Annotated in this window: 48 protein-coding genes and 1 other RNA gene (2 of these 49 running past the window's edge); 29 read left to right on the top strand and 20 right to left on the bottom strand. The window is 70.6% G+C overall.

Annotated features, from left to right (window positions below):
• Positions 1-499: the end of a TIGR03862 family flavoprotein gene (locus ACAV_RS12670; RefSeq protein ID WP_013594973.1), read on the top strand. It extends 881 nt beyond the left edge of the window; 499 of the gene's 1380 nt are visible here — the last part of the coding sequence; its start codon lies beyond the left edge, outside the window; it ends in the stop codon at positions 497-499.
• Between the two features lie 25 nt (positions 500-524).
• On the opposite strand, the gene ffs is transcribed toward ACAV_RS12670, so the two are convergent.
• Positions 525-621: signal recognition particle sRNA small type (gene ffs, locus ACAV_RS23905), an RNA gene on the bottom strand.
• Positions 620-2245 carry a methyl-accepting chemotaxis protein gene (locus ACAV_RS12665; protein WP_013594972.1) on the bottom strand — a complete coding sequence of 542 codons (1626 nt, stop codon included), beginning with the start codon at positions 2243-2245 and terminating at the stop codon, positions 620-622. Before ACAV_RS12665 ends, ffs begins: the two co-directional genes overlap by 2 nt.
• Positions 2246-2364: 119 nt before the next feature.
• On the opposite strand from ACAV_RS12665, the gene dnaX reads away from it, so the two are divergent.
• The 6 genes from dnaX to ACAV_RS24125 all read left to right on the top strand — a co-directional run bounded on the left by dnaX (position 2365) and on the right by ACAV_RS24125 (position 7449).
• On the top strand, positions 2365-4386 hold the full coding sequence (gene dnaX, locus ACAV_RS12660) for a DNA polymerase III subunit gamma/tau (RefSeq protein ID WP_013594971.1): 2022 nt from the start codon (positions 2365-2367) through the stop codon (positions 4384-4386).
• Positions 4387-4507: 121 nt separating this feature from the next.
• Positions 4508-4840, top strand: a complete 333-nt coding sequence (locus ACAV_RS12655; protein ID WP_011795741.1) for a YbaB/EbfC family nucleoid-associated protein — start codon at positions 4508-4510, stop codon at positions 4838-4840.
• A gap of 17 nt (positions 4841-4857) precedes the next feature.
• Complete coding sequence (gene recR / locus ACAV_RS12650; RefSeq protein WP_013594970.1) at positions 4858-5457, top strand: recombination mediator RecR; 600 nt, start codon at positions 4858-4860, stop codon at positions 5455-5457.
• Positions 5458-5490: 33 nt separating this feature from the next.
• Complete coding sequence (locus ACAV_RS12645; RefSeq protein ID WP_013594969.1) at positions 5491-5895, top strand: MAPEG family protein; 405 nt, start codon at positions 5491-5493, stop codon at positions 5893-5895.
• Positions 5896-6059: 164 nt separating this feature from the next.
• A complete protein-coding gene (locus tag ACAV_RS12640) occupies positions 6060-7121 on the top strand; it encodes an ABC transporter substrate-binding protein (protein WP_013594968.1) in 1062 nt (353 codons plus the stop codon).
• A 175-nt stretch (positions 7122-7296) separates the two neighbouring features.
• Positions 7297-7449 (top strand): DUF3096 domain-containing protein, encoded by a 153-nt coding sequence (locus ACAV_RS24125; protein ID WP_013594967.1) that lies wholly within the window; start codon positions 7297-7299, stop codon positions 7447-7449.
• 46 nt (positions 7450-7495) lie between these two features.
• On the opposite strand, the gene ACAV_RS12635 is transcribed toward ACAV_RS24125, so the two are convergent.
• Together ACAV_RS12635 and gloB are read right to left on the bottom strand one after the other, a co-directional pair.
• Complete coding sequence (locus ACAV_RS12635; RefSeq protein ID WP_013594966.1) at positions 7496-9040, bottom strand: transglycosylase SLT domain-containing protein; 1545 nt, start codon at positions 9038-9040, stop codon at positions 7496-7498.
• A 4-nt stretch (positions 9041-9044) separates the two neighbouring features.
• A complete protein-coding gene (gene gloB, locus ACAV_RS12630) occupies positions 9045-9827 on the bottom strand; it encodes a hydroxyacylglutathione hydrolase (protein WP_041828762.1) in 783 nt (260 codons plus the stop codon).
• Between gloB and ACAV_RS12625 the strand changes: the two genes are divergently transcribed.
• The gene (locus ACAV_RS12625) at positions 9826-10665 is read left to right on the top strand and encodes a class I SAM-dependent methyltransferase (protein WP_013594964.1); all 840 of its coding nucleotides are present in this window, start codon (positions 9826-9828) and stop codon (positions 10663-10665) included. The two genes, gloB and ACAV_RS12625, sit on opposite strands and share 2 nt — an antisense overlap.
• Before the next feature lie 43 nt (positions 10666-10708).
• Positions 10709-11158 (top strand): ribonuclease HI, encoded by a 450-nt coding sequence (gene rnhA / locus ACAV_RS12620; protein ID WP_011795749.1) that lies wholly within the window; start codon positions 10709-10711, stop codon positions 11156-11158.
• A 27-nt stretch (positions 11159-11185) separates the two neighbouring features.
• Here rnhA and ACAV_RS12615 read toward each other — a convergent pair whose 3' ends face one another.
• From ACAV_RS12615 to moaA, 5 genes are read right to left on the bottom strand one after another with little or no spacing between them, the layout of a single operon-like run.
• A complete protein-coding gene (locus tag ACAV_RS12615) occupies positions 11186-11539 on the bottom strand; it encodes a thioredoxin family protein (RefSeq protein WP_013594963.1) in 354 nt (117 codons plus the stop codon).
• 59 nt (positions 11540-11598) lie between these two features.
• Positions 11599-12960 carry a molybdopterin molybdotransferase MoeA gene (moeA, locus tag ACAV_RS12610; RefSeq protein WP_013594962.1) on the bottom strand — a complete coding sequence of 454 codons (1362 nt, stop codon included), beginning with the start codon at positions 12958-12960 and terminating at the stop codon, positions 11599-11601.
• The gene (locus tag ACAV_RS12605) at positions 12957-13544 is read right to left on the bottom strand and encodes a GNAT family N-acetyltransferase (RefSeq protein ID WP_013594961.1); all 588 of its coding nucleotides are present in this window, start codon (positions 13542-13544) and stop codon (positions 12957-12959) included. The genes moeA and ACAV_RS12605 overlap by 4 nt, the downstream gene beginning before the upstream one ends.
• Entirely contained in the window at positions 13541-14191 is a 651-nt protein-coding gene (gene mobA, locus ACAV_RS12600; RefSeq protein ID WP_013594960.1) for a molybdenum cofactor guanylyltransferase MobA, read from the bottom strand. The genes ACAV_RS12605 and mobA overlap by 4 nt, the downstream gene beginning before the upstream one ends.
• Before the next feature lie 16 nt (positions 14192-14207).
• Positions 14208-15350 carry a GTP 3',8-cyclase MoaA gene (gene moaA, locus ACAV_RS12595; protein WP_041829202.1) on the bottom strand — a complete coding sequence of 381 codons (1143 nt, stop codon included), beginning with the start codon at positions 15348-15350 and terminating at the stop codon, positions 14208-14210.
• Between the two features lie 180 nt (positions 15351-15530).
• Between moaA and ACAV_RS12590 the strand changes: the two genes are divergently transcribed.
• Positions 15531-15860, top strand: coding sequence for a hypothetical protein (locus tag ACAV_RS12590; protein ID WP_013594958.1), 330 nt, complete (start codon positions 15531-15533; stop codon positions 15858-15860).
• Between the two features lie 5 nt (positions 15861-15865).
• Here ACAV_RS12590 and ACAV_RS12585 read toward each other — a convergent pair whose 3' ends face one another.
• Genes ACAV_RS12585 through ACAV_RS12575 form a run of 3 tightly spaced genes read right to left on the bottom strand, consistent with a single transcriptional unit; the run spans position 15866 to position 19852 of the window.
• Positions 15866-16636, bottom strand: a complete 771-nt coding sequence (locus ACAV_RS12585) for an SDR family oxidoreductase (protein ID WP_013594957.1) — start codon at positions 16634-16636, stop codon at positions 15866-15868.
• Positions 16637-16682: 46 nt separating this feature from the next.
• The gene (locus ACAV_RS12580) at positions 16683-17843 is read right to left on the bottom strand and encodes an NAD(P)/FAD-dependent oxidoreductase (RefSeq protein ID WP_013594956.1); all 1161 of its coding nucleotides are present in this window, start codon (positions 17841-17843) and stop codon (positions 16683-16685) included.
• Complete coding sequence (locus ACAV_RS12575) at positions 17840-19852, bottom strand: LodA/GoxA family CTQ-dependent oxidase (protein WP_013594955.1); 2013 nt, start codon at positions 19850-19852, stop codon at positions 17840-17842. Before ACAV_RS12575 ends, ACAV_RS12580 begins: the two co-directional genes overlap by 4 nt.
• A gap of 213 nt (positions 19853-20065) precedes the next feature.
• Here ACAV_RS12575 and ACAV_RS12570 point away from each other — a divergent pair, with 213 nt between their 5' ends.
• The 3 genes from ACAV_RS12570 (at position 20066) to ACAV_RS12560 (ending at position 23208) form a co-directional block, all read left to right on the top strand.
• A complete protein-coding gene (locus ACAV_RS12570) occupies positions 20066-21466 on the top strand; it encodes a GntP family permease (protein WP_013594954.1) in 1401 nt (466 codons plus the stop codon).
• A 131-nt stretch (positions 21467-21597) separates the two neighbouring features.
• Complete coding sequence (locus ACAV_RS12565; protein ID WP_013594953.1) at positions 21598-22230, top strand: superoxide dismutase; 633 nt, start codon at positions 21598-21600, stop codon at positions 22228-22230.
• Between the two features lie 75 nt (positions 22231-22305).
• Positions 22306-23208, top strand: coding sequence for a ZIP family metal transporter (locus tag ACAV_RS12560; protein ID WP_013594952.1), 903 nt, complete (start codon positions 22306-22308; stop codon positions 23206-23208).
• Between the two features lie 15 nt (positions 23209-23223).
• Here ACAV_RS12560 and ACAV_RS12555 read toward each other — a convergent pair whose 3' ends face one another.
• Both ACAV_RS12555 and ACAV_RS12550 read right to left on the bottom strand, forming a co-directional pair.
• Positions 23224-24657, bottom strand: a complete 1434-nt coding sequence (locus ACAV_RS12555) for an aldehyde dehydrogenase family protein (RefSeq protein ID WP_041829200.1) — start codon at positions 24655-24657, stop codon at positions 23224-23226.
• A gap of 33 nt (positions 24658-24690) precedes the next feature.
• Positions 24691-25410, bottom strand: a complete 720-nt coding sequence (locus ACAV_RS12550) for a Crp/Fnr family transcriptional regulator (RefSeq protein ID WP_013594950.1) — start codon at positions 25408-25410, stop codon at positions 24691-24693.
• Between the two features lie 126 nt (positions 25411-25536).
• Here ACAV_RS12550 and ACAV_RS12545 point away from each other — a divergent pair, with 126 nt between their 5' ends.
• Positions 25537-26073: an Mpo1 family 2-hydroxy fatty acid dioxygenase gene (locus tag ACAV_RS12545; protein WP_013594949.1), complete on the top strand. Its 537-nt coding sequence runs from the start codon at positions 25537-25539 to the stop codon at positions 26071-26073.
• A 15-nt stretch (positions 26074-26088) separates the two neighbouring features.
• On the opposite strand, the gene ACAV_RS12540 is transcribed toward ACAV_RS12545, so the two are convergent.
• Positions 26089-27474, bottom strand: a complete 1386-nt coding sequence (locus ACAV_RS12540; RefSeq protein ID WP_013594948.1) for a M20/M25/M40 family metallo-hydrolase — start codon at positions 27472-27474, stop codon at positions 26089-26091.
• Positions 27475-27596: 122 nt separating this feature from the next.
• Positions 27597-29684: a sodium-translocating pyrophosphatase gene (locus ACAV_RS12535; RefSeq protein ID WP_013594947.1), complete on the bottom strand. Its 2088-nt coding sequence runs from the start codon at positions 29682-29684 to the stop codon at positions 27597-27599.
• A 277-nt stretch (positions 29685-29961) separates the two neighbouring features.
• On the opposite strand from ACAV_RS12535, the gene ACAV_RS12530 reads away from it, so the two are divergent.
• Genes ACAV_RS12530 through ACAV_RS12510 form a run of 5 tightly spaced genes read left to right on the top strand, consistent with a single transcriptional unit; the run spans position 29962 to position 36286 of the window.
• The gene (locus ACAV_RS12530; protein WP_013594946.1) at positions 29962-30861 is read left to right on the top strand and encodes a GHMP family kinase ATP-binding protein; all 900 of its coding nucleotides are present in this window, start codon (positions 29962-29964) and stop codon (positions 30859-30861) included.
• A 7-nt stretch (positions 30862-30868) separates the two neighbouring features.
• Complete coding sequence (locus tag ACAV_RS12525) at positions 30869-31873, top strand: pyridoxal-phosphate dependent enzyme (protein ID WP_013594945.1); 1005 nt, start codon at positions 30869-30871, stop codon at positions 31871-31873.
• Positions 31874-31876: 3 nt separating this feature from the next.
• Positions 31877-34447, top strand: coding sequence for a lyase family protein (locus tag ACAV_RS12520; RefSeq protein WP_013594944.1), 2571 nt, complete (start codon positions 31877-31879; stop codon positions 34445-34447).
• On the top strand, positions 34447-35262 hold the full coding sequence (locus tag ACAV_RS12515) for a formyl transferase (RefSeq protein WP_049791255.1): 816 nt from the start codon (positions 34447-34449) through the stop codon (positions 35260-35262). The genes ACAV_RS12520 and ACAV_RS12515 overlap by 1 nt, the downstream gene beginning before the upstream one ends.
• Positions 35263-35320: 58 nt before the next feature.
• Positions 35321-36286 carry a D-aminoacyl-tRNA deacylase gene (locus ACAV_RS12510; RefSeq protein WP_013594942.1) on the top strand — a complete coding sequence of 322 codons (966 nt, stop codon included), beginning with the start codon at positions 35321-35323 and terminating at the stop codon, positions 36284-36286.
• A gap of 18 nt (positions 36287-36304) precedes the next feature.
• Here ACAV_RS12510 and ACAV_RS12505 read toward each other — a convergent pair whose 3' ends face one another.
• Positions 36305-37195 (bottom strand): helix-turn-helix domain-containing protein, encoded by an 891-nt coding sequence (locus tag ACAV_RS12505; protein ID WP_013594941.1) that lies wholly within the window; start codon positions 37193-37195, stop codon positions 36305-36307.
• A 285-nt stretch (positions 37196-37480) separates the two neighbouring features.
• Here ACAV_RS12505 and ppa point away from each other — a divergent pair, with 285 nt between their 5' ends.
• The 5 genes from ppa (at position 37481) to ACAV_RS12480 (ending at position 45225) form a co-directional block, all read left to right on the top strand.
• Positions 37481-38017, top strand: a complete 537-nt coding sequence (ppa, locus tag ACAV_RS12500; RefSeq protein WP_013594940.1) for an inorganic diphosphatase — start codon at positions 37481-37483, stop codon at positions 38015-38017.
• Positions 38018-38150: 133 nt separating this feature from the next.
• The gene (locus tag ACAV_RS12495) at positions 38151-39554 is read left to right on the top strand and encodes an HD-GYP domain-containing protein (protein WP_013594939.1); all 1404 of its coding nucleotides are present in this window, start codon (positions 38151-38153) and stop codon (positions 39552-39554) included.
• A 187-nt stretch (positions 39555-39741) separates the two neighbouring features.
• Positions 39742-40602: a translesion DNA synthesis-associated protein ImuA gene (imuA, locus tag ACAV_RS12490; protein ID WP_013594938.1), complete on the top strand. Its 861-nt coding sequence runs from the start codon at positions 39742-39744 to the stop codon at positions 40600-40602.
• Complete coding sequence (locus ACAV_RS12485) at positions 40568-41998, top strand: DNA polymerase Y subunit UmuC family protein (RefSeq protein ID WP_041828761.1); 1431 nt, start codon at positions 40568-40570, stop codon at positions 41996-41998. The genes imuA and ACAV_RS12485 overlap by 35 nt, the downstream gene beginning before the upstream one ends.
• Complete coding sequence (locus tag ACAV_RS12480) at positions 41995-45225, top strand: error-prone DNA polymerase (RefSeq protein WP_013594936.1); 3231 nt, start codon at positions 41995-41997, stop codon at positions 45223-45225. Before ACAV_RS12485 ends, ACAV_RS12480 begins: the two co-directional genes overlap by 4 nt.
• 56 nt (positions 45226-45281) lie before the next feature.
• On the opposite strand, the gene ACAV_RS12475 is transcribed toward ACAV_RS12480, so the two are convergent.
• Positions 45282-47582 carry an AsmA family protein gene (locus ACAV_RS12475; RefSeq protein WP_013594935.1) on the bottom strand — a complete coding sequence of 767 codons (2301 nt, stop codon included), beginning with the start codon at positions 47580-47582 and terminating at the stop codon, positions 45282-45284.
• A 155-nt stretch (positions 47583-47737) separates the two neighbouring features.
• Here ACAV_RS12475 and ACAV_RS12470 point away from each other — a divergent pair, with 155 nt between their 5' ends.
• Entirely contained in the window at positions 47738-48658 is a 921-nt protein-coding gene (locus ACAV_RS12470; protein ID WP_041829196.1) for a pseudouridine synthase, read from the top strand.
• Positions 48659-48679: 21 nt separating this feature from the next.
• Here the strand turns inward: ACAV_RS12470 and ACAV_RS12465 are convergent, their stop codons facing one another.
• A complete protein-coding gene (locus ACAV_RS12465) occupies positions 48680-49741 on the bottom strand; it encodes a DMT family transporter (protein WP_013594933.1) in 1062 nt (353 codons plus the stop codon).
• A gap of 25 nt (positions 49742-49766) precedes the next feature.
• A complete protein-coding gene (locus ACAV_RS12460; RefSeq protein WP_013594932.1) occupies positions 49767-50510 on the bottom strand; it encodes an aldolase in 744 nt (247 codons plus the stop codon).
• Positions 50511-50810: 300 nt separating this feature from the next.
• Between ACAV_RS12460 and wecB the strand changes: the two genes are divergently transcribed.
• The 4 genes in view from wecB to ACAV_RS12440 are tightly spaced (at most 55 nt apart) and all read left to right on the top strand, a layout consistent with a single transcriptional unit that may run on beyond the window.
• Entirely contained in the window at positions 50811-51944 is a 1134-nt protein-coding gene (gene wecB, locus ACAV_RS12455; RefSeq protein WP_013594931.1) for a non-hydrolyzing UDP-N-acetylglucosamine 2-epimerase, read from the top strand.
• Between the two features lie 55 nt (positions 51945-51999).
• Positions 52000-54207: a hypothetical protein gene (locus ACAV_RS12450; protein WP_013594930.1), complete on the top strand. Its 2208-nt coding sequence runs from the start codon at positions 52000-52002 to the stop codon at positions 54205-54207.
• 28 nt (positions 54208-54235) lie between these two features.
• Positions 54236-55933, top strand: a complete 1698-nt coding sequence (locus ACAV_RS12445; protein WP_013594929.1) for a glycosyl transferase family protein — start codon at positions 54236-54238, stop codon at positions 55931-55933.
• Positions 55930-56511, top strand: partial view of an NfrA family protein gene (locus tag ACAV_RS12440; protein ID WP_013594928.1) — the 5' portion only. 2604 nt of this gene lie beyond the right edge of the window; 582 of the gene's 3186 nt are visible here — the first part of the coding sequence; the start codon lies at positions 55930-55932; the stop codon falls past the right edge of the window. The genes ACAV_RS12445 and ACAV_RS12440 overlap by 4 nt, the downstream gene beginning before the upstream one ends.

Here is a 56511-nt window from a genome sequence, read left to right as displayed (position 1 = left end):
GGAGGGCAGCCTCGTGTATGCGGCATCCGCCCTGCTGCGCGATGAGATCGCCGCCCATGGGCATGCCACCTTCCACCTGGACCTGCTGCCGGACCACACGCCCGAGCGCGTGGAAAAGGACGTGCGGCATCCGCGCGGCTCGCGGAGCCTCAGCAGCCACCTCAAGAGCCGCCTCGGCCTCGACGGCATCAAGGCCGCGGTGCTCTATGAACAGCTGGGCAAGGAGGGCATGCAGGATGCCCGGGCCCTGGCGCACGCGATCAAGGCGGTGCCGGTGACCGCGGTGGCCTGCCGGCCGCTGGACGAGGCCATCAGCACGGCCGGGGGCGTGGCCTTCGAGGCGATGGACGCCCACGGCATGCTGGCGACCTGGCCGGGCGTTTTCTGTGCGGGAGAGATGCTGGACTGGGAAGCCCCGACAGGGGGCTACCTGCTCACCGCCTGCATGGCCACCGGCGCGGTGGCGGGGCAGGGCGTTCTGCAATGGCTGCAGGCATGAGGGGCGCGCACTGGCGCGGAATGAAGTTGACGAGCCTTACCCCCGGCACTGGCTCCACGGTTAGGGCTGCTTGGTTCCCCACCTGACCCGGTTGGCCGCTTCCCCATGCGGGGAGGCCCGTCACGTCGGATTGTACCCAATGCCGGGGACGTCTCCGGGCAAATTCCCGTCCACCGGTGCCGTGATCCGGAAAACACCCACCAATTGCTCCAGCCGCGAGGCCTGGGTGGTTAGTGACTGGGCCGCTGCGGTGGCCTGTTCCACCAGCGCGGCGTTCTGCTGGGTGGCCTGGTCCATGTGGGTCACGGCCTGGTTCACCTGGTCGATGCCGGCGGCCTGCTCCTGGTTGGCGGAGGCGATCTCCTGGATCAGGCGTGCCACCTGCTGCACGCTCTCCACCACCTCGCCCATGGTCGTGCCGGCCTGGTTCACCAGGCGGGAGCTTTCGCCCACCTGCTGCACCGAGGTGTCGATCAGCTGCTTGATCTCCTTCGCGGCCGATGCCGAGCGCTGGGCCAGGCTGCGCACCTCGCTGGCGACCACCGCGAAACCGCGGCCCTGCTCGCCCGCGCGCGCCGCTTCCACGGCCGCGTTGAGCGCCAGGATATTGGTCTGGAACGCGATGCCGTCGATCACGCCGATGATGTCCACGATGCGCCGGGAGGAATCGGTCACCGCGCCCATGGTGCTGACCATCTGCCCGACCATCGCGCCCCCGCGCTGCGCCACCTCGGACGTGGAGCCCGCCAGTTGCGCCGCGTGGCGGGCGTTGTCGGCGTTGTGGCGCACGGTGCTGGCGAGCTGCTCCATCGAGGCGGCCGTCTGCTGCAGGGCCCCGGCCTGCTGCTCGGTGCGGGCGGACAGGTCGTTGTTGCCGGCCGCGATCTCGGCCGATGCGGTGTTAATCGACTGGGTGCCGGAGCGCACCTCGGCCACGATGTGGGCGATGCTCTGGCGCATGCGCTCCAGTCCGTGCAGCACGCTGGACTGGTCGCCCGGCTTGAGGGCGATCGGCTGGGCGAGGTGGCCCTGCGCGATGGCCTCGCTGATGCGCAGGGCTTCGCCCGGCTCGCCGCCGAGTTCGCGCACCAGACTGCGGGCGATCAGCAGGCCCAGCGCCAGCAGCAGTCCGGCCAGCACCAGCGCGCCCATGCCGAAGCGCAGGATGCGTGCATTCACCGTGGCGGCGACCGTGTCCACGTACACGCCGGAGCCGATCACCCAGCCCCAGGGGGCGAAGCCCTTGACGTACGATATTTTCGGCACCGGCTCCGTGGCGCCCGGCTTGGGCCACAGGTAGGGCACGAAGCCCGCGCCGCTTTGCCGGACCATGTCCACGAAGGCCACGAACAGGTGCTTGCCGGTCGGATCCTGGTTTGCCGCCAGGTTCTTGCCTTCCAGCTCGGGACGGATGGGGTGCATGAGCATGACCGGCCCCATGTCGTTGATCCACAGGTACTCGCTGCCGCTGTAACGCATGGCGCGCAGGGCGTCCATGGCCATCTGCCGGGCCTGGGTGTCGGTGACCTTGCCCTCCGCGGCGAGGGCATGGTAGCGGGCGACCAGGCTGTGGGCGACTTCCACCGTCTGCCGTACGCCGGCCTGGCGCTCCTCCATGATGAGTGTCCGTTCGGAGGCCAGCAGCACGGCGGTGATCAGCGCGATGCCCAGCAGGGCGCAGCCGATCAGCAGGCCCAGGCGGCGTGCGATGCCCATGCGGGCGAGCCAAGGCGTGTTTCTTTCCATGATGGTCTCTTTTCCCGGAGCGGGTGGCCGTTGCGGAAATGCCCGGCAGTACCCTGTCACCAAATGTTAGCGGCGCCGCGCGCCCTACAGGGGCTGGCGACCCCCGTAGAATCCCGCGGATGTCCTATCTCGTGCTCGCCCGCAAATACCGCCCCAAGACCTTCTCGGAGATGGTCGGGCAGGAACATGTGGTGCAGGCGCTCTCGAATGCGCTCATCCAGCAGCGCCTGCACCATGCGTACCTTTTCACCGGCACGCGGGGGGTGGGCAAGACCACGGTGTCGCGCATCCTGGCCAAGTCGCTCAACTGCCAGGGCGAGGACGGGCAGGGCGGCATCACCGCCACGCCCTGCGGCGTATGCCAGGCATGCCGGGACATCGATGCCGGCCGCTTTGTCGATTACACCGAGCTCGATGCCGCCTCCAACCGCGGCGTGGACGAGGTGCAGGGCCTGCTGGAGCAGGCCGTGTACAAGCCCGTGCAGGGCCGCTTCAAGGTCTTCATGATCGATGAGGTCCACATGCTCACGAACACCGCGTTCAACGCGATGCTCAAGACGCTGGAGGAGCCGCCCGAATACCTGAAGTTCGTGCTGGCCACGACCGACCCGCAGAAGGTGCCGGTCACCGTGCTCAGCCGCTGCCTGCAGTTCAACCTGCGGCCCATGGCGCCGGAAACCGTGCTGGAGCACCTCACCCGCGTTCTGGCCCAGGAAAGCGTGCCGGCCGAGCCGCAGGCGCTGCGGCTGCTGGCGCGTGCGGCGCGCGGCTCCATGCGCGATGCGCTGTCGCTCACCGACCAGGCCATCGCCTTCGGCAGCGGCCAGCTCCAGGAAGCCGGCGTGCGCCAGATGCTGGGCAGCGTGGACCGCAGTTACGTGTTCCGCCTCATCGACGCGCTGGCGAGCGGCGACGGCCGCACGGTAGTGGAGACTTCCGAGTCCCTGCGCATGCACGGGCTGTCCGCCGCCTCCACGCTCGAGGAAATGAGCGCCGTGCTGCAGCGCATGGCGGTATTCCAGGCCGTGCCGCAGATGGCCGATGCGGTGGATCCCGCCGATCCGGAGGCTTCCGAAATCGCGCGGCTGGCCGGCACGCTGCCTGCCGACGAGACGCAACTGCTCTACAGCATCTGCCTGCACGGACGCACGGAACTGGGCCTCGCGCCCGACGAGTACGCGGCCCTCACCATGGCGCTGCTGCGGCTGCTGGCCTTCAAGCCTGCGGCAGAGGGTGGAACGCCCCCAGCGGAAAAAAAAACACTGAAACCGCCCCAGGCGCAGCCTCCGGCACCTGAGACTGCGTCGGCATCCGCCGCGGAACCTGCACCGTCCATTCCCGCATCCGTGGCAGCCTCCGCGCCTGTGGAGCCCGCCGCCGCACTGCCCGGGCCGGAAACCCGGCCTGCCGAAGCGCACGCGCCCGGGCCCGCACCGCTTTCCCCCGCGCCGCAGGAGCCATCTTCCGGCGATGCCTCCTGGGCGGACGATGCCCCCCAGACAGCCGAGCTCGCTTCCACGGCGGCACCGGCCCCCGTGCAGGAGCCGTCGTCCGGCACCGCCGTGGCGGCGGCCGTGCGCCTGCCGGTCAGGACGCCGGCCGACCTGCAGGTGCACCGCCCCGCAGAGGCGGCGCCACCTGCCGTGAGCCCCCCGGACTTCGTGGCCATTCCGGTGCGGGTCGCCCCCGAGCCCGGCATGCGGCTGCAGCCGGCGGCCGTGCCCGGCGCCCTGCCGGCCTCGGCCCGCTACACGCCGACGGAAGAGGGCGATGTCTGGCATGCCACCGTGATGCAGCTCGTTGCGGCCGAGGCCATCAATGCGCTGGTGCGCGAACTCGCCCTGCAGTCCCAGCTGGTGGCCCGCGATGCCGACCATTGGCTGCTGCGCGTGGAGCGCGAGTCGCTCAACCAGCCCACGGCCCGCGAGCGCCTGCGCGCCGCGCTGGAGGCGGCCGGCTTCGTTCGCCAGATCAGCGTGGAGGTGGGCGCCGTCATCGACAGCCCTGCGCGGCGCAATGCCCATGCGGCCGCGGAGCGCCAGCGGCGTGCGCAGGAGATCGTGGAAAACGATCCCTACGTGCAGGCGCTGGTGCGGGACTTCGGGGCGAGAATCGTCCCTGGCAGCATCAAACCCGCATGAAGGCCCGCATGAACGGTTGCATGGTGCTCCGCACCCTCCGGGCTCGCCGCCCGGCGCGCCGTCCCGCCGGCCTCGCCTGATTTTTCGCTTTCGTCTTCGACCCCCAGAGAAAAGGAACCCCATGTTCAACAAAGGACAACTCGCCGGCCTCATGAAGCAGGCCCAGGCCATGCAGGACAACCTGAAGAAGGCCCAGGACGAACTCGCCCTGATCGAGGTCGAGGGCGAGTCCGGCGCCGGCCTCGTCAAGGTGCTGATGACCTGCAAGCACGACGTGAAGCGCGTCACCATCGACCCGAGCCTGCTGTCGGACGACAAGGACATGCTGGAAGACCTGGTGGCCGCCGCCTTCAATGCCGCAGTGCGCAAGGCCGAGGAAACCTCGCAGGAGAAGATGGGCAAGCTGACCGCGGGCATGCCCGGCATGCCGCCCGGCATGAAGTTCCCGTTCTGACCGGCGCCGTGCCCGCCATGGCGTCCGGCTCCGACATGCATTCGCTCGACGCCCTCGTGCAGGCGCTGCGGCGCCTGCCGGGGGTGGGCGTGAAGTCGGCCCAGCGCATGGCGTTCCACCTGCTGCAGCACGACCGGCAGGGCGCCGAAGTGCTGTCGCGCGCGCTGCACGACGCCGCACAGTCGGTGCGGCACTGCGCGCGCTGCCATACCTTCACCGAGGGCGAGGTCTGCTCGACCTGCCTCGATCCGTCGCGCGACGCCTCGCGGCTGGCGGTGGTGGAGACGCCTGCGGACCAGGCCGCGCTCGAGCGCACCGGCGCCTTCCGGGGGCTGTACTTCGTGCTGATGGGCAAGCTGTCGCCGCTGGACGGCATCGGCCCGAAGGACATCGGTTTCGGCAAGCTGCTGGAACGTGCCGGCGACGGCGTGGTCCAGGAAGTCATCCTCGCCACCAATTTCACGGCCGAGGGCGAGGCGACCGCGCATGCCCTCAGCGAAACGCTCAAGGCGCGCGGCATGCACGTGACGCGCCTGGCGCGCGGCGTGCCGGTGGGCAGCGAACTGGAATACGTGGACCTGGGCACCATTGCCCATGCCCTCGTGGACCGGCGGTAGCCCGGACTGCGCCAGGCTTTCTGGAAGATCGACATGAATTCCCTGCACATCGCCCGCTTCACCGTGGCGTACTGGTGCGTTTTCGCGATGGCGCTCATGCCGATCGCCTGTGCCATGCTCGCCAAGCGCGGCGGATTCAGGGCTGCGGACAACCGCGATCCGCGCGGCTGGGCTGCGCGGCAGACCGACTGGCGCGCCCGGGCGCTCGCAGCGCAGGCCAATACCTTCGAGTGCCTGCCGTTCTTCATCGGCGCGGTGATCGTCGCGCACCAGCTCGGTGCCGCGCAGACCTTGCTGGACCTGCTGGCCCTGGCGTTCGTGATGCTGCGGATGTTCTATGTGCTGATGTACGTCTCCGACATGCCCACCATCCGCAGCGCCGTCTGGCTCGGGGCCTTCGCGGTCAACGCGGCCATTTTCTTCCTCGGCTACCGCTGACCTGGGCTCGCGGGCAGGGCGCGGTACCGCGGGTACCGGCCGCCGGGCCCGCGCCGGCTTCGGTTTATTGCGTTTCCTTGCGGTTTACAGGGATTCTCCCCAGTACTGGCCGGGCGCTTTTCGGGCACGATTGCTGCAGTGCAGCATAAATCCCGCTCCCTTCCATGACTCCGCCGTCCTTCAGCCGCCGCCGCCTGGGCGCCATGGCCCTGTCCCTGCCCCTGGCAGGTCTGGCAGGTGGTGGTGCGCAGGCACTGGTGCCTCAGTTCGGCGTGGCATCCCGGGGGCAGGTGCGCGTGGCCGTGGGCGGTGCAGGCCTGCTCTACTACCTGCCCCTCACCGTGGCATGGCAGCTGGGCTTCTTCCGTGCAGAGGGCCTGGACGTGGTCATCCAGGACTACGCCGGGGGCGCGCTCGCGCTGCAGGCGGTGCAGCAGGGCGCTGCGGATGTGTGCTGCGGGGGCTACGACCATACGCTGCGCCGGCAATTGCACGGGCACGATGACTGCGCCCTGGTGTTGCTGGGTCGGGCCCCGCAACTGGCGTTCGCTGCCTCCACGCGCGGCTGGCCCATGCGGAGCGTGCAGAGCTTCAAGGGCCTGCGGGTGGGGGTCACGGCGGCCGGCTCGTCCACGCACATGCTGGCACAGCTGGCCCTGTCGCAGAATGGTGCGTCGCTGGAGTACATCTCCTTCGTGGGCGTGGGCGCCTCGGGCCGCGGCGCGCTGGCCGCGCTCCGGCAGGGCCGCATCCATGCGCTGTGCCATGCCGATCCCGTGGTGAGCGTGCTCGAGCAGCACGGAGAGGTGCGGCTGCTCTGCGACACGCGCACCCTCAAGGCGTCGCAGGAACTCTTCGGCGGCACCATGCCGGCATCCAGCCTGTATGCGCCCCGGGCGTTCGTGCAGCAGAATGCCGCCGTGTCGCAGGCGCTCGTGCATGCCATGGTGCATGCGCTCAAGTGGCTGCAGACGGCCAGCGCCGCGGACCTCATGCGCGTGGTGCCGCAGGACGACCTGCTGGGCGACCGCAGCGCCTACATGGCCGCGTTCCACAAGGTGCGCGACACCTTCTCCCCGGACGGCATGATGCCCGACGACGGCCCCGCCACGGCCCTGCGCGCGCTGGCGCGGCTGCGGCCGGAATGGGCGGCCTCCAAGGTGGAGCTGGGGCGCACCTACACCAATGAATACGCGCGCAAGGCCAAGGCGAAGTTCAACGCCTGAGAACGCCGGCAGGACTCCAAGTGGCGCCATGGTCCGACACCGCTGCGCCACGGCGCGGCGTTAGATTCCGGCCACTGCCCGGCCATCGGCATCCGGGCACCGGCCGGCCGCGCTGTGGACGGCTGCATCCAGCCTTTACCCCCTTTCTACCCCGTTCTCCGAGGAAACTTCTCCCATGACACTGAACCTCAGCATCGGCCCGCTCGTGGCCCTCATCGCCGGCATCCTCATCCTGGTGATGCCCCGCCTGCTCAACTTCATCGTGGCGATCTACCTCATCCTCATCGGCGTGCTCGGGCTGGTAGGCATGCACAACCTGAGGATCTGACGGGCGCAGGGCGGCGCCCCGCCAGCGCGCCTTCGTCAGCGCTCCATCAGCGTTTTTTCACGCGCGACGGGGTCCCGCCCTTGCGGGACGGCGCGGGCGCCGAAGCCTTCTTCGCAGTGCCCTTCGACGGCGCGGCCGACTGGCGGCTGCTGCGGTTGCCGCTGCTGGCCGAGGCGCCGGAGGTCATGCGCACCGGCAGATACACCACCACGGCCTCGCCGGCCTTGAACGACGCGGTGGATTTCACATCGTTCCAGGTCGCGACGTCCGCGGTGGTGACCTTGTAGCGCCGGGCGATGGTGGCCACCGAGTCGCGCTTGCCGGCGCGCACCGTGGTGCGGCGGGTGACGATCTCGGGAGTGAAGGCGACCTGGCCGTTGTCGGCCAGTTGCCCGGGCACGTCTGCCTGCGTCGCGTTGCCGCGGGGCACCATCAGGGCCGAGCCGGCCTTGATGAGCATGCGCGGCGGAATCTTGTTCACGTTGCGCAGGTCGGCCTCGCTCATGCCGACGCGCTGCGCCGCCGCCGACACGCTCATCGTGGTCGGCACGCTCCAGACCGTCCAGCTCGCGTACTGGCCTTCGGTGTAGGCCTCCAGGTTCTTGCGGAAGACCTGCGCGTTGTCCCAGGGCAGCAGGATCTGCGGCATGCCGGCCGCGAGGATGATGGGCTTGTGCAGCGAGGGATTGAGTTCGCGGAAATCCTGCTCGCGCACGCCCGCCAGGCTGGCCACCAGCGAAACGTCGATGTCGCGGGTGATGTCCACCGTCTGGAAGTAGGGATGGTTCTCGATGAGCGGCAGCTCGGTGTTGAACCGCTCCGGGTGCGCGACGATGTTCTTCACCGCCTGCAGCTTGGGCACGTACAGGCGGGTTTCTGCCGGCATGTTCAGCTCGGTGTAACTGGTGCCCAGGCCCATCTTCTGGTTGCGCGCGATGGCGCGGCTCACGTTGCCTTCGCCCCAGTTGTAGGCGGCCAGGGCCAGGTGCCAGTCGCCGAACATGCCGTAGAGCCGTTGCAGGTAGTCCAGCGCCGCGCGGGTGGAAGCGAGCACGTCGCGCCGGTCGTCGCGGAAGGCGTTCTGCTTGAGCTGGTAGTCGCTGCCGGTGGCGGGCATGAACTGCCACATGCCCACGGCCTTGGCGCTGGACACCGCCATGGGGTTGAAGGCGCTCTCGATGTAGGGCAGCAGCGCCAATTCGGTGGGCATGCCGCGCAACTCCAGTTCCTCCACGATATGGAAGAGGTACTTGCTGGAGCGCTCGGTCATGCGCTGCATGTAGTCGGGGCGGCTCGCATACCAGAGCTCGCGGTCGCGCACCAGGTCCTGGTCAAGGTCCGGCATGGCGAAGCCGCGGCGGATGCGGTCCCACAGGTCGGTGGGCGCGGCCAGCGAGGCCACGCCGAAGTGGCTTGCGTCCGCGGCGGTGATGGGACGCAGCGGAGGCGAGCCGGCCGTGGGCGGGGTGGGCGCGGTGCCGCCCGTCGTGCTGGAGGGGGTGGCCGGGGCGTCCTTGCCGGGGGTGCCGGGCGCCGCGCAGCCGGTGAGCCAGAGCACGCTCGCGAGGCCCAGGATGTGCAGGAGTTTCATGGGGTCAGGTCGGTCGGAATTCGTTTTTCCACTGGCGCAGCGCCGCCAGCACCGAGGCCGGGTCGGCGGTGTCGGTGCCTGGTGCGAAAGCCTGAGCCGCACGGGCCACGCCGGGCTCCCGCGTCCTCAGGAAGGGGTTCACGGCATGCTCCGTGCCGAGCCGCGAGGGCAGGGTGGGCTGCCCGGCGGCGCGGAGCGCCTCGCAGTCATGGCTGTACTGGAGCAGCGCCGTGTTGCCGGGTTCCACGGCCCGCGCGAAAGCGAGGTTCGAAAGTGTGTATTCGTGGGCGCAGCACACCCGTGTCTCCGGCGGCAGCGCGCCGAGCCGGTCGAGCGAATGCTGCATCTGGGCGGGCGTGCCCTCGAAGAGCCGGCCGCACCCGCCCGAGAACAGCGTGTCGCCGCAGAAGAGCAGCGGGCCGCCCGCGGCGTCCGCGGCGTAGTAGGCGATGTGCCCTGCCGTGTGGCCGGGCACGTCGATCACCGAGAATTGCAGGCCCAGCACCTGCAGCGTGCCGCCATCGGCCAGCGGCTGCGCCGGCTGCGGGATCGACTCGCGCGCCGGGCCGTACACCAGTGCGCCGGTGGCCTCGCGCAGCGCCGCCACGCCGCCGACATGATCGCCGTGGTGGTGCGTGACTAGAATCGCCTGCAGTGCCAGGCCATGGCGCTGCAGGGCCTGCAGCACCGGGCCGGCCTCCCCTGGATCGACCACGGCGGCCGAGCGGCCGTCATGCAGCATCCAGATGTAGTTGTCGGTGAAAGCGGGCAGCGGCAGCAAGTTCATGAGCGACGAAATTATAGGTTTGCACCATTGGTTCGACTCACCGCCCGGCCGCTACCTGCTGGCGTGGGAGCAGGAGCGCTACGACGAGATGGTGGCCGACGTGTTCGGCTTCCATGCGCTGCAGCTGGGCATGCCCGGCCTGCAGGGGCTGCGGGCCAACCGCATGCCGCACCGCTGGCTGGCGCTCGGCGCTGCCGAAGCGTTGCTGTGGCCGCCGCCGGCCGAGACCGAAACCGGACCGGCGGACGGCGCCGTCCGCGCGGCGTTGCTGGCCGACCCGGTGGCGCTGCCGTTTCCGGAAAACAGCCTCGACCTGGTGCTGCTGCCGCACGCGCTGGAGCTCAGCGTGGATCCGCATGCCGCGCTGCGCGAGGTACACCGGGTGCTGATGCCGGAAGGGCGGCTGGTGGTGAGCGGGCTCAATCCCGTGAGCCTCTGGGGCCTGCGCCAGCGCCGCGTGCGGCTGTACCAGCGCCTTGGGGCCGGGGGACAGCTCTACCTGCCCGACGTGGGTGAGTTCATCGGCCACTGGCGGCTGCGCGACTGGCTGCGGCTGCTGAACTTCGAAATCGAGACCATCAGCTTCGGTGCCTACCGTCCTGCGGTGCGCAGCGCGCGCTGGCTCGACCGGTACGAATGGCTGGATGCCGTGGGGGCGCGCTGGTGGCCGATACTCGGGGCCGCCTACATGGTGGTGGCCGTCAAGCGCGTGCATGGCATGCGCCTGCTGGAGCCGTCCTGGCGCACCGGCCAGGCGCCGCAGGCGCGCGCCGCGACCGTGCCGGTGGCGCAGCGCGCTGGGCCGCAGCCCGGCGGCGCGCGACGGGGCGGCCGGTGAAGAAGCGGAAGATATGAATGACGACAAAGGAAGCGAGCGAGTTTTGAATCAGGTTGTGATCTATACCGACGGGGCCTGCAAGGGCAATCCGGGACCCGGCGGCTGGGGTGTGGTGCTGCGCTCGGGCGCGTTGGAAAAGGAGTTGTTCGGGGGGGAGCTGGGCACGACCAACAACCGCATGGAACTGCTGGCCGTGATCGAGGCCCTGGGTGCGCTCAAGCGCCCGTGCGCGGTCACGCTCTACCTCGACAGCCAGTACGTGCGCAAGGGCATCACGGAGTGGATCCAGGGGTGGAAGAAAAAGGGCTGGCGAACGGCATCCGGCCAGCCCGTGAAGAACGTGGAGCTGTGGAAGCGGCTCGATGACCTGGTGGCCGGTGGCGGCCATGTGATCGACTGGCGGTGGGTGAAGGGCCATGCGGGCGACCCCGGCAACGAACGCGCGGACGCACTCGCCAACAAGGGCGTGGACAAGGCCCTGGGACGGGCCTAGGCCTTCGGTCCGACCTGCGGCGCCGGGTCAGGCCGGACCGATGCTGATGGCCGGCGCATGGGCGATGGCCTGCATGCCCGGCTGCAGGGCCGCCGCGTCCTGCGGGCGGACCACGCGGTCGATCTCCTTGCCGTCGCGCAGGAAGACCAGGGTGGGCCAGAGCTTCACGCCGAAGCTGCGGCCCAGCGGCCGGCCCGGGCCGTCCTCGACCTTGATGTGCTGTATGGCATCGTGGTCCTTGAGGGCAGCTTCGATCAGCGGCTGCGCGCGCTGGCAGTAGCCGCACCAGGGCGTGCCGAACTCCAGGACGGACGCGCCCTGCAGGCGGTCGATGTCCTCCCGCGTGGGGGCTTCGGCGAGGTGCTGGGCGGTATAGGGCATGGGGCTTTCCGGTCGGTGGGGATGGCTGCAAGGGTACGCCCGGCCCGGGCCTGCCCGTGTCAGAGCATGCCGTCAAACAACAGCACGTCCACCGGCTCGCCCACGGCGACAGGACCGCGGGCGTGCGGCAGCAGGATGAGCCCGTGGGCCTGCACCATGGAGCTCAGCAGTCCGGAGCCCTGTGGCCCGGTGGTGCGCACGCGCAGGGCGCCGTCCGCATCCTGGAAGACGATGCCGCGCTGGTATTCGGTGCGTCCGGGGCGCTTGTGCAGCGGTTCGGCCGCGAGGGCGCGCAACGCGGGCGGTGCCATGGGCTCGCAGCCCATCATCCGCCACAGCGCCGGCCGCACGAAGACGAGAAAAGCCACCATCGCCGCCACGGGATTGCCGGGCAGCGCGAACAGCACGGCGCCGCCGTCCGCTCCGGCTTCGCTGCTGGCGGCCCCCTCCGGGCGCGGGATGCGGCCCGCGGCCATCGGGCGGCCCGGCCGCATGGCGATGCGCCAGAACTCCACCTGGCCGAGCTGGTCGAGCAGCGTGCGCGTGTGGTCGGCGACACCCGTGCTGACGCCACCGCTGGTGACGATGGCGTCGGCACGCGCCGCCGCCGCCGCCGCGCGCAGCGTGGATTCCAGGGCCTGCGGCTCGTCCGGAACGGCGCCGAGGTCGACGGCCTCCACGCCCATGCGTGCCAGCAGCCCGAACAGGGTGTAGCGATTGCTGTCGTACACCGCCCCTTCGCGCCAGGGCGTTCCCAGGCTGAGGATCTCGTCCCCCGTGGAGAAGACCGCCACCCGCAGGCGGCGCACGACGGGCACCGTGTCCTGCCCGAGGCTCGCCAGCAGCCCGAGCGCGGCCGGCGCGAGCCGGGTTCCCTTGGCGAGGGCGGTCCGGCCGCGCGCCAGGTCTTCGCCCGCGCGCCGGCGGTGGTCGCCCCGGCGGACCACGCCCGCGGGAATGGTGATGCTCTCCGGCCCGCCCGAGGGGGGCGCGGTGAGGATGGCTTCCTGGGGAACCACGGTGTCGGCTCCGTGCGGCATCACTGCGCCGGTCATGATGCGCAGGCACTGGCCCGGCCCGAGGCCCCCCTGCCAACGGTGGCCGGCGAGGACGGTGCCGGCCACCTGCAGGGTCAGCGGCTGCCCGTCCACCAGGGCAGCGCCGTCGAAGGCGAAGCCGTCCATGGCGGAGTTGTCGCGCGGAGGTACGTCCATGGGCGAGACGACGTCCTCGGCGAGGATGCGGTCGAGCGCGGCGAAGATGCCCACCTCTTCGATGCCGCGCACCGGTTCGACGAGTGCGGCGAGCCGCGCATGCACGGCGTCCACGGGCAGGTCGTGCGCCACGGTGGCTGCCGGGGACGTGGCGGGCGACGCCGATAGGGGTGGCGTGTCGCCTGGGCGGAAGGTCGTGGGGCTCATGTGGCTCGGGGCAGCAGGCGGTACATGTGAAGCTTGTCGTAGGGGATGCCGGCCACCCGGATGGCGCCCGGCAACAGGCCCCAGGGGCGGAAGCCCTCGCTCTCGTAGAGCCGCACGGCGTTCCCGTTGACGGCGGTCACCGACAGTTCCAGCAGTTCGAGCCCGTCCATCTGCATGGCGTATTCGATGCAGGCGCGCAGCAGTTGCCGGCCGATGCCGCGCCGCTGGGCGTGCGGGGCGACCATCATGGCGATCACCAGGGCGCAGTGCCGCTGCTGCAGGCGCTCCTGTCGCTCGCAACCCACGCTGCCGAGCAGTTCGCCGGAAGCTGCATCGAATGCACCGAGAAAGAAGAGGCCCGAGCCTGGCGTGCCGAAGCGTGCCGCATAGGATTCGGCCGGCCTGCCGACCGCACTGGCGTAGTCCGACGTGAAGGCCTCCGGTGTGGCGAGCAGCGCGGCATCCCGCAGCGCTTTGTAGGCCGCTGCATGGGAGGCGTCCAGCAGGCCGATGCGCGCGGCCGGCGTCCCGGATGGCCCGGAGGGGCCGCCGGACACGGAAAGGGCAGGGGCGGTCGGGTTCATGCCGTGTCGGTTTCCAGGCGGTGCAGTTCGTCCAGGGTGTTGGCGTTGCGGAAGGCGTGCGGGTCGTCTCCCGGCCGGTCGAAGGTGGCCGTGGCCAGGGCGTGTCGGCCCATCCAGTCCAGCACCTTGCGCCCGCCGCCGTCCAGGTAGCCCCGCAGGTCGTCCTGCAGGCCCGCGCGCAGCAGGCAGGCCACCGGGTGCCGGCGCAGCGGTGCCGGCCCGGCGGCAGGGGGGCCGGCCGGCACGGCTTCGGGGGCTGCCGCGATGGCGATGTCCGCGCCCGCTGCCATGGCGGCTTCGGCCAGCCGGTCGCCAAGGTCGGGCGGGAAGCAGGGCGTATCGCAGGGGACGGCCAGCAGCCAGGGCGTGCCGCACCATTGCAGGCCTGCCAGGATGCCGGCCAGGGGCCCGGGATGGCCGGGCAGGGCGTCACCCAGCACGGGCACGCCGAGTGCGGCGTAACGGTCCAGGTGGCGGTTGGCGCTGACCGAGAGCTTTCCGGGCGCAGCCTGCGGGCGCAGCCGCTCCAGCGCGACCGCGGCGAGCGGCCGGCCCCGGAAGGGCTGCAGTCCCTTGTCCAGCCCGCCCATGCGCGAGCCCTGGCCGCCGGCCAGGACGATGCCGGCGATGTCCGCACGGCCGATCACCTTGGCCCCCCGTGTCTCATCCGCCGATGTAGCTCATCTCGACGCGCCGCGCGGCCGGCGCGCCGGTGGCCGGCGGCAGGCTGCCCCGCAGTTCGGAATAGCGGTCGGTACGGCCCTGCCAGATGCCGGCGATGGCCGCCGCCAGGGCGGGGTCGGCGGCCCCGCCGCGCAGCAGCGCGCGCAGGTCCCAGCCCTGCGTGGCGAAGAGGCACAGGTAGAGCCGGCCTTCCATCGACAGCCGGGCGCGGTTGCAATCGCCGCAGAACGCGCGGGTGACGCTGCTGATCGTCCCCACTTCTCCCTGGCCAGGATCGTGCCGGCCCAGCGCGTCGGCATAACCCCAGCGCTCGGCGGTTTCACCGGGGGCCGCGGGCGGCAGCTGCACCAGGGGCAGTTCCTGCCGGAGCCGGTCGATCACCTGCGCCGACGGCAACACCTCGTCCATGCGCCATCCGTTCGTGGCGCCCACGTCCATGTATTCGATGAAGCGCAGCGTGATGCCGGTGCCCCGGAAATGGCGGGCCATGGGCACGATCTCGTGGTCGTTGGTGCCGCGCTTGACCACCATGTTGACCTTGATGCGCTCGAACCCGGCCGCCTGGGCGGCCTCGATGCCGGAGAGCACCTCGGCGACGGGAAAGTCCACGTCGTTCATGCGGCGGAAGACGCTGTCCTGCAGGCTGTCCAGGCTGACGGTGAGCCTCGCCAGCCCCGCATCGCGCAGGGCCCGGGCCTTGCGGGCGAGCAGCGAGCCGTTGGTGGTCAGCGTCAGGTCGGGCACACGCCCCTCGGTGGTGCGCAGCCCCGCGAGCTGCTCCACCAGGTTCTCCAGGTGCCGCCGCAGCAGCGGCTCCCCGCCCGTGAGCCGGATCTTGCGCACGCCGTGGGCCAGGAAGACCCGCGCCAGGCGCGAGATCTCCTCGAAACTGAGCAGGTCGCCGTGGGAGAGGTAGGGATAGTCCTTGCCGAAGACTTCCTTGGGCATGCAGTAGCTGCAGCGGAAATTGCAGCGGTCTGTGACACTGATGCGCAAATCGCGCAGGGGCCGGCCCAGCGCATCGGCCAGGTGCCCGTCGGGCCCGGCGAAGGGTCCTTCGGGCATGCGTGGCCGCAGCGCGGCGATGCGCTGGTCCACGAGCGGAATCACACGTTCGGCCATGGCGGGATTCTGCCGCATGGCCGCAGTAGGGGTATGGACGGACGGTGGAATATTGATGCCCGTCAATTTCGCCGGCACTTGCGGAACCTGTTGCGGGCCCGGACCTCCAAGCGCCAGAGGCCATGGCCCCCGGACGCCGGCGGGGGCACAATGCGGATACCGGCGGCAACGGGAGTTGACATGGACGTCTCCATCTACCAATCCATCGTGAACACGGCCAGCTTTGCCTACCAGGACCGCAGCGGCAGCGCCGCGGGGGCCCTCCGGAATTCGCTCGCCGTGCAGGAGTCCGATGTGTCGGCCCTGCTGCAGCCCGTGTCCGTCACCGGCCCCTCCCTCGTGCCCTTCGGTACGCTGGAAGACAGCCTGCTGGACCCGCTGCCTTCCCTGGACCCCACGCTGGCCACCGCGGGCACGCTGGAGGCCACCCTGCTGCAATCGCTGCCGTTTGCCGAACCGGCCCTGGCGACGTTCGGCACGCTGGGCACGCGCCTCAACACCTTCACCTGACTGCGTCAGACGCAGCGGGCTCCGTCCACCTCGATGCAGGTGCCGCTCACGAACGCGGCCTCGTCGCTCGCCAGGTAGAGCGCTGCGTTCGCCACGTCCAGCGCCGTGGAAAAGCGGCCGAGCGGTATCGTGGCCAGGAACTTCGCCCGCCGGGCATCGTCGAGCTCTCCGCCCGCGAACTCTGCTGCCAGGCCGGTGTCGGGGTTGAACACCGGGTTGATGCAGTTCACCCGGATGTTGTCCGGGCCGAGTTCCGCCGCCATGGACTTGCTGGTGACGATCACCGCGCCCTTCGAGCCGTTGTACCAGGTCAGCCCGGGCCGCGGCCGCAGCCCGGCGGTGGATGCGATGTTGATGATGCAGCCGCCGCGCCGCTGCGGGTTGCCGCGCATCGCGGGCACCGCGTGCAGCGCAGACAGGTAGATGCTTTTGACGTTGACCGCGTACACGCGGTCGAATTCCTCCTCGGTCACTTCGAGCATGGGACGGTTGCGGTGCGTCCAGCCGGCGTTGTTGACCATCACGTCGAGCGCACCATGGCGGGATACCGCCTCGGCCACCAGGGCCCGCACCTCGTCCGACCGCGTGACGTCCGCCGCGAAGGCGTGGGCGGTGCCCCCGTCGCCGCGGATGGCGGCCGCAACGCGCTCGGCGGCGTCGGGCCGGATGTCGTTCACGATGACGAGGCCGCCTTCGGCCGCGAGCCGCCGCGCGATGCCTTCGCCGATGCCGCCGCCGGCGCCGGTGACGATGGTGGATTTGCCTGGAACGCGCATGGCGTGTGACTCCTTCGGGGGCGGACAGCCGGGGGATGCCCGGCGCTCAGGCCAGTGTAGCGGCCACGGGCGGATGGGCCGCCGTGACGGCCCGTGCGTGGCGGCGCGCCCAGAACGGCTGGCCGGCCCAACGCCGTTCCTGTGCATAGACGGCTGCCAGCTGGGCCCGGTACACACGGTGGATGTCCCGCAGGTGGGCGGCATACCGTCCGGTGGCACCCGCATCGCCGCCCTCGGCCGCCAGCATCGCCCTGGCGGCGCACAGCCCGGTATGGAGCGCGTTGCCGATGCCCTTGGACGACAGCGGATCGAAGGCCTGGGCGGCATCGCCCACGGCCAGCCAGCGGTGGCCTGCAGGCTGGTCGAGCTCGGAGCTGCAGGCGTCCGCGCCCTGGACGGCGGCGCAGGGCCGGTAACCATGCGCTGCACAGAGCGCGCGCAGGTGCTCCGTGGACTGGAGCTGGCTCCAGAGGCCGTCGCCGGAGAGCAGCGTGCGGCGATCGACGAGATCGGCATCGCCCAGGAAGGAAACGACCCGCTCCCCGCCGGGCAGCAGCACGCTGTACCACCAGCCATCCTCGACGGCTTCGATCCATGTGCGGCCGTCGCGGTCGTTGCGGCCGCTGCTCTCCAGGCGCAGGTGGAAGGCGAGCAGGGCGTCATGGCGCTCGCGGCGGGCGCCGAGCCGGCAGGCCGGGGCGGCGGCCCTCCCGGTGGCGTCGATGAACCAGCGTGCGCCGACCTGTACGGTGTCTCCTCCGCTCGTTGCCCGGGCACGGACCGCGTGGGGAAGGCCGTCTTCCGCGGGCCGGTCGATCTGCAGATGGGTGGATGGCCAGAACCGCACGCCATCCAGCAGGGCGGCCGCCCTCAGGCGCTCGTCGAAGCGTGCCCGGTCGAGCTGAACCCCGTCGCCCTGCAGTTGGCGCAGCGTGTCGCTGGCCCGGCCGGACGCATCGCCCCAACTGGACCAGCTGCCCAGGCATGGGCGGTGCCCGTCGGCGCGCACCGCTTCGCGCAGGCCCAACTCCGCCAGCAGGTGGCACACCGCGGGCGGCAGGTTTTCGCCGATGCGCGCATCCCGCTCGCCCCCGGCATCGGCCAGGAGCACGCGCCACCCGGCGCGCGCCAGCACGGCCGCGCAGGCCGCGCCCGCCGGGCCCGCGCCGGCAATCGCCGCGTCGAAGACCGTGCCGGCCGCGTTCATGCCCGGGGCGGGCCCTTGCGGACGGGCAGGGGCGCCCTGCGCGCTTCGTCGTGCGAGCGGAAGTTGGCGCCGGATGGCAGCGGGCGGGCCGTTGCCGCTGCGGGTGCGCTGGCCTGCAAGCCCATGGGCCGCACGGCATCGCCGGCCGGTGCGGCGACCGTGCCGGCCGTGCTACGGGCGTCGGCAGGCGCCACGTCGGGGCCATAGGCAGCCACCATCATCGTGGCGGGAAAACGCGGATCGTCTTTCACGCCCGGGCGCACTTCCAGCAGCCCCATGGACCCGAAGATGCGCACCATCGTGGTCATCGCTTCGGCCGTGGGTTCGGGCAGCGGCTTGTTCCAGTTGGTGCGGTTCGTGAACGCCTCCACGCGGCGCTCGGGCGGCTGGCCGGAGTCCATCACGATGGCGTAGTCCTGCTCGGCGAGCACCTGGTTGGGCACACGGGCGGGCCAGAAGGCGGGGGCGAACGGGTCGTAATGCGTGTCGTAGCCCGCGCGGCAAAAGGCCGTGTCGGCCTGCCAGGGCAGGCCCATCCAGCGGTTGAGGTCGCCGGGGCCCTGCGCATACAGCGGCCCGTTCGCCGAGAGCGCGGTCGCCTGGTCGAGCGTCTTGCCGTAGTCCGGCTCCACTTCGCCTGCCGGCCGGCGGCGGATGCGGAAGGGTGCGCTGTAGAGGGTGAGGTGGCGCATTGGCCAGGTCAGCTCGCAGCCGGGGTGGAAGGCATCGGCCAGGCAGAAATCCAGGGCGGCCCGGTCGAGCATGGCCGGCTGCTCCTGCAGCGGCACGGCGTCGATGTGGTCCGCAGGGGCGGGCAGTTGGCCCCAGTCCGCAGTGAACCGGCCGTCCGCCCAGCGGGCCAGGATGTCGCTCTGGGTCTGGCTGATGGCGGCGTTCTGGCGCGGGCTCTGGCCCGTAGGATAGGTCATGGCGTCGCCGTAGATCCAGGGCCAGGGCATCTGGTTGCCGTCCGCCGGCTCGGGAGGCCGGAAGCTGTTGAACACCTGCCGGCGCACTTCCGCGTTCGGGTCATAGGCGCCGGCCGGGGGCAGGGCGGCGAGGCGCTCGATCAACGCCGGGTTCTCGAAATCGAAAACGCCGTTGTGGCCGAACTGCGTCGCGAATCCCTGGTTGACCCACTGCAGGCCCGAGAGCCGCTGCAGGATGGGGTACACATCGCGCGTGAACGAGATCTCCTGCGGGAAGGGCAGCCAGCCTGCCTGCACGTAGAGACTGTGCAGCAGGTCGTACAGCGTGCGTTCGGCCTTGACCTGGGGAGCGTAGTTGGGCGGGGCGCTGACCACCCAGGCGCCTTCCACCGGAACCGGCTGCCCATCGATGCGTACGGTGGCAGAGACCGGGCCGTCGCAGGTGTCGTCGTACCAGCCGTCGGCATTGATGAAGGAGTTGTCGTCTCCCTCGATGAAGATCGGGCTGCCTGTGGGCGATGCGGAGACGCCGTGGCCGGGCAGAAACAGCAACCGGCCCTGGCCGTCGGTGCGCAGTTCCCCGATCTGCACCGCCACGCCGGTGAAGTGGCCCGTGCACGCGACGGCGGCGGCATGCGGGCCCTGGATGCGCTGCGCGCCGGCATCGATGGCCAGGGTATCGCGCGCGGTGGCCGTCACGTTGGCATTGCGGCGGGGCAGTACGACCTTGGCTGCCTCCGGGATGTCCATGGCGATCTGCCACTGGTACCAGGCCGCCTTGCGGTTGGCTACATGGACCTCCCAGCAGACGTCATCCGCAGGGGAGACCAGTTCCCGGACGACTTCGCCCGCGGCGTTGTAGCCATAGACACGGAACTCGGCCGCCTCGCGCTTGAGCGCTCCCGTGGGGTCGCGGTAGAAGCCGGGCTCCCGGGGGGCGGGATGGGTGACCTGCGGGCCGACGTAGAACGCCTCCCGGCTGTTGCCGACGCGGGCGATGCCGATGGCGGGATGGATGGCAGCGCGCACGATGCGCGTATCCGTACCCGCCCCGGAGGCGGGAGATGTGCTGTCTTGCATGGGAACCCTCTCTTGGTGGCCGTGCCGGCTGCCGGCCGGTCGTCGTTGGTCTGTCGTTGGCTGCACGCCTGCCGGAGTGGCGGGTGCGCAGCGCGTTCCATTGTGCGGATTCGCCAGCGGGGAGTTCTCAGGGTTTCACCGGGCTCCGTCGGGAAAAGTGGCGGCCCGGTAGGATGCGGCTCCACCATCTTCCATCCCGATCCGGCTCTTCCGATGAACTCTCAGGACATTCAACTGCTGGTCACGGCGCTGGCCAGCGTGCTCGCGCTGGTCGCGCTCATCGTGTCCCGCCTCCGGCTGCATCCGTTGCTGGCGCTGCTGATCGTTTCGGTGGCCGCCGGCCTGTTCACGGGCATGCCGCTGGACAAGCTTGTCGGGGCCATTTCCGCAGGGGCCGGCAAGACGCTGGGCGCGGTGGGGCTGGTCGTGGCGCTGGGGGCCATGCTGGGCAAGATCCTGGCGGATTCGGGCGTGACCGACCGCCTGGCGAGCGCCATCCTGGACCGCGCTTCCACGAAGATGCTGCCGTGGGCCATGGCGGGCGTGGCCTTCGTCATCGGCATCCCGATGTTCTTCGAGGTCGGCCTGGTCGTGCTGCTGCCGTTGATCTTCGGGGTGGCCCGCAAGCTGGAGGCCGAACGCAAGGGCAGCGGCTCGGCCTACGTCTATGTCGGGGTGCCGGTGATCGCCGCCCTGGCGGCCATGCACGGCATGGTGCCGCCCCATCCCGGCCCGCTCACGGCCATCGCCACGCTGAAGACCAGCGTCGGCGCCACCATGATCTACGGCTTCATCGCTGCCATCCCCGCCATCGTGCTGGCCGGCCCGGTGTACGGCACGTTCATCGCCCGGCGCCTGAAGGTGCGCCCTGACGACGCCCTGGTTGCCCAATACGCACCCGATGCGGCCGATGCCGGCGGCCCTGCGGCGCAGCCCGTGCGCCAGAACCCGCCCGGCATCGGCCAGGGCGTGCTGGCCGCCCTGGCGCCCGCCCTGCTGATGCTGCTGCACGCGCTGGGCGAGGTGCTGCTGCCCAAGGGTTCCGCCCTGCTGCATTTCGCCGCCTTCGTGGGCCATCCGATCGTCGCCATGCTGCTGGGTGTCCTCTTCGCCGTGCTGGTGCTGCGGCCCGGCCGGCCGGAGGCCGTGCGCAAGGCCCTGGGCGACAGCATCAAGCCGATCGCCAACGTGCTGCTCATCATCGCGGGTGGCGGCGCTTTCCAGCAGGTGCTCACCGACGCGCACGTGGGCGACGCCATCGTCCACCTGAGCCACCAGTGGCCCGTGTCCCCGCTGCTGCTGGGCTGGCTGATTTCCATGCTGCTGTCCGTCTCCACCGGCTCGGCGACCGTGGGCATCGTGGGCGCGGCCGGCCTGCTGGCGCCCCTGGCCGCATCCGGCACGGCGGTGAACCAGCCGCTGCTGGCGCTGTCCATCGGCTGTGGATCGCTCTTCTTCAACTATGCCAACCACGCCGGCTTCTGGCTGGTGAAGGAATCGTTCGGCATGGACATGGGCGAGGCCACCAAGACGATTTCGATGGTGCAGTCCATCGTGGCCCTGGTGGGACTGGCCATGGTGATGCTGATGAACCTGCTGCCGCCACTGGCCTGACGGCGAGGCAGGCTGCCTGCTTGCCTGCCACGGAAGGGCAATGTCCTACTTGACGCAAATGACAATAGGAATAATTATCATTCAAATGCGATTGATTCTTCTTCCATCCGTCCTGCCCGAAAGTGAGCCACATGCCGCACACGCTTCCCGCCTTGCCCTATGCCTATGACGCCCTGGAGCCGCACATCGATGCGCGCACCATGGAGATCCACCACAGCAAACACCACCAGGCCTACGTCAACAACCTGAATGCGGCGCTGGAAGGCACACCGCATGCCGACACGCCGGTGGAAACGCTCGTGGCAGCCCTGCAGTCGCTGCCGGAATCGCTGCAGACGGCGGTGCGCAACAACGGCGGGGGCCATGCCAACCACAGCCTGTTCTGGACCGTGATGGCGCCGGAAGGGCAGGGCGGAGGCGGACAGCCGGGCGGTGCGCTCGGCGAGGCGATCGACCGGGACCTCGGCGGTTTCGATGCGTTCAAGGAGGCCTTCACCAAGGCGGCGCTGACCCGCTTCGGCAGCGGCTGGGCCTGGCTGGTGGTCGATGGTGCCGGCCGACTGGCGGTGGAGAGCAGCGGCAACCAGGACAGCCCGCTCATGGCCGGGCTGCTGTCCGGCCACACGCCGATCCTCGGGCTCGATGTGTGGGAGCACGCCTACTACCTGCAGTACCAGAACCGGCGCCCCGAATACATCGCCGCGTTCTATCGTGTGATCCGGTGGGATGAGGTCGCGCGCCGGTATGCGCAGGCGCGCGGCTGATCCCGCCGGCACAGCCCCTTTCGCCTGAACGCACCGGGATCTTCCATCGTGACAACCCAGCCGGAGCCTCCGCCCATGCCCGCCCAGAACTCGCTTTCCCTGCGCCGCCCCGCCTGGAGCCTCCGCCGCTGGCTGGGCCTGGCCATCGCCCTGGCGGGCGCCGTGGTTTTGGCGCTGCAGTTCACGCAGTTCCTCCAGGCGAATCCGCGCGTGGCACAGGCCTGGCAGGGCGGCCTCGTCGCGGCGCTGGCGACGGCGCTGGGCACGCTGCCCGTGGTGTTCTCGCAGCGCCTGTCGGAGCGGGTGCAGGACACGCTCTTCGGCTTCGGGGCCGGCGTGATGCTGGCGGCCAGTTCCTTCTCGCTCATCCTTCCTGGCCTGGAAGCCGCGAAAGCCAACGGCGCGGGGGGCTGGGCGGCCGGGGGCATCATCGGCGCATCCATCCTGCTGGGCGGCCTGGCGCTGCTCGCCATGGAGCGCGTGCTGCCGCACGAGCATTTCATCAAGGGGGTGGAGGGCGGCCCCTCGCCGCGCACGCTGCGGCGCACCTGGCTGTTCGTCTTCGCGATCGCGCTGCACAACCTGCCCGAGGGGCTGGCGATCGGCGTGGCCTACGGCGGCACCAGCCCGCTGCAGGCCGGCACGCTCACGGCCGGCATCGCCATCCAGGACGTGCCCGAAGGCCTGGTGGTGGCGGTGGCTCTGCTCGCGGCAGGCTACCCGCGCTGGCTAGCCGTGCTGCTGGGCATGGCCTCGGGCCTGGTGGAGCCGCTGGGCGCGGTGCTCGGCGCCTCGGTCATCGGCCTGTCGGCCGGGCTGCTGCCCTGGGGCCTGGGCTTCGCCGCCGGGGCGATGCTGTTCGTCATCAGCCACGAGATCATTCCCGAGTCGCACCGCAAGGGGCACGAGGCCTGGGCCACCGGCGGGCTCATGATCGGCTTCGTGCTGATGATGCTGCTCGACACCGCGCTGGGCTGAGGGCTCCGCGCGGGCTCACCCGTGCCGGATGGCCACGGTCTTGAGCGTGGTGAAGCCGTGCAGCGCCTCCAGGCCCTTTTCGCGGCCATGGCCGCTGGATTTCACCCCGCCGAAGGGCAGTTCCACGCCGCCGGCGGCGCCGTAGTTGTTGATGAACACCTGGCCGCTGGCAATGCGCCGTGCCATGCGGAACTGGCGCCCGCCGTCGCGCGTCCACACGCCGGCCACGAGGCCGAAGCGCGTGGCGTTGGCCAGTTGCGCGGCATGGTCCTCGTCCTCGAAAGGCATGGCCGAGAGCACGGGGCCGAAGATTTCCTCCTGCGCGAGGCGATGGTCCGCAGGCACGTCGCGCAGCAGCGTGGGCGCCTGGTAGAAGCCCGTCTGCGGTGCGCCATCCACCACGGTGCCTTGCGCCATGACGGGTATGCCCGCCACCTGCGCGTCGGAGAGGAAATCCCACACGCGCTGCTGCTGGCTCTGGCGGATCAGCGGCCCCAGGTCGAGGTCCATGGCAGCGGGCCCGACGCGCAGCGCCTCGAACAGGCCGGCCAGCCGCTCCAGCACCCGCTCGTAGATGAGCGCATCGATCAACACCCGCGAACCGGCCGAGCAGGTCTGGCCCGCGTTCTGCACGATGGCGTTGACGACCGCGGGCAGGGCGGCGTCCAGGTCGGCATCCGCGAACAGGATCTGCGGGCTCTTGCCGCCCAACTCCAGCGTGACCGGGCAGTGCCGCTCGGCCGCAGCCTGCTGGATCAATGTGCCGATGCGCGGACTGCCGGTGAAGCTGATGTGGTCGATGCCGGGATGGCGTGCCAGCGCCTCGCCCACCTCGTGCCCGTAGCCCGTCACGATGTTGATCGCGCCCGGCGGGAAACCCGCCCCGGTGGCCAATTGCGCGACCCGCAGCAGCGAGAGGCAGGCATCCTCCGAGGGCTTGACCACGCAGACGTTGCCGGCGGCCAGCGCGCCGCCCACGCAGCGCCCGAAGATCTGCATGGGATAGTTCCAGGGCACGATGTGCCCCGTCACGCCGTGCGGCTCGCGCCAGGTGAGCACGCTGTAGCCATCCGTGTAGGGGATGGTGTCGCCATGGAGCTTGTCGCAGGCGCCGGCGTAGAACTCGAAGTAGCGCGCCAGCGCGATGGCATCGGCGCGCGCCTGCCGGGTGGGCTTGCCGCAGTCGCGCCGTTCGATGTCCGCCAGTTCCTCCGCATGGGCCGCCACGGCCTGCGACAGGCGCATCAGCAGCCGTCCCCGCTCGGCCGGCGCGAGCGCGCGCCACACGGTGTCGTGGCAGTGCCGTGCCGCGCGCACGGCCGCGTCGATGTCCTCGGCCGTGCCGCGCTGGATCTCGTCGTAGGGCTGGCCGTCGGAGGGATCGATCACCGGCAGGGTGCGGCCGCCGGTGGAAGGCGCGGCGGCATTGGCAATGTGGTGGTATTGCATGCGGGCCATTGTGCGGCACGCGCGCCCCGACAGTCAGCCGCAGGCAGCGCGCAGGCCGGCCAGGTCCAGGATCTCGATGCTGCCGCGGTGCATGCGCAGCAGGCCGCGGCCCTGCAGGTCGCGCAGGATCTGGTTGGTGGTCTGGCGCGAGAGCGCGAGCATCAGCGCCAGCTGCTCCTGCGACAGCGAGAGCTGGCGGCGCGAGCGCCCTTCGCCGGCCCACTGCCCGTAGCCCTCGGCCATGAGCACCAGCCGCCGGGCAAGGCGCCGGGGCGCGGGCAGCAGCGCGAGTTCTTCCAGCGCGACGAAGGCGGTGCGGAGCTTGTCGGCCAGCAGCATGCCCAGGGCGTGCCAGTGCTCCGGATGCTGCGCGAGCCAGGCCAGCAGGGGAGCCTGCGGCACGTGCAGCAGCAGGGCTCCGGGCTCGGCCGCATGCGCGTCGTGCGTGCGCGCGGCCCGGTCGAAGACCGCGATTTCCCCGAACCAGGCGGGTGGCTCCAGCCTCGTGAGCAGGGCGGCGCGCGGTTGCGGATCGCTGCCGCCGATGCCGGAGATGTCGATCGCGCCGCGCACCACCGCATACAGCCCGCACGGCGGATCGCCCCGCAGGAAGAGCGCCTGCCCGGGCTGCAGTGCGCGCATGTGCGCCATGCCGGCGAGCGCGCCGGCCAGCCCGGGGGGCAGGGAAGCGAACCACCGGCCCGAGGCGAGCGTGGCGAGATGGTCCGCGGCGGAAGTCAGGGTGTCGGTCATGCGGCAGGACAGGGGCGGCCCGCTCCGGCGGGTTGTGTCGGCTGGCCGACAGACGGCGCAGCGGCCACTGCGGATTATTCGCTCCAGGCACCCCGACCGAGAGGGCCGCCACGCAGGAGACGCTCCATGAAAACCCTGATCGACCACCTGTCGCAGTACGCGGACTACCACCGCGATCCGCGCAATATCCAGACCCATTTCGTCGGCGTGCCGATGATCATGCTGGCCGTCACGGTGCTGCTGTCGCGTCCGGCGTGGCTGGCCGGCGGCCTGCTGCCGGTATCGCCCGCCCTGGCCGCGGCGCTGGCCGCCAGCCTGTTCTATTTCCGGCTCGATGTGCGCTACGGGCTCGCGATGGCCTCGGTGCTGGCCGCCATGCTGGCCGTGGGCCAGTGGCTCGCGGCGCAGGGCACTGCGCCGTGGCTGGGGGCGGGCCTGGGCCTGTTCGTGGTCGGCTGGGTGATCCAGTTCGTGGGCCACTATTACGAAGGCCGCAAGCCCGCCTTCGTGGACGACCTTGTGGGCCTGATCGTCGGGCCGCTTTTCGTGGCGGCCGAGATCGGCTTCGCGCTCGGGCTGCGTCGCGAAGTACAGGCGGCGGTCGAGGCACGCTCGGGCCCGGTGCGCCTGAACGAGCGGCCGGGCCGCCCGGCGCAGGCCTGACCCGGGGCCTTTCCCTCAGCGGCGTGGGCGTCTGGCCAGTACCGGCTCGCTCACGCCCTGCACACCCACCAGCGTGAGCACCGTGGCGAGCCCGGTCTGTGCGCCCTTCCAGGCGTCGCCGGGCTCGAACCACTCGCCCAGCGCGTGGAAGCCGCCGGTCCTTCCGCCGCTGCCCAGGATGATGGCGGGGATGCCCAGCCCCATGGGCACGTTGGCGTCGGTGCTGGCCGCGCGCAGGGTGGGCTTGCCTCCCGAGGCGATGACCGATGCCACGGCGGCCTGCACGATGGGCTCGCCGGCGGCGGTGGCGCCGGCCGGGCGGTCGCCGATCATCTTCGGCTCGGCCGTGATCTTCGCGGCGGTGTTCCAGCGGCGGTTCTCTTCCTGCACGCCGCGCTGGATGGCGGCCATGATGTCCTTTTCGGCCTGCAGCAGCGCGGGCAGGGCGTTGGAGCGGATGTCCACGGCCATCGTGGCGTCGCCCGCGATGGTGTTCACGGAGGTGCCGCCGCCCACCTTGCCCACGGTGAAGGTGGTCTTGGGATCGGAAGGCACCTGCACGTCGCCGATGTGCGCGATCGCGCGGCCCATCGCGTGGATGGCGCTGGGCACCTGCCCGAAGGCCGCAAAGCTGTGGCCGCCCGGCCCCTTGAAGGCCACTTCGTAGCGGTGGCTGCCCGTGCCCTGGTTCAGGATGCCGTCGCCATCCCCCGGCTCCAGGCCGACCATGCCGTCGATGTCCGCATGCTCGCGGAACAGTGCCTTCATGCCGCGCAGGTTGCCCAGTTCCTCCTCGCCCACGTTCGCCACGAAGACGATGTCGCCCACCGTCTGCAGCTGGCGTTCGTTGAGCGCCTTGAGCCAGGAGAGCAGCACGGTGACGCCGCGCGTGTCGTCCGAGATGCCGGGGGCGTACAGCCGGCCGCCATCCTCGCGCACGCTGAGGTCGGTGCCTTCGGGAAACACGGTGTCGAGGTGCGCAGACACCACCAGCCGGGGACCATTGCCCGAGCCCTTGCGGACGCCCACGGCATTGCCTTCCTGGTCGATGGCGGCGTCCGCCAGGCCCAGTTCCCGGAATCGCTTCACCACGTATTCGGCGCGGCGCTGCTCCTTGAAAGGCGGCGCCGGTATCTGCACCAGGTGGCGCAGCTCGTCGATGGCGCGGGCGTGGTCGGTGCGCAGGTCGTCCAGCACCTGCCGCACCGCCGGGGCCGAGCGCACGGCCTGCAGCGTGCCCTGCACGGCCGGGCTGGCGCCGGGCTGCGGTGCGGTGGACTGGGCAGAGGCCGGGCCGGAGGCCAGCACGCCGAGCGCCAGTACGGCCGCCAGCACAGGTTTCCAGCCGGCGGGCGACTGGCGGAAAACGGGGAGGGATCGCGCGGATGCATGCAGCGGCATCGGACAGCCTTTCTGGGGAGGACAAGGGGAACGGGCCACCTTACCCCAGGCCAGGCCGCTGGCTTGTCGCCTGCGGGCGGCCATCCCATGGTCTCCGGGCTTTCATGGCGGCTGCAGCCGGCTCAGCCTCCGCCGTGCAGCCGTGCCACCAGGGGCACGATGAGCAGCGCCACGATGTTGATGATCTTGATGAGCGGGTTCACGGCCGGGCCGGCCGTGTCCTTGTAGGGGTCTCCCACCGTGTCGCCGGTGACGGCGGCCTTGTGCGCCTCGCTGCCCTTGCCGCCGTGGTGGCCGTCCTCGATGTACTTCTTGGCGTTGTCCCAGGCGCCGCCGCCGGTGCACATGCTGATGGCCACGAACAGGCCGGTGACGATGGTGCCCATGAGCAGGCCGCCCAGCGCGCGCGGCCCGAGCAGCAGGCCCACCGCGATGGGCACGGCCACCGGCAACAGGCTGGGCACCACCATTTCGCGGATCGCCGCGGCCGTGAGCATGTCCACTGCGCGGCCGTATTCGGGCTGGGCACGGCCTTCCATGATGCCGGCGATGGTGGAGAACTGCCGCCGCACTTCCACCACTACCGCGCCCGCCGCGCGGCCCACGGCCTCCATGGCCATGGCGCCGAACAGGTAGGGCACCATGCCGCCGATGAACAGGCCCACGATCACCAGCGGATCCGACAGGTCGAAGCGCAGCGCCTGCCCCTGCACGCCGAGCTGGTGCGTGTAGTCGGCGAACAGCACGAGGGCGGCGAGGCCTGCCGAGCCGATGGCGTAGCCCTTGGTCACGGCCTTGGTGGTGTTGCCCACGGCGTCGAGCGGATCGGTCACGGCGCGCACGCCGGCCGGCAGTTCGGCCATCTCGGCGATGCCGCCCGCGTTGTCGGTGATGGGGCCGTAGGCGTCCAGCGCCACCACGATGCCGGCCATGCTGAGCATCGACGTAGCGGCCACCGCCACGCCGTAGATACCCGCGAGGGTGTAGGAGACCAGGATCGCCACGCACACGAACACCACCGGCCATGCGGTGGAGCGCATCGACACGCCCAGGCCCGCGATGATGTTCGTGCCGTGCCCGGTGGTGGAGGCCTGCGCGATGTGGCGCACGGGCGCGTATTGCGTGCCCGTGTAGTACTCGGTGATCCAGACCAGCGCGGCGGTGAGTGCCAGGCCCGTGGCGCAGGCGCCGAAGAGCCGCCCGGCGGTGGCCTGCGGAAAGAGCGCGGCATCGGGGAACAGCCAGAACGTGACCAGCGCGAAGGCCGCCAGCGACAGCCCGCCGGCCACCGCCAGGCCCCGGTAGAGCGCGGGCATCACGTTGGTCATGCCGGGCGACGCCTTGACGAAGGCGCAGCCCGCGATCGAGGCCAGGATGGACACGCCGCCCAGCGCCAGCGGATAGGCCATGGCCAGCGCGGGCGGGAGGCCCAGCAGCGTGCCCAGCACCATGGCGGCGATCAGGGTCACCGCATAGGTCTCGAACAGGTCGGCCGCCATGCCGGCGCAATCGCCGACGTTGTCGCCCACGTTGTCGGCGATCACGGCAGGGTTGCGCGGATCGTCCTCGGGGATGCCGGCCTCCACCTTGCCCACGAGGTCCGCCCCGACGTCCGCGCCCTTGGTGAAGATGCCGCCGCCCAACCGGGCGAAGATGGAAATCAGCGACGCACCGAAGGCGAAGCCGATGAGCGGATGCAGCTGCGCCGCCACGCCCGCGCCGGACGCCGGCACCGCCGGTCCCGCATGCAGCAGGAAGGCGCCGAAGCCGGCCACGCCCAGCAGCCCGAGGCCCACCACCAGCATGCCCGTGATCGCCCCGCCGCGGAAAGCCACCTGCAGCGCCGGGCCGATGCCCCGCGCCGCCGCCTGCGCGGTGCGCACGTTGGCGCGCACCGAGATGTTCATGCCGATGAAGCCGCAGGCGCCCGAGAGCGCCGCACCCAGCACGAAGCCGGCGGCCGTGCGCAGGTCCAGGAAGAAGCCGATGAGCACGGCCAGCACGGCGCCTGCCACGGCAATGGTGCGGTACTGCCGTGCGAGGTAGGCGGCCGCGCCGGCCTGGATCGCGGCGGCGATGGCCTGCATGCGCTCGCTGCCGGCGTCCTGCGCGAGGATCCAGCGGCGCGCCCACAGTCCGTAGGCCACGGCGGCCGCGCCGCAGAGGAAGGCCAGCCAGAGGGCGGGGGGAAAGAGGGGGGATGCAGCCATGCTCGTCGTCTCCTGTCCAAGGGATGCACGGAAAGGAAACACGCAACGCATCGCGGGTGTTTCCGCTGCGTTGCTTCCTCGTGCCCATCGGCCCGCGACGGCGGGTGGAGACGATTGGCCAACAGTCCCAATGTACGCCGGCCGGAAGCCGCCCGCAAGAGCGCCGCTGCACAGCAATTTCTCGACAGGACTGAGCAATCTTTGGAAAAAAACGCCATCGCCCGGCGTTTAGCCTTGCTGGACAAAGGGACTGGGAGCCCGCACAACAAGGAGAAACATGGTTCCACGAGAACGAGGAGAAGCGCTTCAGTCCACCGCATGGCCGCCGCTGCGGGCCACCGGCCAGTGCCGGGGCACGTTCGGCGAGCTCATGCAGGGGGTGCTGCCGGGAGGGCGGCACTTCCTGGTGACCCTGCCGGTCAATCTCATGTCCATCGTCGAATTCCAGGTGACGGACGGGCCCGTGGTGGTCTGCAACATCGCCTGCCGCACCAAGGCCTGCCGCGCCGCACAGGACTACCTGCGCCTGCACGGCCTGCCGCCGGGCGGGCGGCTGCATTTCCAGTCGGTCTTCCCGGCGGGCAAGGGGCTCGCCAGTTCCTCCGCCGACATGGTGGCCGTCATCCGGGCGACAGCCCGCGCGCACGGGCGGGAACCGGAGGCCGAGACCATCGAGTCCATCCTCCGCGGCATCGAGCCTACCGACGGGGTCATGTACGACGGCATCGTTTCGTTCTACCACCGCGAAGTGAAGCTCGATGAGCAACTGGGGGAGACACCTGAACTCATGATCGTCGGGATCGACCGCGGCGGCGAATGCGACACGATCGAGTTCAACCGGACGCGGTGCGCGGTCTCCAGCGCCCTGTGCTCCGAGTACCACGCGCTGCTTGACGACATGAAATCCGCCGCCCGCGCCGCGGACCTGCGCAGGATCGGCGAGGTCGCGACGCGCAGCTGCGAGATCGCGCAGGCTTTCAACCCCCATCCGCACATCGGCCACCTCCGCGCCCTGAAGGAAGAGACCGGCGCCCTGGGCATGGTGGCCGCGCATTCGGGCACCTATATCGGCCTGCTCTACGGCGCGCGCGATCCCGAGTGCGCCGCCAAGGCTTTCCATGCCCAGAAGCGGCTGCAGGCCCTCGACATCTCCACCCACCTCTACACCACCGCCTAGATCGCAGATGCTCCGTTACGAATCCCCCCTCGATGCCATGCGCGACGCCGTCGTCTTTCCCCTGGACGAGGGAATGCACATGCTGGCGTTCAAGGCGATGAAGATCGTGCCCGCGCACTTCATCATCCACAAGGCGATCGCCCGCGGCGACCTCAAGCCCGGCGGCAGCGTCATCGAGACCTCGAGCGGAAATTTCGCATTTGGCATGGCCATGGTCTGCAACCGCATGAACTCGCGTTTCATCGCGATCAGCGACCCGGCGATCGACGACAGCTACCGGCGCCAGCTCGAGATGCTGGGCGGGCGCGTGGAGATCGTCACCGACAAGAAGGGTTGCCAGGGCTACCAGAAGGCCCGGCTGGACAGGCTCCACGAGATCCTGGAGTCCGAACCCGGATCGTTCTGGTGCCGGCAGTACGACAACGAGGACAACTCGCTGGCCTACGAGGGCATCGGGCGCCAGTTGCGCGACCTGGTCGGCGACTCGGTCGTCCTCGTGGCGCCCGTGGGTTCCGGCGGCTCGAGCTGCGGCCTCGCCGGGGCGCTGCGCGCGGCCGGCGCCGACTGCACGCTGGTCGGCGTGGACACGTTCAACAGCATCCTGTTCGGCCAGCCCGACGGCCCGCGCCCGCTGCGGGGACTGGGCAACACCGTGATGCCGGGCAACCTGAAGCACGCGATGTTCGACCACGTCCACTGGATCAGCGCCGCCCTGGCCGACCACTACACCCGCCACCTCTACAAGACCACGGGCCATTTCCGGGGACCCACCACGGGGGCGGCCTACGCCGTGGCGGGAAGCCTGCAGGCGCAGTACCCGACCACGCCCATCGTCTTCGTGAGTCCGGACGACGGGTCGCGCTACGTGGACACCACCTATGCCAGCGACCCTCCGTGCGCGGACCACTTCGAGGTCCGGCCGGTGCAGGTCCGGCATCCGCGGTCGGAGAGGGCGGGCAGCGACTGGGCCTGCATGGCCTGGAACCGTGCCGAGATCCACGCGTTCGGCTGAGCCATGGCGATCGTCTATATCGAGTCCAACACCACCGGCTTCGGCCACCGGCTGCTGGAGACCTCGTGCCGGTACGACGCCGTCTACTGGCTGGTCCGGGACCCGGCCCGCTATGGCTTCTCCGGCCGGCTGCCCGAGGGGCTGTCCATCATCGCCTGCGACACGCGGTCGCTCGATGCGCTGGTGCAGGCCGTGTACGGCATCGGCCCCATCCGGTACGTCGCCTCCACGAGCGACGGCTTCATCGAGATGGCAGCGCGCCTTTCGGAGCGGCTGGGACTGCCCTGCAATCCGTCCGCCGCGATCGCCCTGTGCCGCGACAAGCTGCTGCTCGGGGAGGTGCTGCAGGCGCGTGGCGTGCCGTACCCGGCGACGCGGGAGGTCCGCTCTGCCGCGGACATGGACGGCATCGGGTTTCCCGCGATCGTCAAGCCACGGCAGGGCACCGGCAGCATCGGCGTGCGGCTCGTCACCGAGGCCCGCGGCATGCCCGATGCGCAGGAGGGGCCCTGGATCGCGCAGCGCTTCGTGGAAGGCACCGAGTTCTCGGTGGAAACCTTCAGCGACGGCGCCGGGCACCACGTGCTCGCGGTCACGCGCAAATACCTCACGCAGCCCCCGCACTTCCTGGAACTCGCGCACGTGCTCCCCGCGGACATCAGTCCGGACGCGGCCCGCAGGATCGTGGAGACCGTCACCCGGGCGCTCGACGCGGTCGGCTATGCCTTCGGGCCTGCGCACACCGAGGTCAAGCTCCAGGGCGATATCGCCACGGTGATAGAGATCAATGCCCGGCTCGCGGGCGGCATGATCCCGCGCCTGCTGGAGCAGGCCTTCGGCTGGTCCGTCGCCGACCTGTACGTGCGCAGCCACCTGGCCGGGCGCAGCCAGTTCGCCGTGCCGGAGCCCGCCCTGCATGCCGCCGTCGCCTTCATCGTCCCCGAGGTCGGGCGCCGCTACCTGGGCATCGATTTCCCGGAGGACGCCACGGATGCCGGCGCATTCCGGGAGGGCGGCACCAACCAGGGCCGCTTCGACTTCTCCGACCGCGCCGGCTACGTGATTGCCGGCGGCCGCACGGCATCGTCGGCGTTGCGCTCGGCGCTGTCGCTGCGCAGCCGTTCGCAGGTGCTCTACGCGCCACCGGAGGTGCCCCCGCCGGACGCGGCCACGGTCCGCCGCATCGCGCTGGGCGAGCGCTGCGCATTCCGGCCCGGCAGCCTGGCAGGCAGCCTGTTCCCGATCGAGAAGTCCCACCTGCTGATGCTGCGCAGCCAGGGCATCCTGTCCGCCGGGCAGTTCAGCGCGCTCCGGGAGGCGGTGCTGGCGGCGGAGGCGGAGCCGGAACTGCTGCGCGCCCATGCCTCCGGCCGCGGCGATTACTTCGACTACGAGCACTACGTCATCGACCGGTGCGGGGAGGCCACGGGCGGCATGGTCCAGGCCGCGCGTTCGCGCAACGACATCAATGCGACGCACCTGCTGCTGACGCTCCGACAGGCCATCGCGGGCACCATGGACCGCGCCCAGCAACTCGGCGAGGCACTGCTGCAGCGGGCCGAAGCCACGGTGGACACGATATTGCCCATCCACAGCCAGTACCAGGTGGCGATGCCCGGTACGGCGGGACACTACCTGGCGGCCCAGGCTACGGTCCTGCTCGGCACGATGGAGGCGCTGGCGTCGCTGCAGGACGGCCTGGACACCTCGCCGCTCGGTGCGTGCGCCGGCGCCGGTACCAGCTTTCGCACCGTCCCCCACGAAACGGCCCGCCTGCTGGGTTGCGTGCGGGGGCCCTCCAATTCCCTGGCCGCGATCAGCGACAAGACGCCGGCATTGCGCTGCGCCTACCTGTTCATCGAACTGAGCGGCCACCTGAACCGGCTCGCCATCGACCTGCAGCTCTGGACGATGCGGGAAGCGGGCTTCGCTCAACTGCCGGAGGCCATGTACGGCGGTTCGTCGAACATGCCGCAGAAGCGCAACCCCTACCTGCTGGAATGGCTGCGGCTGCACCATGACCGCCATGCCGGGCAGTTCGCCGGCCTGCTGTCCTCGCTGTCGCACCTGCCCACCGGCAATTCCTACCAGGCCAGCCGCTGCGCCGTGGAGTCCATTGCGGACCTCTCGGGGAGCCTGGGCGACATGTGCACCGTGGCCACGTATGCCATTGCCGGCATGCGGTTCGACGAGGCCGCCATCCGCCGTGCGCTCGGCTCCGGGGACGCCCATGCCACGCTCGCCGCCGAAGCCCTGGTCCAGGAGGGGCAGGCGTCCTTCCGGGAGGCCCACACCACGGTGGGCCGCCTTCTCGCGCAGGCGCCTACGGAGGATTCCAGCCCATTGGCGGCACGGGCCTCCGGGTTGCTCACGCAACTGCGGACCGAACTGGAACACGGGCAGCCCTTCGACCGCCTGCGCTCCGGCGGCGGTCCCACGGCCTCGTCCACGCGCGAGGCCATCGCCGAACTGCACGGCCGGCTGCGCCGCTGCGGTCTTCGCCAACTCGCCGCGGCAGCGCGCTTCGAAGCGTCCCGCCGCGAACTCGACAACCGCTTCAGGAGGATCCGATGATGCCCCGCGTCACATTGCTCTGTTCCGATGGTCCGCACCACCTCTACCTGGCCGCCGAACTGCTGAAGGCGTTCGGCAGCCTGCGGGTCATCGTGGAATCCGGACACGACCAGGCCGCCTCGCTGCGCCGCAACGGTCACTACCGCGCCTATCTCTGGACGCTCTACCACGGACTGCGCCGCAAACTGTTCGGCTACGAGGCCTACCGGAAGCGGTATTTCGCCCGCACGGAAGGACCGCGCACCTGGACGGCGCTGAGCCAGGAGCCGGACGTGGAGTTCCACGACACCCCGTCGATCAACGATCCCCTGGTGGGGCAGATCCTGCGCGGCGGCGTGTCGGACGCCTATGTCGTCATGGGCACCAAGAAGATCGGGAGCGCCGTGCTCTCCGCCATTCCCGCGGGCCGCATCCTCAACATCCACGGCGGCTACCTGCCGGACTACAAGGGCAACCACTGCTTCTTCTTCGCGCTCCACGAAGGGCGCCATGACCGGCTCGGCACCACCATCCACCGGGTTTCCGCCGGACTCGATGCTGGCGACATCGTCAGCCGGCACTGCGTCCAGCCCGCCGAAGGAGACAACTCCGAGACGCTGTATTCGCGGGCGGAGAAGGCGGCCATCGACCACCTCGTCGCCCGCCTGCGGCGCACGCCCGATGTGTCCACCTGGGACAGCACGCCACAGGAGGCCCGGGGCCGGCTCTACCGCATGCGGGACCGTGGCCCGCTCGTCGAACTGGCCCACCACCTGGGCCGCGGGTGGCGCCGCCGGCCGGTGGCACGCGGCGCCGGCAAGGAGCCCGTCCGATGAGGCAAGGCTTCCGGCCCCCCTCCGTGCCATGGGCCGCGGCCGCACGGGAGGCGAACGCATGAGACACCTCGTGTTGGCTTTCTGCACCGATCCCCTCAAGGATCCTGTCGCGTCGCATGTCCTCGAACGCCTGCTGTCGTCCGGCATTCCCTGGCAGGACGCCGGGGCAGGGCACGTCGATGGGCATCCCGTGCTGTCCGCGGTCATCGGCGAGACACGGTGCCACCTGCTGCAGCTCGAAGACGTGCTGAGCCACGACTACCTGCGGTACGCGCCCCTCGTCAATGAACGTTTCGGCGATGCGGACGCGGTGGTCGTCGTCAACTGGCACGAAGGACGGAACGCGCCCGACCGCATCTTCACCGTGCAGACGACCGGGGACATGGACAGCGGTTGCTTCAGCCCGGTCGATCCCGCCCTCACGCGGGCCCTGTTCCTGTGCGTGGAGGCGGAGCGGCAGCGCGCCGGGCTGGACGCCTATGCCACCTGGATGGAGGCCACCCACTGGTCCGGGCCGCTCTACCGGGGCCAGCCGGGCAGGCTGCTGTCCGAGTTGAGGCCCTCGGTCATCGACCTGGAGATCGGCAGCACCCCGGACGCATGGTCCGATCCTGCCGCGGCCGACGTGCTCGCGCGCGCCCTGGTGGCGCTTTGCGCATCCGGGTGGGGAGAGGCCGCGGTGTCGCTGCTGTGCGTCGGGGGCGTGCATTTCGAGCCGGGATTCACCCAGCCGCTGCGCGAACTCGGGGCCGCCGAAGGCCTGGCGCTGTCCCACGTACTTCCCAACCACTGGCTGGTGGCGCATGGCTATGACGCGGAGGGCCGCCTGCCGGACATGCTGGCCTGCGCCCGCTCGATCGCCGGAGGAGTCGATGCGGTCGTCTTCCACGACAACCTCAAGGCCGGCTTCAAGGCGCAGGTGCGCGCACTCGCTTCCGAACTCGGCGTGCCGGCCCTGTCGCACCGCAAGCTCAGGGCCCCGGGCGTCGCCGAGGCGATCCGGGCCGCCCGGACGGCGGCATAGTGTTGCTGGGCCTGATCGTCAACGCCGCCGGACTGCGCTGGGTGGGTAGCCATAGCAGCGCCGGAAGGCGGCGGTGAAATGGCTTTGCTGGCTGTAGCCGCACTCGAAGGCCACTGCCGCGATCTTCTGCGTGGTGTGCTGCAGCATGTCGTGGGCGCGCGCCATGCGCAGTTCGGTAAGGAAGGCGTGCGGCGATTGTCCGAAGGTGCTCTTGAACTTGCGCAGGAAGTGGTAGCGGCTCAGGTTGACCAGCCCGGCCAGGTCGTCGAGCTGCACCGATGCGCCGAGGTTCGCGTCCAGGTAGTCCCGCAGCAGGCGGGCATGGCGTGCCGAGAACCTGCCGCGGGTCTCCGTCTTCTCCAGGCCGGGCACGGTGTAGTCGCGGATGGCGTGGAGGATGATCCAGCTCGTGAGCCCTTCGATGCCCGTTGCCAGCCCGGTGTCGTTCCAGTCGGTCAGAGCGATGCTGCGGGCCGCCGAGCCGATCACGGGCGAGGCCTCCTGGAAGACCTCGCGGAACTGGCAGGCCTCGGGCGGTTGCCGCAGCGACTGCTGCATCGCGGGGCTGAACTTTTCCGGGTCGAAATAGATATGCAGGAAATTGAGCCGCCCCGTGATCCGCCACCGCGATTCACCGCCGCCTTTGGGGAAAAGGCAGGTGGCATTTTCGAAGCCGCTGCGCACGATCTGCTGCTGGCGCATCTGGCTGCAGTTTTCCCCGCCGGAGAGGTAAATGCTGAGGACGTTCTCTGAAGCGCTCTTGTAGTCGGTCAGGGTGTTGTGGCAACTCCATTCGGACAGCACGATGCCCGAGGGAAGGGCGACGGAGCGGATGATTTCGGCACCTGCCGATTTCAGCGCGCCGGGGACGTCCTCCGGGTCCGTGAGTTTCAAGGTCGAATCAAACATGAAAATAATCTTTTGACGCAGAAATAATTTTTTATACAGCGCCTCCCGGGCCGAATTTCCATGGCCATGGGGATTATCCCGGAGGCCGCGCCAGCATAAGCGGGTTTCTCCCGGGCATTGAAACTGCCCGTTTCACGCCGCCCGTCGCGGGGCCGTGGCGTGCTGTCCGCGGCCGGCCGCCAGGGAAGCCGCATGCGACTCGCCCTAGAATGCGCCACCTGCGGCCGCCCTGCGCGGCCGGCAAGTCGGCAGCGCATCCATCGCATTCCCACCACCATCCCAACCATGTCCCTCAACAACGTCACCCCTGGCAAGAAGCTTCCCGAAACCTTCAACGTGGTCATCGAGATTCCCGCGGAATCCGACCCGATCAAGTACGAAGTGGACAAGGAATCCGGCGCGGTCTTCGTGGACCGCTTCCTGACCACGGCCATGTACTACCCCTGCAACTACGGCTATGTGCCCCAGACGCTGTCCGGCGACGGCGATCCGGTGGACGTGCTGGTGATCACGCCGTATCCGCTGCACCCCGGCGTGGTCGTGCCCTGCCGCGCGCTCGGCATCCTGAAGATGGAAGACGAAGCCGGCGTGGACGGCAAGGTGCTGGCCGTGCCCACCACCAAGATCCTCAAGATGTACGAAGGCTGGAAGACGGTGGACGACGTGAATCCCGTGCGCCTGAAGGCCATCAGCCACTTCTTCGAGCACTACAAGGACCTGGAAGAGGGCAAGTGGGTGAAGGTGCTGGGCTGGGAAGGCGTCGAAGCCGCCCACAAGGAAATCACCGACGGCGTCGCCAGCTACCAGAAGAGCCAGGGCTGATGCACCGGGGCGGAGGATGAACCCGCCCCCTGCCGGCGCCCCGCCGGCACTCCAGGAAAAGCCTGCCGGCTGTGCGCCCGCAGGCTTTTTTTGCGCCCGGGCAGCCACTGCGGGGCCGTATATTCAGGCAGGCATGAACAACGACAACGATCACGACCGACGCGGTCCCGGCGCGCCCGCCGGGATGTCGGCTGCCGCGGCGCAACAGGCCCTGGCCGCCGCGCAGGAACTGGCCCGGGACGGCACCCACTATCTGCGCAGCGTGACCGACATGGCCGAGCGCAGCCCCGTGGTCACCCGGGATGCGATCTACACCGACAGCGGCATCAAGCTTGTGGAAAAGGGCACGCGCATCGACAGCCGCCTGTACGACCGGCTGGTGCGCCACACGCTGCGCGATCCGATCGACGGCCTGCTGGGCACCGAGCGCACCGTGGACGCGGCCGCCATCGAGGCGGCGGTGCTGCAGCAGTGCGGGAGCGGCCCCGATGGAGGCTGCAGGCTGGTGGAACTGCTGTCGCGGGCGCATGGCGGGCCGGAGCCGTTGCTCGCGCCGCTGCGCGGCATGCTGCTGCCCGGGCCCATGGCCTTCCGGCTGACGGTGATGCGCGAGCAGCGACCGGAATTGTTCGTGCACAGCGTGCGCATGATGCTGCTGGCGATCCATCTTGCTTTGGGCAGCGGATGGGCCGCGCGCGAAACGGCCCTGCTGGCGGAGGCCGCGCTGCTGCACGACATCGGGGTGATGCACATGGACCCGATGTGGAACGACCCCGACCACAAGGTCTCCGGGCCGGACCGCAAGCACCTCGTGGCCCATCCGATCACCGCCATGCTGCTGCTGCGTGCCCAGGGTGCCTACCCGGCGTCGATGGAGGCGGCCGTCCTGGAACACCACGAACGCATGGACGGCACGGGCTATCCGCGCGGGCTGCGCGGGCCGGACATCTCGCCGATGGGGCGGATCCTGATGCTGTCGGAGGTGGCGGCTGCCTTCTTCGAAAAATACAGCGCGCTGGCGGCCCAGCGCCTGTCGCTGAGCCTGCGACTCAACCACCGGAAATTTCCCGCGGAGCTGTCCGCGCTGCTGCTGCCGCTGCTCGCGGATGGCGGTGGCTCCGCGGTCGCCCTGTCGCCGCCCCCGGAAGAGGCCGGCCGGATGCTGGACACGCTGGGCGGAGCATTCGACCACTGGGCCCGGCTGCGCCCGCAATTGCCGCCCTCCGTGCTGGACCGTGGCAGCCGGCATCCTGCGGCCTTCGTCGAGCAGCGCCTGCAGGCGCTGCAGCAATCGCTGGTGGAGGCCGGCGGCCACCCGGGCCAGGAAGGCGAGATCCAGGAGCACCTGCAGGGCGATCCCCAGGGACTGGCGGAGCTGGCACTGGTGCGCGGCGAGGCGCTCTGGCAGTTGGGCAGCATCGTGCATGCCACGCAGAGGCGCTGGCCTGAGCTGGGCGGGCAAGCCCCTGCCGATCCGGCGGACGCGGCGGTCGCGCAGTGGTGCGCACACTGCGCGCTGCTGCTGTCCACCGCCTGACAACGGCCCGATCCTGAAGACGCGTTCTGCCTGCGGCGGTTTTTCGGGGCATGCGTGAACGCAGGGCATTCGGGGGCATGCAGGGACGGCACACGCGGCCTGTCGTGCTGCGACATGGAAAGGGCGATGGCCCTGCTGGCACTTTTGAACGAATACTGTATATTTGAACAGTATTCAACAAGACGCCATGGCAGCATCCGTCCCCCTCTCCCAGCCGGTTTCGCCGGCCCTCTCCCGCCCGGGGGCGGGCTCGGCGTGGGTGGACGTGCCGGGCGTGTGGCGGGGCGACTCGCTGCGTCCTGTCGGTGAAGCTCTCGGCGCACGCGTGCAGCCTTCGGGCCACCCGGCGCTCGATGCGCAGCTGCCCGGGGGCGGCTGGCCGCGGGGCGCGATGTCGGAAGTGCTGCTGGCGGGGCAGGGCCGGCCCGAATGGCCGCTGCTGCTGCCGGCGCTGGCCGGTGCGGTGGCGCGGCCCGGGCAGGTGGTGCTGGTGGCCCCTCCGTTCGACCCTTTCGTGCCCGTGCTGCATGCGGCAGGCCTGCCGGCAGGGCGCCTGTGCTGGGTGGCACCGCCCGCGGATGGCCGCGATGCCGCTGCCGCCTGGGCCTGCGAGCAGGCGCTGCGCTGCCGGGATGTGCTGGCCGTGCTGGCCTGGCTGCCGGCCGCCCATACCGACATGCTGAGGCGCCTGCAACTGGCGGCGGCGCAGCGCGGCCCGCTGCTGTGGGTCTTCCGTCCCGAGTCCCGGCGGCTGCAGGCATCGCCCGCTCCGCTGCGGCTGTGGGTTCGGCCGGGGGAGGAGGAGGGCGCCTTGCAGGTGCACGTGCTCAAGCGCCGCGGCGCACCGCTGCTGTCGCCGATGGCCGTGCCCGCGCATGGCTCCGCCCTGGCCATGGCCCTGGCGGCTACGAGCGGGGCGAAACAGCGGCATCTGGCCGCCTGGCGGGAGGGGATGGCGGCGCGCACCGCGCCATTGCACCTGCGGGTACGGGGCGAGCGACCGGAGGCCGGCCATGCACTGGATCGCACTGCCGTCCCTGCTGGCTGAGCTGCCACCGGGCATGCCCGCAGCGGCAGCCGGATGGTGGGCGCTGCGCTTCACGCCGCGCGTGGCGCTGCTGGACGAGGCCGTGCTGCTGGAGGTGTCCTGCACCGAGCGGCTCTGGGGCGGGCGTGCCCACCTTCTGGGCCTGCTGAGGCAGGGACAGGGGGGCTCTCCACCATCGGCTGCGCGCGGTGCACCGGCCGGCGGCGGCCCTGGCCCTGGCCCTGGCCCTGGCGAAGAGCCCTCTTGTCCGGATGAGGTTCCCATGGCCCAGGCCCCCACGGCCCTGCAGGCCCTGGCCCTGCTGCGGCTGCAGGCAGAAGGCCTGCCGCTGCCGCGCCGCCTGCCGCACGGCCTGCCGCTCGCCACGCTCACCGCCCTGCGGCCGCATACCGCCAGTCTGGAGCGCATGGGGTGCCGCACCTGGGGCGCCGTGCGTGCGCTGCCGCGCGATGGGGCGGCCCGGCGGTTCGGCGCCGAGCCGCTGCGGGCCCTGGACCAGGCCTGGGGCGACGTGCCCCATCCCCTGCCGTGGCTGGAACTGCCGGAGCACTTCGAGCTGCCGGCCGAGCTGCCCGCGCCGGCCACATCGGCCGAACAGCTGCTGTGGACCGCGAACCGCCTGCTGGGTGCGCTGCGCGACTGGTTGCAGGCGCGCCACCGGGGCGTACTCGCGCTGGAGCTGTCGTGGCGCCACGACCTGCGCCGACTCGACGGAAAGGTGCTTCCACCGGGCGACTATCTGGCCGTGCGCACGGCCGAGGCGACGCAGGATCTCGCACACCTGCGCCGTCTGCTGGCCGAACACCTGGCGCGCCGGCCCCTGGCGGCGCCGGTGAACCGACTCGTTCTGCGCGCGGCCGATACGGCGGCCTTGCCACAGGCCAGCGAGAGCCTGCTGCCGCCGGGCCCCGAAGAAGGCGGGGAGGGCGAGGGTTGGCACCAGTGGGTGGAACGGATGTCTGCCCGCTGGGGAGCCGGGCAGGTGCGCGTGCCCGTGCTGCAGGCCGACCACCGGCCCGAGCGCATGCAACGGTGGGAGGCCGCCGCGCAGCACCTGCCGGGGCAGGCCGTGGACCGCCGCCGGGGTGCGCCCCCCGCCGCCGCGCCGGGCGAGGCCGCGGGCACGTCCGCCGACGCCGTTTTCTGGCCGGGCTGGCTGGTGCATCCACCCCGGCCCCTGGCCCTGCAGGGCGACCGTCCCTGCCTGCAGGGGCCGCTGCGCCTGCTGGCCGGACCGCACCGGTTCGAAGGCGGCTGGTGGGAGGGCTGCACGGAGCGGCGGGATTATTTCGTGGCATCGAACGCTGCCGTCGGCACGGTCTGGATCTACCGGCAGTGGCAGGGGGGCGGCGCGAGCGGGTACCTGCAATGGTTCTGGCACGGGGTGTATGCATGAGCGCGAAGCCGCTTCCAGCACCTGAGGAGGGCGGCGGCGCGGCATCCGGCCTGCCCGGCTATGCCGAACTGCACTGCCTCAGCAATTTCAGCTTCCAGCGGGGGGCCTCGCACCCCTTCGAACTGGTGCAGCGCGCGGCCGAACTCGGCTATGCGGCGCTGGCTTTGACGGACGAATGCTCCGTGGCCGGCGTGGTGCGCGCGCACACCGCGGCACGCCAGTGCGGCCTGAAGCTCATCGTGGGCAGCGAGTTCGCCTGCGGCGACGTGCGGCTCGTGGCCCTGGCGCGCAACGAGACCGGCTGGGGCAACCTGTGCGAATTCATCAGCGATGCGCGGCGCATCGCTCCCAAGGGTGAATACCGTGTCCATGCGGGCAGCGACTTTGCCCGCCTGCAGGGCTGCGAGGTGCTGGTCGCCCCGCGGCGGGACCGGCTGTCCGCGCTGGATCCGGGCGGCATCGAGGCGACGGTGGCGCAGGCATGCGCGCCGCTGCGCGCGCAGGGCATCCACCCCTGGTTGGCCGTGGAACTGCACACGGCGCCGGACGATGCCGCCTGGCTCGAGGCTCTGGAGCATGCCGGCCGGGCGCTGGACCTGCCCCTGGTGGCGGCCGGCGATGTCCACATGCACGTCCTGCAGCGCAAGCCGCTGCAGGACGTGGTCACCGCCGTGCGGCTGGGACGCCCGGTGTCCGAATGCGGCTTCGCGCTGCAGGCCCACGGCGAGCGCCGGCTGCGGCCGCGCATGCGCCTGGCAGGCTTCTACCCGCCCGCGCTGCTCGCGGCGACCCTGGAGGTGGCGGCGCGCTGCACCTTCAGCCTCGACGAGATCCGCTACCGCTATCCGCGCGAGACCGTGCCCGAAGGCATGACACCGGGCGAGGCATTGGCGGCCTACACGGAAGCCGGTGCGCGGGAGCGCTACCCGCAGGGAGTGCCCCCGGAGGTGCGCGAGCAGATCGCGAAAGAGCTGGAGCTCATCGCCCATTGCCGCTACGAGATGTACTTCCTCACGGTGCACGACATCGTGCGGGAAGCGCGCCGGCGGGGCATCCTCTGCCAGGGGCGCGGATCTGCGGCCAATTCGGCGGTGTGCTACTGCCTCGGCATCACGGCGGTCGATCCCACCAAGACCCGGCTGCTCTTCGAGCGCTTCATCAGCAAGGAGCGCGACGAGCCGCCCGACATCGACGTGGACTTCGAGCACGACCGGCGCGAGGAGGTCATCCAGTACATCTACGGCAAGTACGGCCGCGAACGGGCGGCCATCGCGGCCGTGGTCATCACCTACCGCACGCGCAGCGCGTTGCGCGACGTGGGCAAGGCCCTGGGCGTGGCGCCGGCCGTGGTCGATGCCTTCGCCAAGGACCACCACTGGTTCGACGAGGACATCGCCGCCGGGCGCCTGCAGGAACTCGCCGCCGGCCTGGGCGCGCCGATCGGGGCGCACACGGCTGCGCTGTGGCTGGAACTGGCCCAGGAACTGCGCGGATTCCCGCGCCACCTGAGCCAGCACGTGGGCGGCTTCGTGCTCACCGAAGGCAAGCTCACGCGCCTCGTTCCGGTGGAGCCCGCGAGCATGGACGGACGCTCCATCATCCAGTGGGACAAGGACGACCTGGACGACATGCACCTCATGAAGGTGGACGTGCTGGCCCTGGGCATGCTGAGCGCGCTGCGCCGCGCGCTCGGCCTGCGCGCCGCGCTGCGCGGCCAGGCCTGGGAACTGGCGGACATCCCGCGCGAGGATCCCGCCACCTACGACATGATCTGCGCCGCCGACACCGTGGGCGTCTTCCAGATCGAGAGCCGCGCGCAGATGAGCATGTTGCCGCGCCTCAAACCCCGTGAGCTGTACGACCTCGTGGTGGAGGTGGCCATCGTGCGGCCCGGGCCGATCCAGGGGGGCATGGTGCATCCGTACCTGCAGGCGCGGGAGCGGCGGGCCCGCAAGGAAGCGCTGGAGCTGGAGCACGAGGACCTGCGGCCGGCGCTCGAGCGCACGCTGGGCGTGCCCATCTTCCAGGAGCAGGTCATGCAGATCGCGATGATCGCGGCGGATTTCACGCCCGGCATGGCCGACGACCTGCGCCGCTCCATGGCTGCCTGGAAGCGGCGCGGCGGCGTGCACCGCTTCGAGCAGGTGCTGATGGAAGGAATGCGCAAGAACGAATATTCCCCGGAGTTCGCCCAGCGCATCTACCAGCAGATGCTGGGCTTCGGCGAATACGGCTTTCCCGAAAGCCATGCCTACAGCTTCGCGTTGCTGGCCTATGCGAGCAGCTGGTTCAAGCGGCACGAACCCGCCTGTTTCCTGGTGGCCCTGCTCAATTCGCAGCCCATGGGTTTCTACACACCCTCGCAGCTCGTGCAGGATGCCCGCCGCCACGGGTTGCGCGTGCTGCCGGCCGATGCCGCGCACAGCGACTGGGACAGCACCCTCGAAGGGCCCGCCGCGCCGCTGCCCGGCCTGCAGCAGGCGCAGCCCGCGGTGCGGCTGGGCCTGCGCCTGGTGGCCGGGTACGGGCCCGAGGCGGCCGCCCGGCTCATGCGCGCGCGGGACGCAGGCCCGTTCGCCGACGTGCAGGACCTGGCCCTGCGCGCGCGGCAGGACCGGCAGGACCTGCAGGCGCTGGCGGCGGCCGATGCGCTGCGCTCCCTGGCGGGGCACCGGCGCCAGCAGATGTGGGATGCGGCCGCGCAGCGGCGCGCGCCGGCACTGCTGCAGGAGGCCCCGGTGCATGAAGCCCCGCTGGCCCTGCCCGAGGCGCCCGAGGGCGAGGAGATCGTCTTCGACTATGCCGCGACCGGCCTCACGCTGCGCCGACACCCCATGGCGCTGCTGCGCGAACGCATGGCCTGCTGGCGCATCCAGGCCGCGCAGGCGCTGCAGGCCGTGCCGCACGGGCGGCGCGTGCGCGCCTGCGGCATCGTCACCGTGCGCCAGCGGCCGGGATCGGCCAAGGGCACGATGTTCGTCACGCTGGAGGACGAGACCGGCACGGTGAACGTCATCGTCTGGCCGGCGCTGGTCGAGACCTGGCGCAACCCGCTGCTGCGATCGCGCCTGCTGGCCGTGGAGGGCCTCTGGCAGTGCCACCGCCCCGATGGCGCCGAACCGGGCGCCGCCGTGGTGCGCCACCTGGTGCTGCAGCGCTGCAAGGACCTGACCCCGCTGCTCGGCCGGCTCGCCCCCGCGCTGGAGGGCAGCCGGGATTTCCACTGACCCGGCCCGCCGCGTCCCCTTGCTTTCACGTCCCGGCGAGCCGGGCGGGAGCGTGCTCAGCGCGCTGCCGACGCCGCAGTCCGGGCGGGGGCCGAAGCCGCGGGCTTGGGCGCTGCCCCGGCCTTGCCGGCCTGCACGTTGCGGTCGGCATGGGCCAGCAGGGTGGCGCAGTTCTCGTCGTCCTCCGCGGCCGGCACGGTGACCGGCACCAGGGCCAGCGCCACCGGGGCCACGGCTGCTGCGGCGATGGCGGCGCCCGCGCGCAGCAGCAGCGGGCCGGCTTCCACGCCGACCTTCGGGTCCGCGAAGGGGCCGCGCACGTAGAGCGGCGTGCGCAGCGAGAAGAACTTCCACTTCAGCGACTCGGGCTTGATGTAGATGTCCATGTACTCGCGGCCCAGGTCGAGCGTGCCCATGGCTTCGACCACGGCCTCTTCGGTGTTGAGCTTGACCGAGCGGGTCTGCGCGATGCCATCCTTGATGCCGAAATCCGCCACGGCGCAGCGCAGCTGCACTTCCTTGTTCTCGCCGAAGAGCTTGGCCACCACGACACTGCCGACGTTGAGCGCCGCCAGGTCGAGCATCTGCTTGCTGAAGCGGCCATCGCGGATATAGACGCGCGCCTCGCCATTGCTGGTGCCCAGCATTTTCGCGATCGAGTTGCCCGTGCCATTCACCGCCATGGCACCGTCGAGCCGGCCGAAGCTTTTTTCCATCAGCTCGACCTTGGGGAAAAGGGCCGACAGGCGCAGCCCGTCCACGCTGCCGCGCAGCTGGGCCTTGAGCGGGCCGTCGCGGCCGTCGAGCACCACGCTGGAATCGATCTTGCCCTGCGCCACGCCGAAGCGCAGGGGCGAGAGCGTGAGCTGCGCGTTGTCCATGCGGGCATGCACGTCCAGGTTCTCGATGGGCAGGCTTTCGTCGCGCACGATGCGCTCGCCCTTGAACGTGAGGTCCAGGTCCATGGCGTTCCACCGGTCGGTGGCGAAGGAGGCGTCGGGCAGCACCTTGCCGGCGCGCTTCGACGTGCCTTTCTCCTGTGGCCGCTCGCCGGACGGCGCGCCGACCACGGGCCCCAGGTCGGCCAGGCGCAGCTGCCGCGACGCCATCTCGCCCTTGAGGCGCGGGCGCGGCTGGCCGGAGGTGTAGGTGAGCTGGCCCCGCAGGTCGCTCTGGCCCACCATGCCGGTGAAGTCCCGGTAATCCCACACCGCGCGGCCCGGCTCCAGACTGCCGACCAGGTGGCCTTTGGTGCGGAAGGGCGGCGTGTTCGGCAGCACGAGGCCGGTGAGCGGATACAGGTCGGCCATGCTCTCGGCCTGCAGCAGCACCTGCAGGTCCATGCCCGCGAGCGCCAGCGGATTGGCCAGCGTGCCCTCCACCTCGGCCCGCACCGTGCCGGCCCGTGCCTTGAACTGCAGGGGGTACTGCACGTCCTGCTGCCGCAGCGACAGCACGTTGCCCGCCTGGCCGCTGCCTTCGATGCGCGCCTTGGCATAGCGCCCGCGCACGTCGAAGCGCACGCCGTAGGGGCCGGGCTGGCTTTGGGTCGCCAGGTGCGCGACGAAGGCCAGGTCCTTCCGGGCATCCGACAGCGCCAGCCGGCCATCGTTGACCACCAGCCGGGCCACGTTCACCGTCCAGGGGTTGGGGCTGGCGCTGCCGTCGGGAGCGGGGCGGTCGAACGTCCAGTTGTTGCTGCCGTCGGCACGCCGCGCGAGTGCCACGTCGGGCGTCTGGATCGACAGGGTGCCGATGGACACGTGCCGCACCAGCAGGGGCAGCAGCTTGAGAGAGGCCGTGGCTCGGCCCACCGTGGCCATGGAGGGCGGCACGGGCCCGGACCCGGAAGCCCCGGCAGCCCCGGCGGCCTCGGGAGCGCTGGCTGCCGAGGCCGGCGCCGATGCGGGCGAGGCCGGCACTCCGGAGGCCGGAGCGGTCGCGGAAGCCGCAGAAGCGCGGCGTTCCACCACCCGGGCGTCGGCATTGCCCGCATCCATGCCTACTGCGCCGTAGCGCCCGAAGTCCGCACGGTTGCCCAGCACCATGCGCTCCGCCTGCACAGTCAGGCCGGGCACCCAGCGCCGCCAGCCGGTCTCCATGTCCGCCGGCTGCGGCCAGTGCCAGCGGGCCGTGAGGTCGCCCTCGATCGCGAAATGCCGCCCGGTCGCCGCGCTCACGCGCTCGTTGATCCAGGGGCGGGCGCGGTTCCAGTCGAAGGTGAGCAGGACCACGAGGGCGATCAGCGCCAGGGCGACCAGGGTGGCCAGCAGGCCCAGCAGCCAGTTCAGGGCGCGCCCGCGCTGCCGGCGTGCCGCGCGGAAACGGTGGGAGGGGAGCGGGATGGAAGGGCGCATGGGATGGAGGCGGAGCGTGGATCGGGACGGCGAAAGCCTGCGTCCGATCCTAGTGTGCGCCGGGCCGCGCCGGCGACGGCAGGCATCCCATGTGCCACGCGCCCCTGTCCTACACGGCGATGGCGCAAGGCGGTGCCTGCCTAGAATGCGCGCCCATGCACAACTCCCACGATCCACGCGTTCTGCCGGTGCGAGACGGCGTCGGCCCCAGTTGCGTGGTCACGCCCAGCCAGGGCGGCGGCCTGCTGATCGACTTCCTGGCCGAACGCCTGCCCGTGGTCGACCGGACGGAATGGCTGCAGCGCATGGAGCGCGGCGAGGTCATGGACGAGCATGCGTGCCCGGTCACCCACGGCCGCCCGTTCGTTCCGGGCCTGCGTATCTATTACTACCGGGAGCTGGCGAGCGAGGCGGTCATCCCGTTCGAGGAAACGGTGCTCTACCAGGACGAGCACCTGGTGGTGGCCGACAAGCCGCACTTCCTGCCCGTGGTGCCCACCGGGCGCTACCTGCAGCACACGCTGCTGGTGCGGCTCAAGCGCCGCCTGGGCCTGGACGGTCTCTCGCCCGTGCACCGGATCGACCGCGATACGGCGGGCCTGGTGCTTTTCTCGGTGCAGCGCGCCACGCGGGGCCGCTACCAGGCGCTGTTCCGCGACCGGGCGGTGGACAAGACCTACGAGGCCGTCGCACCCTGGCGGGTGGACGTGGCGTTCCCCCGGGAGCGGTCCAGCCGGATCGAGGAAAGCCCGCAGTTCTTCCGCATGCACGAGGTACCAGGAGAGGCCAACAGCCTCACACGCATGGAGGTGCTGGACGTGGACGGCGCATGGGCCCGCTACCGCCTGTCCCCGGTGACGGGGCGGCGCCACCAGCTGCGGGTCCACATGGCGGCCCTGGGCCTGCCGCTGCGGGGCGACGCCTTCTATCCGGAGGTGAACGATCCGCCGGAGGGCGATTTCTCGCGGCCGTTGCAGTTGCTGGCGCGGGCGATCGCCTTCACCGATCCAGTCACGGGCCGGGAGCGCCGGTTCGAGAGCGGCCGGCAGCTGGACTGGCCGGTTCGCTGCGAATGAAAAAGGGCCACCGCGGCGTGTTCAATGCACGTGGCGATGGTGGATGTCCGGGTAGTGGGGATGCCGGTGCGTCATCGCCTCGTGGCGATGGGCATGGACATGGGGCTCGGTCCCGTCCCATTCCGGACCGTGGTCGTGCCGGTGGTGCTCATCGTGCACGTGCCTGTGCGCATGCTCCAGGAGCTCGTGCGTGTGCTCATGCTCGTGCCGTTCGCCGAGGTGCAGCCACACGCCGGCAGCCATGAGCAGGGCCGCGGGCCAGAAGAGCGCAGGAGGGACTTCCGGCCACACGGCCAGCGACAGCAGCACTCCGAAGAAGGGCCCGGTCGAGAAATAGGCGCCTGTCCGCGCGGTGCCGAGGGTCCTCAGGGCGACCACGAACAGGGTGAGGCTGAGTCCGTAGCCGAGCAGGCCGACGGCCAGGCAGGCGGACACGGACGCCCACGACGGCCATTGCGCTCCCAGGGACAGTGCCAGAGCCGTATTGCAGGCGCCGGCGAACAGGCCCTTGGAGCAGGCGATCGCCATGGCATCGCCCGAGGACACCTGGCGGGTCAGGTTGTTATCCACGCCCCAACACAGGCATGCGGCCACGATGAGAAGGGCATGGAACAACGACGAGGAGCTTCCCGGTGCCCAGGACAGCAGCACGCCGCCCAGCACCATCGCGGCCATTCCCAGCACGACGCGGTGCTCGGCGTTCTCCCGGAAGACGATCCATGCCAGCAGGGCGGTGAACACCCCTTCGAGGTTGAGCAGGAGCGATGCCGCAGCGCCCGAGGTGCCGGCCAGTCCTCCCATGAGCAAGGCGGGGCCCAGCATCCCGCCGAAGACAACGGCCCCGGCCAGCCAGGGCAGATCCCCGCGGGAGATTCCCGCCGTATCGCCCGAAGCAGGGCGGGCCTGCCTGCCCATGGTCCGCCGCGCCAGCAACAGCGCACCCAGCCCGAGCCCGCTGCCGAGGTAGAGCAGTCCGGCCAGGAGCAGGGGCGGCACATCGCCGGCCAGCAGCTTCGCGAAAGGGGTGCTGGCTCCGAACAGCACGGCGGCGGCCAGGGCGGGCGAGGCGGCGCGCAGGGACATGGCTGGGGTTCCGGATCGCGGTGTCTCAGGACTTCGGCAGCGCAGCCGCGGGCAGCGTCCGCCGCAGGGCCTCGAAGAAAAGCTCCGACTGCAGCCGCTCGCCCAGCGCCTGCCGCGCCACCTCGGCCGCCAGCGACGGCGCGACCGGGCGCAGCGGGCTGCCCGTGGAGCGGGCGAGCACCTCGGCCTGGCAGGCGCGCTCCAGGTAGTAGAGGTCGTCGTAGGCATGGTCGATGCGTGCGCCACACACCACCACGCCGTGGTTGCCGAGGAAGCCGACGTCGCAGCCGCCCATGGCCGCCGCGATGCGCCGGCCCTCGGACGCATCCAGGGCCAGCCCGTTGTAGTGCCGGTCGATTGCCACGCGGCCGTGGAAGCGCATCGCGTTCTGCGACAGCGTGGTGTCCAGGCCGCCGCACTCGGTCAGCGCCAGGGCCGTTGCGAAGGGCATGTGCGTGTGCAGCACGCAGGCATGCCGGCCCAGCTGGTGCAGGGCAGCGTGGATGAACATCGCCGTCGGCTCGACCGCGTGCCTTCCGGCGAGTACTGCACCCTGGGTGTCCACGAGCACGATGTCGTCCTCGAACACCTCGCTCCACATCAGGCCCCGGGGGTTGAGCAGGAAGCGGCCGGAGCCGTCAGGCAGTTCCACGCTGAAATGGTTGCAGACGCCTTCGCCGAGGCCATGGCGGGCCGCGGCGCGCAGGGCCAGCGCGAGATCCTGGCGGAGCCGGAGCACGCCGGGAGAGTGGAAATCGGATGCGGTCATGGAAGTCATGGGCGGCGGCATGGGCGCCGGGTGGAACCGGCAGCCAATTTAACCGTGTTGCCGCGGAATGGCGCACAGTCGCGTCCGGCCAACAATTTTGACTATCGGAAGCATTAAATCTATTGAGAATCCGTTTGGCCTGCGGAGACATTTGCTAACATCGCCGCATCGAGGGTCAGACGACGCAGATCGGTCCCGCCCGGGGCGCACAACGCGCCTTGCCTCCAGTTTCCTGCCTGTGCGGGCGCCGCCGCGAAAGCCGCGGAACGGCCCGTACCGGCATTTCTGCTGACACCTCGAATGCACGTCCTGTCGATTTTCGGTACCCGGCCCGAGGCCATCAAGATGGCGCCCCTGGTGGCTGCGCTGCGCCAGGAGGCGCGGCTGCAGAACACCGTGTGCGTCACGGGGCAGCACCGGGAAATGCTGGCCCAGGTCATGTCGCTGTTCGGGCTGCAGGCAGACCATGACCTCGACGTGATGCGCCCGGACCAGAGCCTCAACGGTCTGTTCGCCCGGCTCGTGGGCAGCGTGGACGACGTGCTCGCCTCGGTGCGTCCCGATTGCGTGCTGGTCCATGGCGATACCACCACCGCGGCAGCCTGCGCCATGGCAGCCTTCCACCGCCGCATACCGATCGGCCATGTGGAAGCCGGGCTGCGCAGCGGCGACCTGCAGTCGCCTTTCCCCGAAGAGATGAACCGGCGCGTGGTGGATTCCATGTCCACCTGGCTGTTCGCTCCGACGCCTGCCGCCCGCGATGCGCTGTTGCGCGAACAGGCGCCGGGCCGGGCATGGGTCACCGGCAACACGGTGATCGACGCGCTGGCCGCCACCGTCGCGCGCTTCGATGCCGACCCCGCCATCGACGCGGCCATGGCCGGCCGCTACGGATGGCTCGACCCGGGCCGCAGGCTGGTGCTGGTCACCGGCCACCGCCGGGAGAACTTCGGCAGCGGATTCCGCAGCATCTGCTCCGCGCTGGCGGAACTCGCGGGCCGCAGCGACGTGCAGATCGTCTATCCCGTGCACCTGAACCCGAACGTCCGCGACGTGGTGACGGAGACGCTCTCGGGACTGTCCTCCGTGCACCTCATCCCGCCGCTCGACTACCTGGATTTCGTCTGGTTCATGCGCCGCGCCCACCTGATCCTGACCGATTCGGGCGGCGTGCAGGAAGAGGCGCCTTACCTGGGCAAGCCCGTGCTGGTGATGCGCGACGTCACCGAGCGCCCCGAGGCCGTGGCCGCCGGCACGGTGCGCCTGGTGGGCACCTCGCGCGAGCGCATCCTGCAGGAAGCCAGCCGGCTGCTGGACGACGCCGCGTTCCACGCGGAATTCGGCTGGCGCGGCAATCCCTACGGCGACGGGCAGGCATGCCGCCGCATCGTCGATGCGCTGTGCGGGCGCCCGTTCGACGAGTTCGCGCCCTGAGCTGGCCCCCGGCCCCTTCCTTTCCCACTTTCCCGTGTCATTCCGGAGCATTTCCATGGTCCCCAGCCCCCTGCGCCTGCCGCGCGCTTCCAGACTGATCTGCATGATGGGTCTGAGTGTCCCGCTCCTCGCGATGGCGAGCCCCGCGGGCGATGCGCTGCAGCGCCTGCAGGGCGATACCTGGGTCACGCGCAGCTTCGCGCTGTCCGACCTGGGCTTCACCGATGCGGTGCTGCTCAACGGCTTCGATGCGAAGCAGGAATTTTTCCTGCCCGTGCCGCGCACGCTCCCCCTCGCGGAAGCGAGCATCGATTTCAACGGCCGCTACTACAAGGCGGAAGAGGGCCGCACGTCGATGCTGCTGTCCGTCAACGGCCGGCCGGTGTTCTCGCGGCGCATCGAATCGCCCGAGGGCGACGCCAGCCAGGTGCTCAAGGTGGACACCAGCGTGCGCACCAACGGGTTTCTGCGCCTGGGGGTGAACTGGCTCAACAACGTGGCGCACCGCATCTGCGAGGTGGAGCGGGCCACGGGCAACGTGCTGTCGGTCGCGGCCGAGACGCGATTCAACTACCGCTTCAGCAGCGGGGCGCTCACCAGCCTGGCCGATGCCTGGGTGACGCTGCCCGCACGGCCCACGCTGCTGGTGGCCTCGCGCAACCTCTCCAAGGCATCCTACGACACCGCATGGCGCATCGGTGCGGCACTGGAGCAGGCCAATCGCCGCGTGGTGGTGAAGGCCTTCCCCGTGCCGGGCGACACGGTGGACACCACCGGCTGGCAGGTGCCTTCCGGACTGGCCTCCCTGCCCGCGTTCGCAGGACTGGCCACCGGCAATGCCCGCTACGTACTCAAGGACGATGCGGAGATCGGTGCCCTGGTCGTGCTCGGCGCTGTGTCCGCCACCGGCGACATCGCGGTGGCCGATGGCGCACTGCAGCAGCAGATCGGCAAGGCGCTGGACGCGCTGGGCACGCAGCTGGCGGGCGACGCCGACGGCGCGCGCGCCTTCACCGCCTGGCGCAACCTGCAAACCGTGGCGGCCCCCGGCGGGCTGGCTTCCCACCAGATCCGGCTGGCGACGCTGGGCGCGCGCCCGGTGATCGCAGTGGCAGAGGATGCAGGCGCGCAGGCGGCCGGCGTTTTCGCGGAGGTGTGGCGCAACATCCTGGTGACGCGCCAGGCCACGGTGGCCCGTGCTGACGCTCCCGACGCGGAGGACCGCACGGTCATTCGCCTCGCGGGCTTCGGCAGCGACGCCAGCTTCGACGTCGTGTCCCGTGGCGACTGGACGGCCTCGCTGCCGCTCGCGGCGGTCGCCGTGAACGGACGCATGCCGTCCGACCTGGTGATCGATATCGCCGCGGCGCCCGGGGCCTCGTCCACGCGGCCGGTGGCCTCGGTGTTCTGGAACAACGTGCTGCTCTCGGCCAAGCGCCTGGAGGCCGACGGCCGGCCCGAGCGGCTCGATGCGCGCGTGCCGGGCTATGCCCTGGGCCTGAGCAACGTGGTGCGCGTGTCCGTGCAGCGCCAGCCGTATTCCAACGATTGCAACGAGACCCCGCAGGGTTTCCCGGTCAACGTGCTGCCCACGAGCTACGTGCGTGCCGGCGACTCCGAGCCCGACGGCACCTTCGTCGGCCTGCTGCCCCTGATGTCGGGCACGCCGGTGGTCGCCGTGCCGGCCTCGTACCTGGCGGACGCTCCGCAGTCCCTGGCGCGCCTCATCCGCATCGCCGTCGCGGCGGGTGTGACGCCGTTGCGCGCGGAGTTCGCGGTGGTGGAGCAGGGCAAGCCCTTCGCGCCCGGCCGGCCCTTCCTCGCGCTGCAGGTGCCGGTGCAGGGAACGGAGCCCAAAGTGCAGATCCAGGACGCGCACCTGCGCATCAACGGGCGCAACGCACCCTGGCTGGACGTGGACGGACTGGCCCGCCTCTCCGCGGTGGAGGTCAGCCGCTCGAACGGGCAGCATGGCCTGGTCTGGCAGCCGCTGGGCGAGCAGACGGCGGCGGTGCAAAAGGCCTTCGTGCTCAATCGCGGCGATATCGCGCTCATCGGTGCGGACGGCCCGGTGAGCTGGGTGGACAGCAGCAACCCGTCGGCCAGCCTGCCGCCGGGCGCGGGGGAGAGCGCCTTCTACGAATGGCGCCGCTACCTGTCGTGGGGCGTGCCGCTGCTGAGCATCCTGCTGCTGGTGGTGCTGCTGGTGCTCGTGGCCGCCTACCGTGCACGCCGCCGCGCGGAGCAGCGCAGGTCGTCCTAAGGCCGCCTGCTGAACGGACCGAGCCGGCATGTCGCTGTACTGGCCTTATTTCTTCGCGGATTACTACCGCTGCCTGGAGATCCTCACGGCGGTGGTGAGCGTGGTCATCCTGCTGTCGAGCATCGATGACCTGTTCATCGACGTGTGGTACTGGACGCGGCAGGCCTACCGCAGCGTGATGGTGCGGCGCCGGTACAAGCGCCTCACCGCGCAGGAGCTGCGCGACCGGCCCGAGCAGCCGATGGCCATCATGGTGCCCGCCTGGCTGGAGTACGACGTGATCGCGCCCATGCTGAGCAACATGGTGTCCACGCTGGAATACAAGGACTACACGATCTTCGTCGGCACCTACCGCAACGATGCCCGCACCATCGCGGAGGTGGAACGCATGCGCCGCCGCTACCGCCAGCTGGTGCGCGTGGAGGTGCCGCACGACGGGCCGACCTGCAAGGCCGACTGCCTCAACTGGATCGTGCAGGCGCTCTTCCGCCATGAAAAGCACATGCCCGCACCTTTCGCGGGCGTCGTGCTGCACGACAGCGAAGACGTGCTCCACCCCTTGGAGCTCAAGTACTACAACTACCTGCTGCCGCGCATGGATTTCATCCAGCTGCCGGTCACCTCGCTGGAGCGCAGCTGGTTCGAAATCGTCGCCGGCACCTACATGGACGAATTCGCGGAGTGGCACAGCAAGGACCTCGTGGTGCGCGAGAGCATGTCGAGCATGGTGCCGTCCGCCGGGGTGGGCACGTGCTTCTCGCACCGGGCGCTGCACGAGCTGTCGCGCACCATGGACAACCAGCCTTTCAACGTGGACAGCCTGACCGAGGACTACGACATCGGCACGCGCCTGAGCCGCATGGGGATGAAGCAGATCTTCGGCAAGTTCAACGTGGATTACGTCACGCGCCGCGTGGGCTGGTTCGGCCTGGGGCGCGAGAAGACCGGCACGATCCAGATGCCCCTGGGCGTGCGCGAATTCTTCCCCGACACCTTCCGCACGGCCTACCGGCAGAAGGCGCGCTGGACGCTGGGCATCGGCCTGCAGGGCTGGGAACAGGTGGGCTGGAGCGGATCGCTGGCGACCAAATACCTGCTCTTCCGCGACCGCAAGGGGCTGGTCACGTCCTTCATGGCCATGCTCGGCTACCTGCTGATGTTCAACTTCCTGCTGTTCTTCATCGCCGACGCGCTGGGCTGGTGGACGGTCTATTACCCCTCGGTGTTCTCGCCCGGCGGATGGCTCATGACGGTGATGGGCCTCAACGCCTTCGCCCTGATGCTCCGGGTGGTGCAGCGCGCCTATTTCGTGACCAGCATGTACGGCTGGGAGCACGGGCTGCTGTCGGTGCCGCGCATGATCGTGGGCAACTGCATCAACGCCATGGCGGCGGCGCGGGCCTGGAAGCTCTTCCTGTCCAACAAGCTGTTCGGCACCCGGCTGGTCTGGGACAAGACCATGCACGATTTCCCCTCGGCGGACCAGCTGGTGCAGCGCCGCCGGCGCCTGGGCGAAGTGCTGCTGTCCTGGCGCGCGATCGACGAGGCGCACCTCGACCAGGCACTGCAATTGCAAAGCGCCTCCGGCCGGCCGCTGGGCACCATCCTGCTGGAGAACGGCTGGCTCGACGAGGGCACGCTGGAAGAGGCGATTTCCTTCCAGCGCGAAGAGTCGGCCCATGCCGCAGAGTTTTCCCACGCTTCCCCGCAGGCCCGAACCGCATGAACCGACTGAGCCACCGCACGATCCTGGCGGTTTCCCTGGCCGCCCTGTGGCCCGTCGCGCCCGCCATGGCCACGGCCGGCCTGCAGCATGCCGCGAAGGTGGACGAAAGCCAGGACGATCCGCCGCTGCGGCTTGCCATGAGCTACAGCCTCAGCCTGCCGCGCCCGTCCCATCTGCCCGACCTGCCGACGGAGCCGGTGGTCCACGCGGCCCACACGCTGCTGGATCCGCGCGACGCCATGGCGCGGCGCATGCTGATGGAACTGGCGCTGCACGGCGATCCGGGCGCCGGACGCGGGCCGGCGGACCGGGAGGCGGACGCCGAGGCTCCGCGCCCCGGCAAGGCCGACATCGTCGTGGACATGCCGCCGCCGCTGCCGTGGTGGCCGGCCCGCCTCTATGCCGTGTCGAACCGGCCGCCGCCGGTTTTCCTGCCTGCTGCACCGCAGGATTCCACCCAGCAAGCGCCGGGGAGGGCAGAGCGCCCGTCCTCGGTGCGCGCCGGTGCAGGTTCCCCGGCGGAGCCGCGTCCCGCGCTGCGCAAGCGCAAGTCCGCGCGGGGTCCGGTGCTGCGCGGC

The organism is Paracidovorax avenae ATCC 19860, from assembly GCF_000176855.2.
Lineage (GTDB): Bacteria > Pseudomonadota > Gammaproteobacteria > Burkholderiales > Burkholderiaceae_C > Paracidovorax > Paracidovorax avenae.
Note: the sequence above shows the minus strand (reverse complement) of the source record. Positions and strands in the feature narration are given on the sequence as shown.

Excerpts from the sequence above, each read along its gene's own strand:
- ACAV_RS12480 (WP_013594936.1), top strand. The coding sequence starts at position 41,995 with ATGAGCGCGAAGCCGCTTCCAGCACCTGAGGAGGGCGGCGGCGCGGCA.
- ppa (WP_013594940.1), top strand. The coding sequence starts at position 37,481 with ATGTCCCTCAACAACGTCACCCCTGGCAAGAAGCTTCCCGAAACCTTC.
- ACAV_RS12655 (WP_011795741.1), top strand. The coding sequence starts at position 4,508 with ATGTTCAACAAAGGACAACTCGCCGGCCTCATGAAGCAGGCCCAGGCC.
- ACAV_RS12645 (WP_013594969.1), top strand. The coding sequence starts at position 5,491 with ATGAATTCCCTGCACATCGCCCGCTTCACCGTGGCGTACTGGTGCGTT.
- ACAV_RS12515 (WP_049791255.1), top strand. The coding sequence starts at position 34,447 with ATGCCCCGCGTCACATTGCTCTGTTCCGATGGTCCGCACCACCTCTAC.
- gloB (WP_041828762.1), bottom strand. The coding sequence starts at position 9,827 with ATGAACTTGCTGCCGCTGCCCGCTTTCACCGACAACTACATCTGGATG.
- ACAV_RS12530 (WP_013594946.1), top strand. The coding sequence starts at position 29,962 with ATGGTTCCACGAGAACGAGGAGAAGCGCTTCAGTCCACCGCATGGCCG.
- wecB (WP_013594931.1), top strand. The coding sequence starts at position 50,811 with ATGCACGTCCTGTCGATTTTCGGTACCCGGCCCGAGGCCATCAAGATG.
- ACAV_RS12580 (WP_013594956.1), bottom strand. The coding sequence starts at position 17,843 with ATGAACGCGGCCGGCACGGTCTTCGACGCGGCGATTGCCGGCGCGGGC.
- recR (WP_013594970.1), top strand. The coding sequence starts at position 4,858 with ATGGCGTCCGGCTCCGACATGCATTCGCTCGACGCCCTCGTGCAGGCG.
- ACAV_RS12605 (WP_013594961.1), bottom strand. The coding sequence starts at position 13,544 with ATGAACCCGACCGCCCCTGCCCTTTCCGTGTCCGGCGGCCCCTCCGGG.
- ACAV_RS12560 (WP_013594952.1), top strand. The coding sequence starts at position 22,306 with ATGCCCGCCCAGAACTCGCTTTCCCTGCGCCGCCCCGCCTGGAGCCTC.
- ACAV_RS12450 (WP_013594930.1), top strand. The coding sequence starts at position 52,000 with ATGGTCCCCAGCCCCCTGCGCCTGCCGCGCGCTTCCAGACTGATCTGC.
- ACAV_RS12475 (WP_013594935.1), bottom strand. The coding sequence starts at position 47,582 with ATGCGCCCTTCCATCCCGCTCCCCTCCCACCGTTTCCGCGCGGCACGC.
- ACAV_RS12615 (WP_013594963.1), bottom strand. The coding sequence starts at position 11,539 with ATGCCCTATACCGCCCAGCACCTCGCCGAAGCCCCCACGCGGGAGGAC.
- ACAV_RS12495 (WP_013594939.1), top strand. The coding sequence starts at position 38,151 with ATGAACAACGACAACGATCACGACCGACGCGGTCCCGGCGCGCCCGCC.
- moaA (WP_041829202.1), bottom strand. The coding sequence starts at position 15,350 with ATGGCCGAACGTGTGATTCCGCTCGTGGACCAGCGCATCGCCGCGCTG.
- ACAV_RS12565 (WP_013594953.1), top strand. The coding sequence starts at position 21,598 with ATGCCGCACACGCTTCCCGCCTTGCCCTATGCCTATGACGCCCTGGAG.
- ACAV_RS12555 (WP_041829200.1), bottom strand. The coding sequence starts at position 24,657 with ATGCAATACCACCACATTGCCAATGCCGCCGCGCCTTCCACCGGCGGC.
- ACAV_RS12635 (WP_013594966.1), bottom strand. The coding sequence starts at position 9,040 with ATGAAACTCCTGCACATCCTGGGCCTCGCGAGCGTGCTCTGGCTCACC.
- ACAV_RS12550 (WP_013594950.1), bottom strand. The coding sequence starts at position 25,410 with ATGACCGACACCCTGACTTCCGCCGCGGACCATCTCGCCACGCTCGCC.
- ACAV_RS12545 (WP_013594949.1), top strand. The coding sequence starts at position 25,537 with ATGAAAACCCTGATCGACCACCTGTCGCAGTACGCGGACTACCACCGC.
- ACAV_RS12460 (WP_013594932.1), bottom strand. The coding sequence starts at position 50,510 with ATGACCGCATCCGATTTCCACTCTCCCGGCGTGCTCCGGCTCCGCCAG.
- ACAV_RS12590 (WP_013594958.1), top strand. The coding sequence starts at position 15,531 with ATGGACGTCTCCATCTACCAATCCATCGTGAACACGGCCAGCTTTGCC.
- ACAV_RS12625 (WP_013594964.1), top strand. The coding sequence starts at position 9,826 with ATGAGCGACGAAATTATAGGTTTGCACCATTGGTTCGACTCACCGCCC.
- ACAV_RS12570 (WP_013594954.1), top strand. The coding sequence starts at position 20,066 with ATGAACTCTCAGGACATTCAACTGCTGGTCACGGCGCTGGCCAGCGTG.
- dnaX (WP_013594971.1), top strand. The coding sequence starts at position 2,365 with ATGTCCTATCTCGTGCTCGCCCGCAAATACCGCCCCAAGACCTTCTCG.
- moeA (WP_013594962.1), bottom strand. The coding sequence starts at position 12,960 with ATGAGCCCCACGACCTTCCGCCCAGGCGACACGCCACCCCTATCGGCG.
- ACAV_RS12445 (WP_013594929.1), top strand. The coding sequence starts at position 54,236 with ATGTCGCTGTACTGGCCTTATTTCTTCGCGGATTACTACCGCTGCCTG.
- ACAV_RS12525 (WP_013594945.1), top strand. The coding sequence starts at position 30,869 with ATGCTCCGTTACGAATCCCCCCTCGATGCCATGCGCGACGCCGTCGTC.
- ACAV_RS12535 (WP_013594947.1), bottom strand. The coding sequence starts at position 29,684 with ATGGCTGCATCCCCCCTCTTTCCCCCCGCCCTCTGGCTGGCCTTCCTC.
- ACAV_RS12640 (WP_013594968.1), top strand. The coding sequence starts at position 6,060 with ATGACTCCGCCGTCCTTCAGCCGCCGCCGCCTGGGCGCCATGGCCCTG.
- ACAV_RS12665 (WP_013594972.1), bottom strand. The coding sequence starts at position 2,245 with ATGGAAAGAAACACGCCTTGGCTCGCCCGCATGGGCATCGCACGCCGC.
- ACAV_RS12585 (WP_013594957.1), bottom strand. The coding sequence starts at position 16,636 with ATGCGCGTTCCAGGCAAATCCACCATCGTCACCGGCGCCGGCGGCGGC.
- imuA (WP_013594938.1), top strand. The coding sequence starts at position 39,742 with ATGGCAGCATCCGTCCCCCTCTCCCAGCCGGTTTCGCCGGCCCTCTCC.
- ACAV_RS12465 (WP_013594933.1), bottom strand. The coding sequence starts at position 49,741 with ATGTCCCTGCGCGCCGCCTCGCCCGCCCTGGCCGCCGCCGTGCTGTTC.
- ACAV_RS12540 (WP_013594948.1), bottom strand. The coding sequence starts at position 27,474 with ATGCCGCTGCATGCATCCGCGCGATCCCTCCCCGTTTTCCGCCAGTCG.
- ACAV_RS24125 (WP_013594967.1), top strand. The coding sequence starts at position 7,297 with ATGACACTGAACCTCAGCATCGGCCCGCTCGTGGCCCTCATCGCCGGC.
- ACAV_RS12470 (WP_041829196.1), top strand. The coding sequence starts at position 47,738 with ATGCACAACTCCCACGATCCACGCGTTCTGCCGGTGCGAGACGGCGTC.
- ACAV_RS12520 (WP_013594944.1), top strand. The coding sequence starts at position 31,877 with ATGGCGATCGTCTATATCGAGTCCAACACCACCGGCTTCGGCCACCGG.
- ACAV_RS12505 (WP_013594941.1), bottom strand. The coding sequence starts at position 37,195 with ATGTTTGATTCGACCTTGAAACTCACGGACCCGGAGGACGTCCCCGGC.
- ACAV_RS12485 (WP_041828761.1), top strand. The coding sequence starts at position 40,568 with ATGCACTGGATCGCACTGCCGTCCCTGCTGGCTGAGCTGCCACCGGGC.
- ACAV_RS12575 (WP_013594955.1), bottom strand. The coding sequence starts at position 19,852 with ATGCAAGACAGCACATCTCCCGCCTCCGGGGCGGGTACGGATACGCGC.
- ACAV_RS12510 (WP_013594942.1), top strand. The coding sequence starts at position 35,321 with ATGAGACACCTCGTGTTGGCTTTCTGCACCGATCCCCTCAAGGATCCT.